Origin of the sequence: Pseudomonas sp. B392_1p, assembly GCF_052245235.1 — a bacterium.
In the GTDB taxonomy this organism is placed as follows: domain Bacteria; phylum Pseudomonadota; class Gammaproteobacteria; order Pseudomonadales; family Pseudomonadaceae; genus Serpens; species Serpens gallinarum.
Genome location: NZ_JBQPXM010000010.1, coordinates 113,816 through 171,486, shown reverse-complemented (window position 1 = coordinate 171,486; position 57,671 = coordinate 113,816). Strand labels below are relative to the sequence as shown.

The 57,671-nt window shown below is 63.3% G+C and carries 51 protein-coding genes (2 of these 51 running past the window's edge); 16 read left to right on the top strand and 35 right to left on the bottom strand.

Going from position 1 to position 57,671, the window contains the following annotated elements; translation table 11 throughout:
- From ACTV8E_RS15175 to ACTV8E_RS15155, 5 genes are all read right to left on the bottom strand, one after another.
- Positions 1-944 carry the 5' portion of a cytochrome P450 gene (locus ACTV8E_RS15175; protein ID WP_443200030.1) on the bottom strand. 256 nt of this gene lie to the left of the window's left edge, so the window shows 944 of its 1,200 coding nt (coding positions 1-944); it begins with the start codon at positions 942-944; its stop codon lies off the left edge, out of view.
- Between the two features lie 94 nt (positions 945-1,038).
- A complete protein-coding gene (locus ACTV8E_RS15170; protein ID WP_443200029.1) occupies positions 1,039-2,202 on the bottom strand; it encodes a serine hydrolase domain-containing protein in 1,164 nt (387 codons plus the stop codon).
- A gap of 21 nt (positions 2,203-2,223) precedes the next feature.
- The gene (locus tag ACTV8E_RS15165; protein WP_443200028.1) at positions 2,224-2,985 is read right to left on the bottom strand and encodes an enoyl-CoA hydratase/isomerase family protein; all 762 of its coding nucleotides are present in this window, start codon (positions 2,983-2,985) and stop codon (positions 2,224-2,226) included.
- The gene (locus ACTV8E_RS15160; RefSeq protein WP_443200027.1) at positions 2,982-4,586 is read right to left on the bottom strand and encodes a GMC family oxidoreductase; all 1,605 of its coding nucleotides are present in this window, start codon (positions 4,584-4,586) and stop codon (positions 2,982-2,984) included. Before ACTV8E_RS15160 ends, ACTV8E_RS15165 begins: the two co-directional genes overlap by 4 nt.
- 70 nt (positions 4,587-4,656) lie before the next feature.
- A complete protein-coding gene (locus tag ACTV8E_RS15155; RefSeq protein WP_443200026.1) occupies positions 4,657-5,907 on the bottom strand; it encodes a cytochrome P450 in 1,251 nt (416 codons plus the stop codon).
- Between the two features lie 370 nt (positions 5,908-6,277).
- On the opposite strand from ACTV8E_RS15155, the gene ACTV8E_RS15150 reads away from it, so the two are divergent.
- The 4 genes from ACTV8E_RS15150 to ACTV8E_RS15135 all read left to right on the top strand — a co-directional run bounded on the left by ACTV8E_RS15150 (position 6,278) and on the right by ACTV8E_RS15135 (position 9,986).
- Positions 6,278-7,534, top strand: coding sequence for an NAD(P)/FAD-dependent oxidoreductase (locus tag ACTV8E_RS15150; protein WP_443200025.1), 1,257 nt, complete (start codon positions 6,278-6,280; stop codon positions 7,532-7,534).
- Between the two features lie 19 nt (positions 7,535-7,553).
- Positions 7,554-7,874 carry a 2Fe-2S iron-sulfur cluster-binding protein gene (locus ACTV8E_RS15145; RefSeq protein WP_443200024.1) on the top strand — a complete coding sequence of 107 codons (321 nt, stop codon included), beginning with the start codon at positions 7,554-7,556 and terminating at the stop codon, positions 7,872-7,874.
- Between the two features lie 71 nt (positions 7,875-7,945).
- Positions 7,946-8,893 carry an SDR family NAD(P)-dependent oxidoreductase gene (locus ACTV8E_RS15140; protein WP_443200023.1) on the top strand — a complete coding sequence of 316 codons (948 nt, stop codon included), beginning with the start codon at positions 7,946-7,948 and terminating at the stop codon, positions 8,891-8,893.
- Positions 8,894-9,056: 163 nt separating this feature from the next.
- Positions 9,057-9,986, top strand: coding sequence for a LysR substrate-binding domain-containing protein (locus tag ACTV8E_RS15135; protein WP_443200022.1), 930 nt, complete (start codon positions 9,057-9,059; stop codon positions 9,984-9,986).
- 77 nt (positions 9,987-10,063) lie between these two features.
- Here the strand turns inward: ACTV8E_RS15135 and ACTV8E_RS15130 are convergent, their stop codons facing one another.
- The 7 genes from ACTV8E_RS15130 to ACTV8E_RS15100 form a co-directional block, all read right to left on the bottom strand.
- Positions 10,064-10,468: a phosphate ABC transporter substrate-binding protein gene (locus ACTV8E_RS15130; RefSeq protein ID WP_443200021.1), complete on the bottom strand. Its 405-nt coding sequence runs from the start codon at positions 10,466-10,468 to the stop codon at positions 10,064-10,066.
- Positions 10,469-10,479: 11 nt separating this feature from the next.
- Complete coding sequence (locus tag ACTV8E_RS15125) at positions 10,480-11,538, bottom strand: porin (protein WP_443200020.1); 1,059 nt, start codon at positions 11,536-11,538, stop codon at positions 10,480-10,482.
- Between the two features lie 25 nt (positions 11,539-11,563).
- Positions 11,564-13,186: a methyl-accepting chemotaxis protein gene (locus ACTV8E_RS15120; protein WP_443200019.1), complete on the bottom strand. Its 1,623-nt coding sequence runs from the start codon at positions 13,184-13,186 to the stop codon at positions 11,564-11,566.
- A gap of 202 nt (positions 13,187-13,388) precedes the next feature.
- Complete coding sequence (locus tag ACTV8E_RS15115) at positions 13,389-14,924, bottom strand: long-chain-fatty-acid--CoA ligase (protein WP_443200018.1); 1,536 nt, start codon at positions 14,922-14,924, stop codon at positions 13,389-13,391.
- Positions 14,925-14,954: 30 nt separating this feature from the next.
- On the bottom strand, positions 14,955-15,737 hold the full coding sequence (locus tag ACTV8E_RS15110; protein ID WP_443200017.1) for an SDR family NAD(P)-dependent oxidoreductase: 783 nt from the start codon (positions 15,735-15,737) through the stop codon (positions 14,955-14,957).
- Positions 15,738-15,840: 103 nt separating this feature from the next.
- Complete coding sequence (locus ACTV8E_RS15105; RefSeq protein ID WP_443200016.1) at positions 15,841-16,785, bottom strand: electron transfer flavoprotein subunit alpha/FixB family protein; 945 nt, start codon at positions 16,783-16,785, stop codon at positions 15,841-15,843.
- Positions 16,786-17,535 (bottom strand): electron transfer flavoprotein subunit beta/FixA family protein, encoded by a 750-nt coding sequence (locus ACTV8E_RS15100; protein ID WP_043310197.1) that lies wholly within the window; start codon positions 17,533-17,535, stop codon positions 16,786-16,788.
- A gap of 520 nt (positions 17,536-18,055) precedes the next feature.
- On the opposite strand from ACTV8E_RS15100, the gene ACTV8E_RS15095 reads away from it, so the two are divergent.
- Positions 18,056-18,217, top strand: a complete 162-nt coding sequence (locus tag ACTV8E_RS15095; RefSeq protein ID WP_443200015.1) for a hypothetical protein — start codon at positions 18,056-18,058, stop codon at positions 18,215-18,217.
- Between the two features lie 311 nt (positions 18,218-18,528).
- Here ACTV8E_RS15095 and ACTV8E_RS15090 read toward each other — a convergent pair whose 3' ends face one another.
- The 15 genes from ACTV8E_RS15090 to ACTV8E_RS15020 form a co-directional block, all read right to left on the bottom strand.
- Positions 18,529-19,662: an acyl-CoA dehydrogenase family protein gene (locus tag ACTV8E_RS15090; protein ID WP_443200014.1), complete on the bottom strand. Its 1,134-nt coding sequence runs from the start codon at positions 19,660-19,662 to the stop codon at positions 18,529-18,531.
- 39 nt (positions 19,663-19,701) lie between these two features.
- Positions 19,702-20,898 carry an acyl-CoA dehydrogenase family protein gene (locus ACTV8E_RS15085; protein WP_443200013.1) on the bottom strand — a complete coding sequence of 399 codons (1,197 nt, stop codon included), beginning with the start codon at positions 20,896-20,898 and terminating at the stop codon, positions 19,702-19,704.
- Positions 20,899-20,910: 12 nt separating this feature from the next.
- The gene (locus tag ACTV8E_RS15080; protein ID WP_443200012.1) at positions 20,911-21,780 is read right to left on the bottom strand and encodes a MaoC/PaaZ C-terminal domain-containing protein; all 870 of its coding nucleotides are present in this window, start codon (positions 21,778-21,780) and stop codon (positions 20,911-20,913) included.
- A 69-nt stretch (positions 21,781-21,849) separates the two neighbouring features.
- The gene (locus tag ACTV8E_RS15075) at positions 21,850-22,767 is read right to left on the bottom strand and encodes an SDR family NAD(P)-dependent oxidoreductase (RefSeq protein ID WP_443200011.1); all 918 of its coding nucleotides are present in this window, start codon (positions 22,765-22,767) and stop codon (positions 21,850-21,852) included.
- 61 nt (positions 22,768-22,828) lie between these two features.
- Positions 22,829-23,641 (bottom strand): enoyl-CoA hydratase, encoded by an 813-nt coding sequence (locus tag ACTV8E_RS15070; RefSeq protein ID WP_443200010.1) that lies wholly within the window; start codon positions 23,639-23,641, stop codon positions 22,829-22,831.
- A 13-nt stretch (positions 23,642-23,654) separates the two neighbouring features.
- Positions 23,655-24,818, bottom strand: coding sequence for an acyl-CoA dehydrogenase family protein (locus ACTV8E_RS15065; RefSeq protein WP_443200009.1), 1,164 nt, complete (start codon positions 24,816-24,818; stop codon positions 23,655-23,657).
- Positions 24,819-24,841: 23 nt separating this feature from the next.
- The gene (locus ACTV8E_RS15060; RefSeq protein WP_443200008.1) at positions 24,842-25,996 is read right to left on the bottom strand and encodes an acyl-CoA dehydrogenase family protein; all 1,155 of its coding nucleotides are present in this window, start codon (positions 25,994-25,996) and stop codon (positions 24,842-24,844) included.
- A gap of 14 nt (positions 25,997-26,010) precedes the next feature.
- A complete protein-coding gene (locus tag ACTV8E_RS15055) occupies positions 26,011-27,204 on the bottom strand; it encodes an acyl-CoA dehydrogenase family protein (protein WP_443200007.1) in 1,194 nt (397 codons plus the stop codon).
- Positions 27,205-27,218: 14 nt separating this feature from the next.
- The gene (locus tag ACTV8E_RS15050; RefSeq protein WP_443200006.1) at positions 27,219-28,364 is read right to left on the bottom strand and encodes a CaiB/BaiF CoA transferase family protein; all 1,146 of its coding nucleotides are present in this window, start codon (positions 28,362-28,364) and stop codon (positions 27,219-27,221) included.
- 1 nt (position 28,365) lies between these two features.
- Positions 28,366-29,217, bottom strand: a complete 852-nt coding sequence (locus tag ACTV8E_RS15045; protein WP_443200005.1) for an SDR family oxidoreductase — start codon at positions 29,215-29,217, stop codon at positions 28,366-28,368.
- 4 nt (positions 29,218-29,221) lie between these two features.
- Entirely contained in the window at positions 29,222-30,013 is a 792-nt protein-coding gene (locus ACTV8E_RS15040; RefSeq protein WP_443200004.1) for an enoyl-CoA hydratase/isomerase family protein, read from the bottom strand.
- Positions 30,014-30,023: 10 nt separating this feature from the next.
- Complete coding sequence (locus tag ACTV8E_RS15035) at positions 30,024-30,812, bottom strand: enoyl-CoA hydratase/isomerase family protein (RefSeq protein WP_443200003.1); 789 nt, start codon at positions 30,810-30,812, stop codon at positions 30,024-30,026.
- A gap of 13 nt (positions 30,813-30,825) precedes the next feature.
- Entirely contained in the window at positions 30,826-31,623 is a 798-nt protein-coding gene (locus ACTV8E_RS15030) for an enoyl-CoA hydratase/isomerase family protein (protein ID WP_443200002.1), read from the bottom strand.
- Positions 31,620-32,771: a thiolase gene (locus tag ACTV8E_RS15025; RefSeq protein WP_443200001.1), complete on the bottom strand. Its 1,152-nt coding sequence runs from the start codon at positions 32,769-32,771 to the stop codon at positions 31,620-31,622. The genes ACTV8E_RS15030 and ACTV8E_RS15025 overlap by 4 nt, the downstream gene beginning before the upstream one ends.
- A gap of 59 nt (positions 32,772-32,830) precedes the next feature.
- Positions 32,831-33,199, bottom strand: a complete 369-nt coding sequence (locus tag ACTV8E_RS15020; RefSeq protein WP_443200000.1) for a Zn-ribbon domain-containing OB-fold protein — start codon at positions 33,197-33,199, stop codon at positions 32,831-32,833.
- 375 nt (positions 33,200-33,574) lie between these two features.
- On the opposite strand from ACTV8E_RS15020, the gene ACTV8E_RS15015 reads away from it, so the two are divergent.
- The 6 genes from ACTV8E_RS15015 to ACTV8E_RS14990 all read left to right on the top strand — a co-directional run bounded on the left by ACTV8E_RS15015 (position 33,575) and on the right by ACTV8E_RS14990 (position 39,280).
- Positions 33,575-34,753, top strand: coding sequence for an acyl-CoA dehydrogenase family protein (locus tag ACTV8E_RS15015; RefSeq protein WP_443199999.1), 1,179 nt, complete (start codon positions 33,575-33,577; stop codon positions 34,751-34,753).
- A 50-nt stretch (positions 34,754-34,803) separates the two neighbouring features.
- Positions 34,804-35,283, top strand: a complete 480-nt coding sequence (locus ACTV8E_RS15010; RefSeq protein ID WP_443199998.1) for a MaoC family dehydratase — start codon at positions 34,804-34,806, stop codon at positions 35,281-35,283.
- A 2-nt stretch (positions 35,284-35,285) separates the two neighbouring features.
- Complete coding sequence (locus ACTV8E_RS15005) at positions 35,286-36,566, top strand: CaiB/BaiF CoA transferase family protein (RefSeq protein WP_443199997.1); 1,281 nt, start codon at positions 35,286-35,288, stop codon at positions 36,564-36,566.
- Between the two features lie 21 nt (positions 36,567-36,587).
- The gene (locus ACTV8E_RS15000; protein ID WP_443199996.1) at positions 36,588-37,352 is read left to right on the top strand and encodes a glucose 1-dehydrogenase; all 765 of its coding nucleotides are present in this window, start codon (positions 36,588-36,590) and stop codon (positions 37,350-37,352) included.
- 29 nt (positions 37,353-37,381) lie between these two features.
- Complete coding sequence (locus tag ACTV8E_RS14995; RefSeq protein ID WP_443199995.1) at positions 37,382-38,158, top strand: enoyl-CoA hydratase-related protein; 777 nt, start codon at positions 37,382-37,384, stop codon at positions 38,156-38,158.
- Positions 38,159-38,308: 150 nt separating this feature from the next.
- Positions 38,309-39,280, top strand: a complete 972-nt coding sequence (locus ACTV8E_RS14990; RefSeq protein WP_443199994.1) for a spirocyclase AveC family protein — start codon at positions 38,309-38,311, stop codon at positions 39,278-39,280.
- Between the two features lie 984 nt (positions 39,281-40,264).
- Here the strand turns inward: ACTV8E_RS14990 and ACTV8E_RS14985 are convergent.
- From ACTV8E_RS14985 to ACTV8E_RS14975, 3 genes are all read right to left on the bottom strand, one after another.
- Positions 40,265-41,638, bottom strand: coding sequence for a DUF1329 domain-containing protein (locus ACTV8E_RS14985; protein WP_443199993.1), 1,374 nt, complete (start codon positions 41,636-41,638; stop codon positions 40,265-40,267).
- Between the two features lie 24 nt (positions 41,639-41,662).
- Positions 41,663-43,456 (bottom strand): DUF1302 domain-containing protein, encoded by a 1,794-nt coding sequence (locus ACTV8E_RS14980; RefSeq protein ID WP_443199992.1) that lies wholly within the window; start codon positions 43,454-43,456, stop codon positions 41,663-41,665.
- A gap of 303 nt (positions 43,457-43,759) precedes the next feature.
- Positions 43,760-44,968, bottom strand: coding sequence for an ABC transporter substrate-binding protein (locus ACTV8E_RS14975; RefSeq protein ID WP_443199991.1), 1,209 nt, complete (start codon positions 44,966-44,968; stop codon positions 43,760-43,762).
- Between the two features lie 777 nt (positions 44,969-45,745).
- On the opposite strand from ACTV8E_RS14975, the gene ACTV8E_RS14970 reads away from it, so the two are divergent.
- Positions 45,746-46,510: a hypothetical protein gene (locus tag ACTV8E_RS14970; RefSeq protein WP_443199990.1), complete on the top strand. Its 765-nt coding sequence runs from the start codon at positions 45,746-45,748 to the stop codon at positions 46,508-46,510.
- Between the two features lie 73 nt (positions 46,511-46,583).
- On the opposite strand, the gene ACTV8E_RS14965 is transcribed toward ACTV8E_RS14970, so the two are convergent.
- From ACTV8E_RS14965 to ACTV8E_RS14955, 3 genes are all read right to left on the bottom strand, one after another.
- On the bottom strand, positions 46,584-47,426 hold the full coding sequence (locus ACTV8E_RS14965) for an oxidoreductase (protein WP_443199989.1): 843 nt from the start codon (positions 47,424-47,426) through the stop codon (positions 46,584-46,586).
- A 371-nt stretch (positions 47,427-47,797) separates the two neighbouring features.
- Positions 47,798-48,739 carry an SDR family NAD(P)-dependent oxidoreductase gene (locus tag ACTV8E_RS14960; protein WP_443199988.1) on the bottom strand — a complete coding sequence of 314 codons (942 nt, stop codon included), beginning with the start codon at positions 48,737-48,739 and terminating at the stop codon, positions 47,798-47,800.
- Between the two features lie 216 nt (positions 48,740-48,955).
- Positions 48,956-50,110, bottom strand: a complete 1,155-nt coding sequence (locus ACTV8E_RS14955; RefSeq protein ID WP_443199987.1) for a Gfo/Idh/MocA family protein — start codon at positions 50,108-50,110, stop codon at positions 48,956-48,958.
- Positions 50,111-50,212: 102 nt separating this feature from the next.
- On the opposite strand from ACTV8E_RS14955, the gene ACTV8E_RS14950 reads away from it, so the two are divergent.
- Positions 50,213-50,878, top strand: coding sequence for a TetR/AcrR family transcriptional regulator (locus ACTV8E_RS14950; protein WP_443199986.1), 666 nt, complete (start codon positions 50,213-50,215; stop codon positions 50,876-50,878).
- 45 nt (positions 50,879-50,923) lie between these two features.
- On the opposite strand, the gene ACTV8E_RS14945 is transcribed toward ACTV8E_RS14950, so the two are convergent.
- Together ACTV8E_RS14945 and ACTV8E_RS14940 are read right to left on the bottom strand one after the other, a co-directional pair.
- Entirely contained in the window at positions 50,924-52,159 is a 1,236-nt protein-coding gene (locus ACTV8E_RS14945) for a CaiB/BaiF CoA transferase family protein (RefSeq protein ID WP_443199985.1), read from the bottom strand.
- 17 nt (positions 52,160-52,176) lie between these two features.
- On the bottom strand, positions 52,177-52,977 hold the full coding sequence (locus tag ACTV8E_RS14940) for a crotonase/enoyl-CoA hydratase family protein (RefSeq protein WP_443199984.1): 801 nt from the start codon (positions 52,975-52,977) through the stop codon (positions 52,177-52,179).
- Between the two features lie 171 nt (positions 52,978-53,148).
- Here ACTV8E_RS14940 and ACTV8E_RS14935 point away from each other — a divergent pair, with 171 nt between their 5' ends.
- The 3 genes from ACTV8E_RS14935 to ACTV8E_RS14925 form a co-directional block, all read left to right on the top strand.
- Entirely contained in the window at positions 53,149-55,617 is a 2,469-nt protein-coding gene (locus ACTV8E_RS14935) for an alpha/beta fold hydrolase (protein WP_443199983.1), read from the top strand.
- 216 nt (positions 55,618-55,833) lie between these two features.
- Positions 55,834-57,447: an MFS transporter gene (locus ACTV8E_RS14930; RefSeq protein ID WP_443199982.1), complete on the top strand. Its 1,614-nt coding sequence runs from the start codon at positions 55,834-55,836 to the stop codon at positions 57,445-57,447.
- Positions 57,448-57,507: 60 nt separating this feature from the next.
- A protein-coding gene (locus ACTV8E_RS14925; protein WP_443200054.1) for an electron transfer flavoprotein-ubiquinone oxidoreductase crosses the window boundary here: on the top strand, positions 57,508-57,671 show its start. Its footprint extends 1,477 nt past the window's final position; 164 of the gene's 1,641 nt are visible here — the first part of the coding sequence; its start codon is at positions 57,508-57,510; its stop codon lies off the right edge, out of view.

Sequence of the window (57,671 nt, the reverse complement as noted above, 5' to 3'; positions counted from 1 at the left end):
AACAGCGCGTTCGGCACCTGAATCTGATCGCCCTGCTTGAGCAGCACGCCCTTGAACTCCATATCCTCGACCACCACCCGCGCGGTGTTGGTCACGCCATGGCGGCGGATCAGTTCATCGACCGCCGTCAGGATCAGATTCGGCTCCTGCGCCAGCCGCCGGCGTTCGGCAGGGTGCTCGGCGAGGAAGCGGCAGATGAAGCTCATCATCGCCGCCACCGTGTCCAGGCCGCCGAACAGCACGACGATCAGCATGCCGAACATGCGCTCGGGGGCTATCGGCTGGCCATCGACCCTGGCATTGACGATCAGGCTGATCAGATCCCCACCCGGATTGCGGGCGCGCTCCTGCACCCACTTGCCGATGTAGCCCATCAGCATGCCCTGCGAGCGCTGGCGCTCTGCCAGGTCTCCGCGCACGGAAAGCTCGGCCATTTCCAGCAGTTGCAGACGATCTTCCTGGGGCAGGTCCACCAGGCGCAGGAAGATCACGATCGGCAGCATCTTGGCGAACTCGCCGACGAACTCGCATTCGCCCCTGTCCTTGAAGCCCTCGATAAGCTCGATGGTCAACGCGCGGATATCGTCCTCCATCGAAGCGATGGCCTGGGGCAGGAAAGACGGGGTGATGAGGTTGCGATAGGCGGTATGTTCCGGCGGGTCCAACTCCAGCGGCACCAGGGTGACGTCGTCACTGCGCGGTACCGTCACCCGGGCATGGGAAAAGCGCTGGTTATCCTTCTGGATGACTTCGATATCGTCGGCGCGGGTGGCGATCCAGTGCCCGCCGTTATAGGGCGACCAGACGATATCCGGCCCATCGTGCAAGGTCTTCCAGGCCAGGTGGACATCGGCTTCCGCACCCGGCGGGTGCATGAAATCGAAATCCACCACGCGGTCTTCGGGGACGTGTTCGGGCACCGTCCAGCTCACGGATTGGCTCATTGCAGACTCCACGGGATTCAGCATCCCTTTTATGGTTATCGTGAATGTCGTTCGCAGCGGATCGGCCCCAGCGACACCGGGCCGACCGCCCCCTTCAACGCGGCAGGGCCAATGCCTCGCGAATGGCCTGGGCAATGGGGAAAAGCGGGTCTTGCTCGACGGAAGTCGGATTGAACAGGCGGTTATGGCAGATCGCGACCGCCAGGTTCAGATCCGGATCCGCCCAGCCGATCGAGTTGCCCTGCCCCGGATGGCAGATGGCCCTCGGGTTATGCACGCAGCTCACCGGCGGGTGATCGCCACCGAACCAGAAGCCCCCCACCGTGATCGGGATGGGGAAACCGAACATGACGGGATCCGGCTCCTCGCTGTTGGCGCGCGGCGTGTTCAGTGACGCCACCCGTTCGGCCGACAGCAGACGCACCCCGTCCAGCTCTCCGCCGTTGGCCAGCAATGCCCAGAAGCGCGCCTCGGAACGGGCATTGAAGATACCGCCCACCCCGGCGACCTCGGCCCGGCGCACGTCCGGCCGCTCGAACACTTCCGGCACCAGCGCCACCTGTTCGGGCATGGAGGCCAGGAACAGCGGCGGCAGGTACTCCGGCGGCACGGGCGCCATGGCATTGACCTGCCTCGCCACCCGGGGCTCCACGGCATCGGCAATACCGATCCACAGATCGTCGATGCCCAGTGGCTCGGCGATCTCCTCGCGCACGAAGCGGCCCAGGGAGCGCTGCTTGGGGTCGGCACGCCGCACCAGCTCGCCGACGATCCAGCCAAAGGTCATGGAAAGGTAGAGCGTCTGGCTGCCGGGCTCGGCCAGCGGCTCCAGATTGGCGATGGCGTTGGTCATCCAGTTCCAGTCGCACATGCGCTCGGGGGTGACATCGGCCGGCATCTGCGGGACACAGGCGCGATGGGTCAGCACATGGCGCACCGTCGTAGCCCCCTTGCCCCGAGCGGCGTATTCCGGCCAATAACGACTCACCGGCGCGTCGTAGTCGATGTGCCCGCGCTCCGCCAGGATATGCAGGGCGGTGGCGGCCACCGCCTTGGTCACCGAGTAGACGTTGAACAGCGTGTCACCATCCACCGCCCGCCCGGTTGCCGGATCCGCGACGCCGCTCCAGGCGTCGATCACCAGCTTGCCATCGAGATAGGCCGCGACCTGCACCCCGACTTCACCGCCGGCGCCGGTGGCATGATCCAGGGCCTTCTGCACGATCTCCTGAGCACGCGGATCCATATTCTGTTGCATGGCGCAATCCTCTCTTTTTCGTCAGTGGCTCAGGGCGATGGCCGCCAAGCCTTCCAGGGCCAGGCCATAGCCCAGCTCATCGAACAGCCGGCGCCTGATCGGCTGGGTGAAGGCCACACGGGTGTAGCGCGCACTCAAGGCCGGCTGGCGAGCGATGCCTTGCGCCAGTTCCCAGGCTCGCTCCAGCAGCTTTTCCGCTGGCAACACTTCGGCGACCACGCCCAGCGCCTGTGCCTCGAGCGCGGAAAGCCGTTGCCCGGTGAGCAGGAAGTAGCGGGCGCGGTTCGGCCCCAGCAGCATCGGCCATATCACCTGCACGCCATCGCCGGGCACCACGCCATGGATGAAGTGCGCCAGGTCGGCCAGCTCCGCGTTCTCGCTGGCCAGAACGATGTCCGAGAGCACCGGGATTTCCGCATGGATGTAGGCCGGGCCGTTGATGGCGCCGATCACCGGCACCTCGATCTCCAGCAGACTCGTCAGCAGTTCCTTGCCCTCGCGCAACAGGCGGTGCCACGCCTGCGCCATGGGCTCCTGGGGGATTTCCTGCGGGTTCATACCCGCACAGAAGGCGTCGCCCTTGCCGGTGATGATCAACACCCGGACATCCGGATCCCGGGCGATGGCCCGGAAGCACTCGCCCAGTTGCGTGTGGACGCTGCCGTCCAGCGCGCCCCATTGCAGGGGCCCGCCATCGCTGTGCAGGCTCATCTGCAAGATGCCGTCGCGCTGGATCAGCTCGATGTTGGCGAAGCGGCCGGCGTAGTCCTGAAAAGCCGTCATCGGGCATCCTCCAGGATCAGCTCTGCGGCCCGCCAGGCCATGGCCATCATCGGGCCGTTGGTATTGCCGGAGACCATCGTCGGAATGACCGACAGATCCATCACGCGCAGTCCCTGTACACCCCTGACCCGCAGCCGGGGATCGAGCACGGACTCATCGTGCGAGCCCATCGCGCAGGTTCCGCAGGCGTGATAGCCGGATTGCCCGTAGCGGCAAAATTCGTCGACGATCTCGTCATCGGTCCACGCCCGCGTGCCAGGGTGGGTCTCTTCCAGCACCAGGTCGCTCAGGGGCGCGCTGTGGATCAGCTTGCGCATGAAACGAAACGCCCCTACCGAGACCTGGCGATCGTATTCGTCGGCCAGGTAATTGGTGACGATGCGGGCGGGCTGTGCGGGGTCGGCGGATTCGATGGTCACGCTGCCCTGGCTGCGCGGACGCAACGGATAGCTGAACAGCTGCATGCCCGGGAAGGACTCGAAGCGATAGGTCGGCGAGGAAAAGTCCATCGAGAACGGCGCCACCAGCAACTGCGCATCCGGGCGATCCACATCCGGGCGGGTTCTGAAGAAGCCGCCGACCGGATAGGAGCCGAGCGCCATGACGCCGCCCTTGGCGAGCATGTACTGCAGGGCGTTCTTGACCAGGCGGGGACCGGAGAACTCCCGGTTCTGGCTGTCGCGCCAGTGGCGTAGCCGCACCTGGAGGAAGCACAGCAGGTGCTCGCGCATGTTCTGCCCGACATTGGGACTATGGGCGACCAGGGCCACACCATGCTGCGCCAGCAGATCCCTGTCGCCGACCCCGGACAGTTGCAGCAGGCGAGGCGATTCCAGAGCCCCGGCGCTGAGGATCACCTCGCGCCGGGCACGGTACGTCACCTGCTCGCCGGCGCCCCGGCAGGCGCTCACGCCGGTCGCGCGCTGGCCGTCGAACAGCACCCGCTGCACCTGGGTCTCGGTGACCACCTGCAGGTTGCGCCGTTTGCGCGCGGGCTTGAGGAAGGCCTGCGCCGCACTCTGCCTGACGCCACCCGAGATCGTGTAGGTGAGGTAGGCGACGCCTTCATGATCCAGTTCGTTGATGTCTTCCTTGCGTTGCAGCCCCAGGCTCTCGCAGCCCCGTATCACCGCCTCGCCGAAGGCGCTGCGCTGGGCATAGGGAGCGACCTTCAACGGTCCCTGCCCGCCTCTGAGCTCGGATTCGCCCAGGGCATGGTTCTCGATGCTGCGAAAAGCCCTGGCCATGGTCGGCCAGCCCCAGCCGCTGGCGCCGTTGGCCTCCCATTCGTCGTAGTCGGCGGGATGGCCGCGCATGTAGACCATGCCGTTGATCGCGCTGGAGCCGCCCAGCATCTTGCCGCGTGCCCATATCTCCTGGGTGCGCCCGCTCGCCGGGTCTACCGTCACCGGGAGGTGCCAGGCATGCCGGGGGTCGCCCAGCAGCTTGCCAAAGCCCTTGGGCATACGTATCAGCGGGCTGCGATCGTCGGGCCCCGCCTCGATCAGCAGCACCGTGTATTGCCCGCTTGCGGAAAGCCGGTCGGCCAGTACGCAGCCAGCCGAACCCGCCCCGACGATGATGTAGTCGAAATCCTTCATGCTCTTATCTGTCTCGCTTGCCTGCCAGGCAGCTGCGTGCTGCCTGGCGGGACGGCTCAAGGGACGCTGTTCAGCCGAACTTCACGTGGATCGAATGCGGCACCCGCATCATCGTTCCGCGGATCTCCGGCGCCGGCTTGTCCGGATCCAGACGCAGGTTCGGCAGCTTGTCGAGAATGGCGGTGAGCGCCCGGGTCATCTCCACGCGTGCCAGGTGCTGGCCGATACAGACATGGGGGCCGAAGGCGAAGGCGAAATGCCGGTGCTGCGGCTTGCGGAAGATGTCGAAACGATCCGGGTCGGGGAACTTGGTCTCGTCGCGATTGGCGGAGCCGGCGACGACATCGATGAAGGTGCCCTCCGGGATCTCCACCCCGCCCAGCGTGGTCGCCTTGCTGGCGAAACGGGACTGCATCAGCACCGGCCCATCCCAGCGGACAGCCTCTTCGATGGCCTGGGGAATCAGGGAGCGATCCTGGCGGATCGCCTCCAGTTGCTCCGGATGGCGCAGCAAGGCGGTCAGCAGCACGCTGGTGGCACGGTAGGTGGTGTCCCCCGCCGCGTTGACCAACTGGCGCAGGAAGGAAATCAGCACCTCCTCGGGCAGGTACTCGCCATCGACCTCGGCATGGGCCAGGGCGCTGATCAGGTCGTCGCCCGGGTTGCGCCGACGCTCGGCGACCAGTTGCTGGAAGTAGATACCCAGCTTGCGCGAGGCCTCGGTGCCATGGGCGAGATCCACGGCGACCACGGTCTGCGCGATGGCCAGCTTGTGAAAGGTGGCGACATCCTCCGGCGGCAGCGCCAACTGCCGATAGATGATGTGGAAGGGGTAATGCAGGGTGAACTCCTGCACCAGGTCGGCCTCGCCGCGATCGACGAACTTGGCCATCAGGTCGTGCACCACCGGGTCGACGAGATCGTCGCCCCAGGCCGCGACCGTCTGCGGCAGGAAGGCCTTCTGGAAGATTCTGCGAAAGCGCGGGTGCTCGGGCGCATCCATGGTCGAGATGCTGCGCCCGAAGCTGATGCCCAGGTTGTAGGTATAGGAGTGATTGCTGAAGGTCTTCGGATCGCCCAGCACCTGCGCCACTTCGTCGTAGCCGAAGACGCAGTAGTGGGAGGCCCCGTCGGGACAGGTGATGTCCGGGTAGAGCCCCATCAGCACCCGGTACTCACCCGGCTGAACCGAAGCCTGGCGCCTCAGCTCGGCTATCTTCGGGTAGGGATCCAGGTGTTCGCCGAATACCAGCGCATCCTCCAGAAAGGGGTTGAACGAAGGATCATCAAAATCCTCGATGCTCTTCACGGCGCTTGTCATTGTAATTCTCCGACTTTGCAGAACACGTTCGACGAGGCCACGGCTGGGCTGACTGCTGCCTTCCCGGCTGGATCGACGCGACCCGCCTTACCCCTCTCCGGCAGCGCATCCGCTGCACTGTGGCCACTCAATGGCCGGTCGTGCCGGGTTCCTCGAACGCCTGAACGTCCCCAGACCTCGTGTTTCGTCCTCGCTCAATCTATGCAAGCGCCGCCCTTGAATAAACCCAAACAAATTAAAAACATCATTCAATAAAACTGAAAAATAGACCGTGCTTTAAGCGGCATAATCGGCCCATACGAGAATTCGTAAACATCGTTCAACATTACAGCCGCCCTCTTGGGCAACGCCGTCGAATAAGGGTGTCGATATGACCGGAACCGCTTCGCCAACTGCCATCATCGTCGGCGCGGGCCATGCCGCCGCCGAGCTGGCAACCAACCTGCGCGACCATGGCTGGCAAGGCCGAATCCTGCTGATTGGCGACGAGCCGCACCCGCCCTACCACCGTCCGCCGCTGTCGAAAGCCTACCTGTCCGGCGCCACGACCACGGAGGGGCTGCTGATCAAGCCTCGCGCCACCTACGAGCAGGCCAACGTGGAGCTCATCACGGGCGTCAGGGTCAGCAGGATCGACCGGGAAGCCTCCACGGTTCACTTGGCCGATGGCGCAACGGCCCACTACGACCGCCTGATCCTGACCACCGGCGGGCGGCCTCGGCAGTTGCCCGTTCCGCACATTCAACAGGCCGAGAGCGCCGGCAACTTCCATTACCTGCGAACCCTGCAGGATGTCGATCGCATTCGCCGGCAGTTCGAGCCGAGCATGCGCCTGGTCATCATCGGCGGCGGCTACGTCGGCCTGGAAGTGGCCGCGGTGGCCGTCAAGCATGGCCTGCACGTCACCGTGCTCGAGGCCCTGCCCCGTGTATTGGCCAGGGTGACCGCCCCCGAGTTGTCGGCCTTCTACGAGTCGCGACACCGTCAAGCCGGTGTCGATATCCGCACCGATGCGCAGGTCAGCGACGTACAGCTCGACCCCTCGGGCGACGCGGTTTCGGCGGTTCTCTGTGTCGATGGCAGCAGCGTGCCGGCCGATCTCGTGGTGGTCGGCATCGGCCTGGTGCCCAACGTGGAACTGGCCGAGGAAGCGGGCCTGGCGGTCGACAACGGCATTCTGGTCGATGAGTTCGGCCAGACCAGCGACCCGAAGATCTATGCCGCCGGCGACTGCACCAACCACCCCAATCCCCTGCTCGGCCGGCGCCTGCGCCTGGAGTCGGTGCCCAACGCGCTCGAACAGGCGCGCTGCGTCGCCTCGTCGATCTGCGGCAAACCCAAGGCCTATGCGTCCATTCCCTGGTTCTGGTCGGATCAGTTCCAGTTGAAGCTGAAGATGGTCGGCCTGTCCCAGGGCTACGACCACCTGGTGATCCGCGGGATGCCTGAAAGCGACTCCTTCGCCGCCTTCTACCTGAAGGACGGCTACGTCCTGGCCGCCGATACCGTCAACCGCCCTGCCGAATTCATGCTGGGCAAACGCCTGATCAGCGAACGCATCCGCATCGCCCCCTCGCGCCTGGCCGATGACGGCATCCCCGTCAAGGACATGCTGCCGAGCATCTGAACACACCGAGGACAAAACAATGCCAACGATCATCTTCGTCCAACAGGACGGCAGCGAACAGCACGTGCATGCCGAAGTCGGCCAGTCTGTCATGCAGGCCGCACTCAACAACCAGGTGCCCGGCATCCTCGGCGATTGCGGCGGCAGCTGCAGTTGCGCCACCTGCCACGGCTACGTCGAGGCGGACTGGGCCGAGCACATGCCGGCCGCCGAGCCCTACGAGCACGACATGCTGACCTGCGCGATGGACGTGACCGAGCACAGCCGGCTGACCTGCCAGATCCTGGTCACCCCCGAACTCGACGGGCTGCTGATCAAGCTGCCGGCATCGCAGACCTGACGCTTGCGCAGTCGGGCCAACGCCAGCGGTGCCCCAACCGCAGAACCACAACAAAAAGAGAGGAAAGACGGATGAGTGCAATCGACTTCAAAGACCGGGTAGCCATCGTCACCGGCGCCGGTGGCGGCCTGGGCCGCACCTATGCGCTGGAACTTGCCGCCAGAGGCGCCGCGGTGGTGGTGAACGACCTGGGCGGTCGCTTCGATGGCAGCGGCAGCTCCCACAACATGGCCGACCAGGTCGTCGAGGAAATCCGCGCCGCCGGCGGCAAGGCCGCCGCGAACTACGACTCCGTGGGCACCCGCGCCGGCGGTGAAAGCATCGTGCAGACGGCACTGGACAACTTCGGCAGGATCGACATCGTCATCAACAACGCCGGCCACCTGCGCAACGCCCCCTTCGAGGACATCGACGACGAGATCCTCGACTCGCTCATCGACGTTCACCTCAAGGGTGCCATCTACGTCACCCAGCCGGCCTACAAGGTCATGAAGCGGCAGGGCTACGGCCGCATCGTCTTCGCCTCGTCCGCCGCCGGTGCCTTCGGCAATCCGCAGCAGGCGGCCTATGCCGCCGCCAAGGCCGGGCTGCTGGGCGTCATGCATGTGCTGTCGCTGGAGGGCAAGGAACACGGCGTGCTCTGCAATGCCCTGCTGCCGGTCGCCAACAGCCGCATGGAGGCCGCGATGGATCCCACGCAGCTGCAGGCCTTCACCGCCCAGTACGCATCGTTCGGCGACAAGCTCGGCACCTCGTACCTGCCCGAGTTCGTCACGCCTCTGGTGGTCTACCTGGCCAGCGAAACCTGTACCAGCACCCATGCGATCTATTCCGCCGCCCTGGGCCGTTATGCCCGGGCCTTCATCGGCGTGGCCGATGGCTGGACGGGTCCGCGCGATACGCCGGTCACGGCGGACGAACTGGCCAGGCACTTCCAGCAGATCGCCGACGTCGGGCAGTTCAGCATTCCTGAGTCCCTGGCCGACGAGTTCTCCATCATCCAGCGCAACATCGGGTAAGGCCGTATTGTCCCGAAACGTTGCAGGCAGCGTCGTCGCCCCCTCCGGCTGCTCAGCCGGATGGGACGCGTGACGGCCACCCGGCAGGACCAGTTTCAAACATGGATAAAACCGAAAGCTGTCCAGTAGAATCTCGGCGTGATTGATCAATAGGAAGACGGCCTTGGACAAGCTCCGCAGCATGGAAGTCTTCATGGCCGTCGTCGATCACGGCAGCCTCAGCACGGCGGCGGCGGCATTGAGCCTTTCGCCTTCGATGGTTTCCACCCACCTGAGCAACCTCGAACGCGACCTGGGGGTGCGCCTGCTCAACCGCACCACGCGGCGGATCAACCTCACCGACGAAGGCACGATCTTCTACGCGCACTGCCAGCACCTGCATGAAGAGATCGCCAATGTCGAATCGGTTCTCGCCGGCTCCCATATGCGACCCCGAGGCCGTCTGCGCGTGGATATCCCGAGCATCCTGGGCCAGTATCTGGTCGTGCCGCTGCTGCACGAGTTTCGCAGCCGCTACCCGGATATCCAGCTCGACTTTTCCGACTCGGAACAGATATCCGACACCGTCGAGAGCCAGCACGACGTCATCGTCCGACTCGGCCCCCTGGGCGACTCGAGCATGATTGCCCGCCCGCTGGGCTACACACCCCTGCTCACCGTGGCATCGCCCCGCTACCTCGAAACGCACCCTCTGCCCCAGGTTCCAGAGGAGCTTCGCGAGCACGATTGCATCAGCTACAGGGACACACGTACTGGCCGAATGCACCCGTGGATTTTCGAGCGCCACGGCCAGCGTAAAACCCTTCAGTTGTCGAGCTGCCTTTCCATCACCCAGGGATGCATTCAGATCGAGGCGGCGCTCAACGGTCTGGGAATCATGCAAGGCATGGGCTTTTATCTGGACGAGCATCTACGCAACGGAGCGCTTCGTCAGATCCTACCGGACTGGACAATCCTCGCCCCTGACATTGAAATGCTCTATCCACGAGGACGCAGGGAGTCACGCAAGGTTCACGCCTTCGTCGACTTCATGCTCGAGCACTACCCCTCGGGAACAGAGATTAAGGCGCCTAGCCGAGCCTACTTTGGTTGATTTCTGCGGAGTATCAGTGTGCCAATAGAGAAACCGCCCTGAGTGGGCGGTTTCGTTTTTTCAACCGACTACAATGCTCAGGGTAGAGTAAACAACACCTTGACCGATTCATCGACCGCAGCGCTATCAACATAGCCAATGGCCGATGGGTTGTTAGCGACTTTGGCGACGACGGCTGCGTCGTCGGCTTCGGCTGGAAGAGGTTGGCCCTTGCCAGTGAATATCAGCCCAGACCAATAAGATTTTAGCTGCGCTTCGCTCTTGCTCGTGACCTCGGAGTAGAACTTTTCCTTAACTGGATTCCAATCTTTCTGGTCAATGCCTTGGAAAGACTTGTTCTTGCCCAGAAAGATGTTTGCCGCTTCCGCTTTGGACGGTGCGGCGACTGAGCCGGCGCTAACAATGACAGCTACCTCGGCCTGAGCCAAGACGCTGAGGCCAAGCACAGCAATGGCGGTTACGCTGCGAATAATAAGCTTCATTTGTCGTTTCCTTAGAACACGAAGTCGAGGCCAACACTGAGTACGTCGCCGTCAAACGTATGGCTGGCAACGGTGTAGTCGGGCGTGAAAACACCCGAAAGGCCTTTGGTGGACTCGACACGCTTGTATTCACCTTTCAGCGTAACGCTGGGCGTAACATTGTAGTTCAAGCCATAGGCCCAGGAAGATTGACGACCAGCGTCCTTAACATCCATCTGGGCGTAGGTTACATGGGGCAGGAAGTCACCCACGCGATACCCAGTCATCACATAGAACGCGTCGACGGCCGCATTTGCGCCGCGGCGTCTGGCGGATTCGATATTGGTAACGATGGTGCCGTTGTCGTAGCGGTGACCAAGCGAGCTGAAACGGCCCTTGCCAGTTTGCGTGCCCGCAACATACGCATGGTCCGACTCGGCATATCCATAGCGGAACGAACCAAAATCATTGGTATGCAGGGTAACCGCAGCATTACGCATTTGTTTCGTATCGAAATCTAGTAGCGTGTCAGCGGACTCGACGTACAGGTTCCGGTTAACGGCCTGCCCTATCTGCCCCTGGATATCCACAGAGCCGAACGATAGTGGGATGCTGTACAGCACATCCGCGCCTTCCATGTTCGACACTGGCATCAGGCTGTACACCTCGTCCGGCAAGCGCAACCAGGGGTACGAATAGCCAACGTCCAGTGTCTCGGAAAACATATAGGCAGCCGGGCGCAGGCGGCCGGCGCGAACGGTCAACTGATCGCTCACCTCATAGGCGAGGTAGGCCCATTCCAAATTGAGTTTCCAGTTGTCCTGCTCTGCCTTGGCGACGACCTGCACGGTCGCGGAGAGGCTGCCGGTCAGACCGTAGGAAAATTGCCCGCCGAGGCGCGACAGTTGGTCACCACGCCATGAATCGGTAGTGCGCCCCTGATAACCGTAGCTTTTGGCATCGCTCGCGCCGCCGATATGGCTGATGGCAGCGGTACCAAAGCCGTTGAGGCGATATTCACCTTGTTCCAGGGCAAAGGCAGAGGTGCTGGCCAGGCAGGCGGCCACACCAAGAAGAGTGATATTTCTCATTTATTAACTGCTCCAAGTTTCAATGTTAAACGCGGAATTGGGCTGTAGCCGCCTTTAGATGGTCACCGGAGTGAACCAACTGCTCGCCAAGGCGAGCAGTGGCTTCTGCTCCATTGGCGGTTGCTTGCGCGTCCTGCTGTAGCACATGTGTTTCTTGTTGGATGGAGTCGGAAAGACCCGCCTGTTCTTGGGTGTACTGGGCGATACCAGCATTGAGTTCATCAATCTGGCTGACTGTAAGCGTGATCTCATCGAGCAATTGGGTGGCCTTGATGGATCGCTCGATGCTTGCCTGCGACTTGGCTTCGTTAGCGGTCATCACGTCGAGTACCGCATTGGCGCTGCTCTGCAGACGCTGGATGATTTGCTGGATCTCGGCAGTGGAACTCGCCGTCTTCTGTGCGAGGTTGCGCACTTCGTCTGCGACCACCGCAAAGCCGCGGCCCTGCTCACCAGCGCGCGCTGCCTCGATGGCTGCATTCAGCGCAAGCAGGTTCGTTTGCTCGGCAATGCTGCGTATCACCGTTAGCACTGAACCCACTTCCTGGGTTTCTTCCTCGAGCTGCTGCATCGCTTTTACTGCCCCGACCACGCTGCTGCCCAGGTCACTGATCGAGCTGGACAAACACCCGATATTCTCGTGGGCTGTGCGCGCTTGGCACGAAGCCTTGCGGGCTTCGTCCGAGGCCTGCCGGGAGCGCTGTGCGACCTCTCCAATGCTGAAGGTCATGGTCTGAATGTCGCGACTGATGGTGTCGGTGTGCCGTTGCTGCGACTTGGCGTACTCCTCAGAACTCTGGGTCAGCTTGTAGAGTTCCTGCGATACCTGACCCAGCGGGCTGGCAGCATCGACTACCTGGCGCATGGTGCTGTGCAGCTTGTCGAGGAAGCCATTGAATAGCTGAATCATCGAGCCGATTTCGTCCTGCGCTTCGACGTTGACGCGTCGAGTCAGATCACCGTCGCCACTCGCTATTGCCTGGAGCGATTCGATCACCGCGCGCACATTGCCCACGATACTACGCTTGATAAGCCAGGCACCCAGGGTGACCAACACGATCAGCGCCAGGCTGAGCATGATGCCCAGGCGTGTGGTCCCGGCGTTGTCTTCGCGGGTAGTTGCCAACGTCTGGCGAAAGTCCTCATAGGCTTGCTTTCGAAAAACAGCTCCAAGCTGCTGGGCATGCAACAGATCGGTAGCCATGCCATCAAGGCTGGGTCGCAGATCATCGAAGGATGCTTTGCCTTCAATTAGCTGAGTCGAAGCATTAAGTGCGTTGCCCGCATACCGATCGACGGCGGAGCTCCAAGCCTTGAGTTCGTTGCGCAGTTCCGGCTGCATTTCAACCAATTCATCTAAAGCCTGCTGGTCAGCCCTGATCTGTTGCAGTAATGCACGAGCCTCGTCGAGGGTCGATTTCTCACTGGCCGCAACGGCGCTATTGAGCATCTCAGGCACGCGGGAGAACTGGAAAATCACCGCGTCTGAATTTTCCAGCATCGGATAACTATGGGTTTCCAAGGCAACCAGACGGCGATCAGTCGCCGACAACTCTGTCGAGGTGTAACTGACAAACAGCACTAGGCCGAGCAAGGCAATGATCGGCACCAGATACAATTTGTAGCTGAGGGAAAAATTTTCGAGCACAGCTGCCTCTTGGCGAAGCCAGTAAAATGTTAAGCATCGTCAAGCCGCTACGAGCGGATTTGTCTAGGCATCGCTAGACAACGCAGTGGCGTCTCCGCTGTCGCGAGCACGCGATAGTGTTTCCACCAGACAATCGTCCGCCCGCACATCGACTGCTCTTATCCGGGAGGATGAACAGCCATGCGGGATTCAAAACTGGAAACTAGGCGTGATATGTCTGCCGGAGCACGACCTTGTTGACCTTCCCACTGGGCAGGCGCGGCAGCTCGGGCACGAAATCCACGCTGGTCGGCCGCTTGTAGCGGGCGATCCGCGTACCGGAGAACTCGATCAGTTCTTCCGCGGACAGCTCGGCCTCGGGCTTGAGTACCACCACCGCCTTGACCGTTTCCCCCCACTTCTCGTGGGGCACGCCGATCACGGCCACATCGCTCACCAGCGCATGGTGCATCAGGGCCTGCTCGACCTCCTGGCAATAGATGTTCTCGCCACCGGAGATAATCATGTCCTTCTTGCGATCCACCAGGAACAGGAAGCCCTGGCTATCGCGCCACGCCATGTCGCCAGTGCGCAGCCAGCCGTCGCGCAGCGCCTCCAGGGTGGCCACGCTGTTGTTCCAGTAGTAGGCCAGGTTGGACGGCGAGCGGATCCAGATCTCGCCAGGCGTTCCGTCGGGGCAATCTTCATCCTGCTCGTCCACGATACGGATATCGCAGTAGGCCATCGACTGGCCGATGGAGCCCAGCCGGCGCACCTCCTCCTCGCTGCCATCGAGCTTGTGCAGATGGCGGGGCAGCACGGTGCCGCTGGTTTCGGTCATGCCCCAGGAATTGACGAAGATCGGTCCCAGCAGCTCGACGCCACGCTGCAGAACCGCCACCGGCATCGGCGCGGCGGCATACAGGATGGTTTCCAGGCTCGACAGGTCGTATTCGCCGATATCCGGCAGCTCCAGCACCTGCTGCACGATGGTCGGCGCCATATGCACAGTGACGATGCGCTCACGCTCGATGGTGCGCAGCACCTCGCTCGGGTCGAACTTGCGGTGCAGCACCACGCAGCCAGCATGCCAGAACTCGGACAGCATCATCGAGATACCGCCAGCATGGAACATCGGCATCATGACCAGCACCCGACCGTTGATGCGCACATCCATGACCGCCGACTGGTTCTGTGCCAGCGCCAGGTCGCCGCGCTGGCTGCGGGCGGCGCCCTTGGGCCTGCCGGTGGTGCCGCTGGTGTAGATCAGGTGCACGATATCGTCGGGTACGGCGCGCATCGGCGCGCCGGCGGGATCGGCATCAGCGAGCGCCGCTTCGTACGGCTCGGCCCAGGACGGGCAACTCTGACCGATGCACAGGTAGTGTTCAATGGAGGTCAGTTGTGGCCGTAGCGAGTCGATAACGTCGCTGTACTGCTCCTCGAACACCAGCACACGCGGCGCACTGTCCTGCAGGATGAATTCGATTTCCGGCGCCGCCAGACGGAAGTTGACCGTGGCGCAGATGTAGCCCGTAAGCTGGCAGGCGGCGTAGACGTCGAAATATTCGCTGCAGTTCATCGCCAGGATCGCGACCCGATCCTGGTGGCGCATGCCTCGCGTGTACAGCGCCGATGAAAGCCTGCGCGCACGCTCCAGCAACTGCACATAGGTAACGCGGCGATCCTCGTAGACCACCACCTCCTGATTGGGGAACAGGCACGCATTGCGTTCCAGCAACTCACCGAGTGTTTTCATTGTAATCTCTTCTTCTGATGGTACCTGAACTCAGACAACCGGAACCGGCAGACACAGGATCTCGGAAACACCTCCGTCGACCATCAGCGTATGCCCATTGACATAGCTACTGGCATCGGATGCAAGAAAAACTGCCGCCCCCTGCAATTCTTCCGGGCTACCCCACCGCCCCAGGGAAATATGGCTGCGCACGCACTCCTGGAGTGCGGCATTGGTGCTGACCGGCTCAGCCATGTCTGTCAGGAAATATCCGGGACAAATCGTATTGCAGCGCACTCCGCGCGCACCCAGCTCGGCGGCCAGCGACTTGGTCAGCCCCACCACGCCATGCTTGCTGGCGACATAGGCCTGCAGCTTCTCGCGCCCCACCCGCGCCACATAAGAGCCCACGTTGATGATCGAGCCCTTGCCCTGGCGTAACATCGGACGCGCCGCCTCGCGGGCCAACAGGTAGCTCGCGGTCAGGTTGACGTCGAAGGTCTTGCGCCAGCCCTCCAGGGACGACTCCAGCAGCGGCTGCCAGAGGCAGATGCCGGCGTTGTTGACCAGGATATCGAGCCGCCCATGGCGCCCCATGACTTCGGGGATGGCCGAGATCACCGCCGCTTCGTTGGTGAGGTCGAAGGCCAGACAGTCCGCTCGACCACCCTGCGCCTTGATCTCCTCGGCCACCGCCAGCAAGCGCTGCTTGTCCCGGGCGGCCAGTACCACGTGCGCGCCAGCCTCCGCCAGGCCCATGGCCATGGCGCGTCCCAGGCCACGGGAGGCACCGGTTACCAGTGCAACCTTGCCCCGCAGGGAAAATAACCGCATGCGCCGCCCCTATTGCCGTAGTCCAGAGCCGCAACCGGCGACCCACCCAGTCAGCGCCACAGGGGCCACACCAGTTGGACGGCCCCAGCGACGCCCTATCTTGTCACAGGCTGCCGGATATCTCGGGCACGGCCTCGAACAGGTCGGCGACCAGGCCATAGTCGGCCACCTGGAAGATCGGCGCCTCCTCGTCCTTGTTGATCGCAACGATGACCTTGGAGTCCTTCATGCCCGCCAGGTGCTGGATGGCACCGGAGATGCCGACCGCGATGTACAGCTGCGGCGCGACGATCTTGCCGGTCTGGCCGACCTGCATGTCGTTCGGCACGAAGCCGGCGTCGACGGCGGCGCGCGAAGCACCGACGGCGGCACCCAGCTTGTCGGCCAGGGCGTACAGGTGCTTGAAGTTGTCACCGTTCTGCATGCCGCGGCCGCCGGAAACGACGATCTTGGCAGCGGTCAGCTCCGGACGGTCGGACTTGGCCAGCTCCTCGCCGACGAAGGACGACTTGCCGGCGTCGCCGCCAGCGGCAACGGCTTCGATGGCAGCGGAGCCGCCTTCGGCAGCAGCGGCGTCGAAGCCGGTGCCACGCACGGTGATCACTTTCACGGCAGCCGAGGACTGCACGGTAGCGATGGCATTACCAGCATAGATCGGACGCTTGAAGGTATCGGCGCTCTCGACGGAAACGATCTCGGAGATCTGGTCGACATCCAGCTGGGCGGCAACGCGCGGCAGGATGTTCTTACCATTGCTGGTGGCGGCAGCCAGGATGTGGCTGTAGGCGGCCGGCGAGGCACCTTGCACCAGCTCGGCAACCAGCGGAGCGACGTTTTCCGGCAGCTGGTTGGCGAAGGCAGCGTTATCGGCAACCAGTACCTTGCTCACGCCAGCGATTTTGGCGGCAGCTTCGGCAGCGGCACCGGCATTGGAACCGGCGACCAGCACATGAATGTCGCCACCGATCTTGGCGGCAGCAGCCACAGTGTTCAGGGTAGCGGCAGCCAGGGCGGCGTTGGTGTGTTCAGCGATAACCAGGATAGTCATTTAGATTACCTTCGCCTCGTTCTTCAGTTTCTCGACCAGTTCAGCCACGGACTTGACCTTGATACCGGCGCTGCGGGCAGCAGGCGCTTCGACTTTCAGGGTCTTGACGGTGGAGGCGGTGGAAACGCCCAGGGCGTCCGGAGTCACCACGTCGAGCGGCTTCTTCTTGGCCTTCATGATGTTCGGCAGAGACGCGTAGCGCGGCTCGTTCAGACGCAGGTCGGTGGTGACGATTGCCGGCAGAGCCAGGGCAACGGTCTGCAGACCGCCATCGATTTCACGGGTGACGTTGACCTTGTCACCAGCCAGCTCGACCTTGGAAGCGAAGGTACCCTGGGCGAAGCCAGTCAGGGCGCCCAGCATCTGGCCGGTCTGGTTGTTGTCGCTGTCGATGGCCTGCTTGCCGAGGATGACCAGCTGCGGCTGCTCCTTGTCGACCACAGCCTTCAGCAGCTTGGCCACGGCCAGGGAGTTCAGCTCTTCGTTGGTCTCGACCAGGATGGAACGATCAGCACCCAGAGCCAGTGCGGTACGCAGTTGCTCCTGAGCAGTGTTCGGGCCGATGGTGACGACGACGATCTCGCTGGCGACGCCCTTTTCCTTCAGGCGTACGGCCTCTTCCACGGCGATTTCGCAGAAGGGGTTCATCGACATCTTGACGTTGGCGAGGTCGACGCCGGAGTTGTCCGCCTTGACGCGAACCTTGACGTTGTAGTCGACCACTCGCTTGACAGCTACAAGCACCTTCATTGCAACCTCGCAATTATTTGAACGATATTCACAATGATGAATTACGTTCAAATGCCTTGTCAATTCATCCGCTGCGTCTGCTGCGGTGCAAACCCGTCCCGGAGGTTCGCGCCATCGCCTGACGAGGTATCCGCCATCCGGGCATGGCGCAGGACGCCCTTCCGCTCCGCCAGTCGTAGCGGTTCATCGCGGCCGGTAGAGCCTCTGGCAGGGTATGGAGGTAGTCGCAGGCGAACGATCGGCAACGCTGGCCCCCGGCAATGAGTCTTCAGCCCCGGGCGCCCGCATGGAGGGCCGACGGCAAGCGGATGGTGGATGACCGTTCGTCGCCTTGGACTGGCGAACCGGGCAACAGGTGATATTTATATTTATAAACGACGTTCAAATGCCGTTAAGGCTATGGCAAGATCGACGCCAGCGCCTTTTGCCCTCCAACGGACCACGCATCCCGAAGAGGGCGTCAGGCGCGGCTAATTCCAATAACACTGCTCAGAAGCAGGTAAACGATATGAAAATAACAATGATCGTATTGTCACTGTCGCTGTTCACGCTTGTCTCGGTCGTCACGGCGCGAGCCATAGACAACCCTCGCGAGGCAGAGCTGCGCGCCCGCTACCAGGCGTGTGATGCCAACCCCTACCGCTGCATTCCCCCGACCGTCACCTTTGCATCGCTTCGCTGACGCGAAGCGCGATTGATTGCCGACGGGCCAGGGCTGGCCGACCGCTCTGCCAGGACTGTGGGGTAGACGTTCGCAAGATCATGCGCCTGGCGTGTTCGGGCGCGCGGTGTCTCGTATTGGTCGCCCTCGACTATCGCCCCCCTCAGGCGCCTGCTACGGGGGCAGTAGCCCTCGCCTTCCCGCACAACAGCACTCGCAAAAACACCGTTGCCGATGGCGGATGACCACCGGCAACGGTGCGATAAACGTCTGTTGACGGAAGGGAAAATGGCTCGGGCGCAAAGGCCCGAGCCTAGTCGGGCCGAACCCGATCACATCAGCGCGCCATAGCGCTCCACATGGTGATCGCTATCTCCCCAACTCATGTCGATCACGGTCAGGCGCTTGCAGTACCAGCCAACCGCCAGCTCATCGGTCATGCCCATGCCACCATGCAGTTGGATTGCCTGCTGGCCAATCAGGCGGGCTGAGCGCCCGATCAGGGCCTTGGCCGCCGAGACTGCGCGTACTCGTTGATCCGCCTGCTCATTGTGCAGGTTGGCGGCAGCAAAGCAGGTAATGGAGCGAGCCTGCTCGACCAGGCCGAGCATCTCCGCGACCCGATGCTGCAGCGCTTGAAAGCTGCCGATGGGCTTGCCGAACTGCTTGCGCGTCTGCAGGTACTCGACCGTCAGCTCGGTCAGCCGGCTCATGCAGCCCACCGCTTCGGCGCACAGGGCGAAGCAGGCCTGATCGGCGGCCCACTCCAGTTCCACCAGGGCCAGATGTTCACGGCCCAGCAGCGCATCGGCGGCCACGGTGACATTGCGCAGCTCCACCTCCGCCACCCGCTGCCCGTCCAGGCCGGGGAAGCCGCGGACGCTGACGCCAGGCGCGCGGGCATCAACCAGGAACAGGCTGATGCCGTAATGGTCGTCGCGCGCGCCCGCCGTCCGTGCGGACACGATCAGCCAGTCGGCCGAATCGCCATGGGCCACCACGCTCTTGCGGCCATTGAGGCGGAAGCCGCCATCCACCTGGCGCGCTTCGCAGGCGACCTCCCAGAGGTCGAAACGGGCCTGCGGCTCCAGGGCCGCCAGGCTGATCCGCTGCTCGCCACTGGCCAGGGCCGGAAGAATCCGCTCCTGGAGCGAGGTGCCGGCGACGCGCTGCAGCAAAGTGCTGCCGACCAGGGCCGAGGCCAGGTAAGGCTCCAGCACCAGCCCCCGGCCGAACGCCTCCATCACCACCAGGATTTCCTCGGCCCCGGCTCCCAGGCCGCCATACTGCTCGTCCAGGCCAAGGGCCAGCAGCCCCGTCTCGGCCAGAGCCGACCAGTTCTCTTCGGACCAGCCACGGGGGCTTTCGGCCAGCCTGCGGCGTGTCTCGAAATCATATTGGCGCTCGACGAATCGAGCGACCAGATCGGCGAGCATCTGCTGCTCGTCGTTGAGGGAGAAGTCCATCGCAACAACCTCCAGGGCGCCACCGGAGCGGCGCACCGATCAAAGGCCAAGGGTCAGTTTGGCAATAATGTTCTTCTGCACTTCGTTGGCCCCGCCGTAGATGGAGATCTTGCGCCAATCCAGATAATGAGGCGCCAGGGCGTTGAGCAACTGGCCGTTGGCCGTGTCGACGCCGGTGTCGCACTCCAGCGCCTCGGGTACGAAGGGCACCGCATAGGGGCCGGCGCACTCCATGATCAGTTCAGTGAGGCGCTGCTGGATCTCGGAGCCGCGAATCTTCAGCAGCGACGCCTCGATGCCGCTGCCCTGCTTCTTGCCTTCCTGGTTGATCAGGCGCAGCAACGACCACTCGTGGGCCATCAGCTCCATCTCGATGTTCACCACCTTGTCGCGAAAGCGCAGATCCTCGAGCAGCGGGCGCCCGTGCTTGAGGCTGGTGGCGGCGATCTCCTTGAGCCGGCGCATGAAGCGCTTGCAGTTGCCAAGACCGGCGATGTTGGTGCGCTCGTGGCCGAGCAGGTACTTGGCGATGGCCCAGCCCTTGTGCTCCTCGCCCACCAGATTCTCGCGCGGCACCCGGACGTTGTCGAAGAACACCTCGTTGACGTCGTGCCCGCCGTCCAGGGTCTTGATCGGGCGCACCTCGATGCCGGGGCTGTTCATGTCGATCAGCAGGAAGGAGATCCCTTCCTGCTGACGTCCGTCGCTGTTGGTGCGCACCAGACAGAAAATCCAGTTGGCCCACTGGGCGAAGGACGTCCAGATCTTCTGGCCAGTGACCCGGTAGCTGTCCCCGTCCACCTCGGCGCGGCAGCGCAGGGCCGACAGGTCGGAACCGGCGCCCGGCTCGGAATAGCCCTGGCACCACCAGTCGCTCATGTCGAGAATGCGCGGCAGGAACCGCTGTTGCTGCTCCGGCGTGCCGAACTGCTGCAACACCGGGGCGACCATCGACAGGCCAAACGGCATCTGCCGCGGGGCGCCGGCGGCGAAACACTCCTCGTCGAAGATATTGCGTTGCGCGGCATTCCAGCCGGTGCCGCCGAAGGCCACCGGCCAGCCCGGCGCGCCCCAGCCACGTTCGTGCAGGATGCGCTGCCAGCGGACATAGTCCTCGCGCCCGACGTGCTGGAAATTCAGCACCCGGTCACGGATATCAAGCGGCAGACTGCGCGCCACGAACTCGCGCACTTCCTGACGGAACGCCTTGTCTTCGCTGCTTTCGCGAAAATCCATCGGGGGTACTCCTCAGGCGAGCTCGACCAGGCCGTTGTTCAGCACCACCACGTCGCGGGCGTCCACCCGGGCGCGCAGTTGTACCCGGCCCTGCTCGCCCTTCCAGAACTGGAATCGCAGCGTCTCGCCAGGGTAGACCGGCGAGGTGAAGCGCGCGGCGATCCGCTTGAGACGGGAGGCATCGCCCTCCGCGCAGCGGCTGATGGCGGCGAAGGCGGCCATGCCATAGGTGGCCAGGCCGTGCAGGATCGGCTGCTTGAAGCCGGCGCGCGCGGCCACTTCGGGATCGGCGTGCAGCGGGTTGGCGTCGCCGGACAGGCGATAGATCAGCGCCGCCTGCGCTGGCGACAGCAGTTCGTATTCGAAGTCGGGTTCGCGCTCGGGAATGGCTGGCAGGCTCTCCGGCGGCTCGTCGCTGACGCCGCCTTCGGCGGTGTAGCCACCGTCGCCGCGCAGGAAGGACACCTGGCGCGTCTGCGCGATGCGCTCGCCGCTGTCGGCGTCGACGATGTCGCGCAGCAACTCGACGATCGCGCCCTTGCCCTCGCCCTTGTCGCAGATCCGATTGACACGGGTGCGGCTGATCACCGTGCCGCTGACCGGCATCGGCAGGAACCAGCGGGTGTCCTGCTCGCCATGCACCAGTTTCAGATAATTCACACCGGTATCGGGGTTGGTCATCCAGGGCTTTGGCCAGGCGATGGCGGCCGCCAGGGTCGGGACCGCCTGCAGACCTTTCTCGTAGGTGAAGCGCAGCTGGACGGGATCCATGGGATCGCCACCGACCCCCAGGCCCAGGGCATAAAGGATGGTGTCACGCTCGGTGTAGGTTCGGGTGACTTCTTCGATGGGCCAGTTCTTGACGCGTTCGTAATTCAGCATACGGGGATCGCTCGTTGTCTGCTCTCAGGGCACCCCGTCGACAGGCTCGACGGGGCCATTGGATACGGGTCAGACCGGATCCCAGCTGTATACCTCGTGGGTCTGCTGCAACGGCAGGAAGCTGGGGCGCAGGGCCGGGATACCATGCTCGGCCAGCGCTTGCGGCGTCCAGCCATTGTCGCGGTGCACCGAGCGCACCACACGCGGCTGGCTGACCAGCATGATTTCATTGGAGCGCACGTAGAAAATCTGCCCCGACACGTCCTTGGCCTGATCCGAGGCAAGGAACACCGCCAGCGGCGCCTGCTTGGACGGGTGCATCATGCGCTCCATGCGCTCGGCCTGCAGCTTCTTCTCCGGGGTGTCGGTCGGCACGGCGCCGATCATGCGGCTCCAGGCCGCCGGGGAGATGCAGTTGGAGCGCACGCCGAAGCTGGCCATGTCCAGCGCGATGGCCTTGGACATGCCGACTATGCCGAGCTTGGCCGCGGCATAGTTGACCTGACCGACATTACCGACCAGACCGGTATTGGAGGTCATGTGGATGTAAGAGCCGGAGCCCTGTGCACGGAAATGCGGCGCTGCGGCGCGGGCCATGAAGAAGGAGCCGTTGAGGTGCACGTTGAGTACCGCCAGCCACTCCTGCTCGTCCATCTTGTGGAACATGCGGTCACGCAGAATACCGGCGTTGTTCACCACGCAGTCGATGCGACCGAAGGTGTCCATGGCGGTCTGCACAATACGGTGCGCGGAATCCCAACCTGCAACGCTGTCGGTGCTGGCTACGGCTTCGCCACCAGCAGCCTTGATTTCGTCGACCACGCGTTGCGCCGGGCCTGCGTCCTGCCCGTCGCCATGCACCGAAGAACCCAGGTCGTTGACCACCACACGGGCACCTTCGGCAGCCATCGCCAGCGCGATGGCACGGCCAATGCCGTTGCCGGCGCCAGTTACCACTACTACCTTGCCTTCAACCATTGCACTCATTGCTGATTCCTCTCGTTGTTGGCGGTGCGTGGCGCCGTCAGGCCCCTGCCCCGCATCGTGTTCAGATTTCGTCGTCGGGGAACTGCGGCGCGCGCTTCTCCATGAAGCTGGCGATACCTTCCTTGTAGTCCGGCCCCTGGTTGGCGATCGGCATGTCCAGGCCGGCGCTCATCACCGCCTCGTGGCAGGTCTGGAACGGTACTTCCCAGAGCTGCTGCTTCATCACCCGCATGGATCGCGGCGAGCAGTTCTGCGCCATGTCGCGGGCATAGGCATAGGTTTCCTCGACCAGCCGATCCGCCGGGATGGCGCGGTTGACCAGGCCCATCCGCTCGGCCTCAAGCCCCTTGATCTTGCGCCCGGACATCAACAGGTCGAGGGCATGGGCCTGTCCGACGTGGCGCTCCAGAATCCAGGCCATGCCGTACTCGGCGGTCAGGCCGCGACGGGCGAAGGCGGTGGTGATGGTGGCATCCTCGGCAGCAAAGCGAATGTCGCAGAACAGCGCGTGGATCAGGCCGATGCCCACGGTGGCGCCGTTGAGCATGGCGATCACCGGCTTGGGAATGGCCGGATAATACGAGCAGCGGGTCTGCCAGTCGGCACGCTTGCGCATGTCGAACGGGCGCGGCAGCTTGGTCATCAACTGGTGCGGATCGCCGCCGAAGCTGTTGATGTCGCCGCCCGCGCAGAAGGCCTTGCCGGCGCCGGTGAACACGATCACCCGCACGCCCTTGTCGGCACCGGCTGCCTGCATGGCCTCGTACACCTCGGTCGCCACCTGGTCGTTCCAGCTGTTGAGTTGCTCCGGGCGGTTGATGGTGATGGTCGCGATGCGATCCTTCACCTCGTAGAGAATGCTTGCGTAGCTCATCTCGACCGTCACCTCAGAAGGAGCGCGGCAGACCGAGGATATGCTCGGCCACGTAGGACAGGATCAGGTTGGTGGAGATCGGTGCCACCTGATACAGGCGCGTCTCGCGGAACTTGCGCTCGACGTCGTACTCGCAGGCGAAGCCGAAGCCGCCGTGAGTCTGCAGGCAGGCGTTGGCGGCCTTCCACGACGAGGTCGCGGCCAGGTGCTTGGCCATGTTGGCCTCGGCGCCGCAGGGCTGGTGGGCATCGAACAGCTCGCAGGCACGGTAGCGCATCAGGTCGGCGGCGCGGATGTCGATATAGGCCTCGGCGATGGGGAACTGGATGCCCTGGTTCTTGCCGATCGGCCGGTCGAACACCACCCGGTCATTGGCATAGCGGCTGGCGCGGTCGACGAACCAGTAGCCGTCGCCGATGCATTCGGCGGCGATCAGGGTGCGCTCGGCATTCAGTCCGTCGAGGATGTACTTGAAGCCCTTGCCTTCTTCGCCGATCAGGTTCTCTTCCGGGATTTCCAGATTGTCGAAGAACAGCTCGTTGGTCTCGTGATTGACCATGTTGGGGATCGGACGCACGTCCATGCCCTTGCCGACGGCATCATGCAGGTCGACCAGGAAGCAGGACAGCCCCTCGGACTTCTTCTTCACGTCGGCCAGCGGCGTGGTGCGCGCCAGCAGGATCATCATGTCCGAGTGCTGCACGCGGGAGATCCACACCTTCTGCCCGTTGACCACGTAGCGGCCGTCCTTCTTCACCGCGTTGGTCTTCAGCTTGGTGGTATCGGTGCCGGTGGTCGGCTCGGTGACCGCCATGGACTGCAGGCGCAGCTCGCCACTGGCGATCTTCGGCAGGAACTTGCGCTTCTGCTCTTCGGAGCCGTTACGCAGCAGGGTGTTCATGTTGTACATCTGCCCGTGGCAGAAGCCGGAGTTGCCGCCGTTGCGGTTGATTTCCTCCATGATCACCGACGCTTCGGTCAGGCCGAGGCCGGAGCCGCCGTACTCCTCGGGGATCAGCGCGGCCATCCAGCCGGCCTTGGTCAGGGCATCGACGAAGGCCTCGGGATAGACGCGCTCATGGTCGATCTTGCGCCAGTATTCGTCCGGGTACTCCGCACACAGGTCGCGCAGGGAGTCACGCAGGTCGTGGTACGGATCGTTTGCGTCATGCTTCATTGGGGCACTCTCCGGATATTCTTTCAGACATCGGCAGCGATCAGGCCGCCATCATGTGCAAGTTGAGCAAGGTGATAATCGGTATCGCCGAACATGAATTCGAGCATGCTCAGGCGGCGCATATAGTGGCCAGCCTGGCATTCTTCGGTGACACCGATGCCGCCGTGAAGCTGTACCGCCTGCTGGGAAATGAAGCGGGCCGAATTGCCTATCTGCACGCGTGCGGCACTGATGGCCTTACGGCGCTCGATCGGATTGCTTTCTGCGGTCATCATGCTGGCGTACATGGCCATGCTGCGGGCCTGTTCCAGGTACACCAGCATGTCCACGGCGCGATGCTGAATCGCCTGGAAGGAGCCGATGGTGACGCCGAACTGCTTGCGGATCTTCAGGTATTCGACGGTCAGCTCGTAGGTTCTTTCCATCGCGCCAACCGCTTCGGCACACAAGGCTGCCAACGCCTGATCGACCACTTCGGCGATCAATGGCAGGGCATTGCCAGCCTCACCCAGCAGGGCGTCTGCCGGCACGCGCACCTGGCTCAAGGTCAAATCGGCAGCACGCAGACCGTCCTGGGTCAGGTAACCCCGACGGGATATGCCCGGCGTATTGGCATCGACAATGAATAGCGCAATACCGTCTTCATCGTATTGCCCCCCGGAAATCCGCGCGCTGACCAGCAACTTGTCAGCGCAGTCACCATGCAGGACGAAGCGTTTGGCACCGTCAAGCACCCAGCCATCGCCATCACGACCTGCGCTTGTGAGCACATCGGCAAGTTCGTAACGGGCTTGCGCTTCACTGTGGGCAAGAGCCAGCAGCAGGTCTCCGGAAATCAACCGAGGGATCAGTTCGGCACGCTGCCCAGCATTGCCTGCCAGACGCAGAAGACCACCACCCAGAACGACGGTGGCGAGGTATGGCTCAAGCAGCAGGCCACGGCCAAAGGCCTCCATGACAATCATGGTTTCCACCGCACCACCATTGAAGCCGCCATCCTCTTCCGAGAACGGCATGCCCAGCAGGCCAAGCTCGGCGTATTGGGCCCAGAGCTGCCGGCTCCAGCCATCGGCCTCGGCTTTGTAGCGCGTGCGGCTGTCGAAGTCATATTGATCGGCGACCAAACGGTCCACCGCATCCTTGAGCATCCGTTGCTCTTCGTTAAGGTCGAAATTCATAAGCGTTGTCCGTCCTAGAGTCCGAGCAGGGTCTTGGCAAGAATATTGTGCTGAACCTCATTGGAGCCGCCGACGATGGAGACGTGACGGAACCAGTAGTAGTTCGGCGCGATCGTGCCGGCCCAATCATCATCCTCCCCGGCGCGCTCACCGGTCAGCAGCTGCACATCGAACTCCAGCGCGTTGTAGCCGGCGACATGCATCAGCAACTCAGTGGCGGCCTGCTGCAATTCGGAACCCTTCATTTTCAGGATCGAACTGCGCGGGTCGGGGGCATGGCCGAATTTTTCGCTGTCGGCAATCACGCGCATCTGCGTCATTTCCAGCGCTTTCAACTCAACCTCGACAGCGGCCACACGTTCGCGGAAACGCGGATCGTCGGCGAGGGGCTTGCCACGCACAAGGATATTGCGGGCCAGTTGCTTGGCACGGCGCACGCGGAATTTGGACAGGCCCACGCGGGCGATACCGCCACGTTCACTGCCGAGCAGAAACTTGGCAACGTCCCAACCCTTGTTCACTTCGCCGATTACGTTGGCAACCGGAATGCGCACGTTATCGAGGAACATTTCGTTGGTTTCATGGTGACCATCAAGGGTAATGATCGGCCGCACCGTAATACCCGGGCTCTTCATATCCATGAGGATGAAGGTGATGCCCTGCTGTTTCTTGGCCGTGGCATCGGTGCGAACCAGCATGAAGCACCAGTCAGCATGGTGCGCCGTCGAGGTCCAGATCTTCTGGCCATTGATGACGTAATGATCACCTTCCAGCACGGCGCTGGTGCGTAGCGAAGCCAGATCGGAACCAGAACCCGGCTCGGAGAAACCCTGGCAGAACCAGTAGTCCATGTTCGCCACGCGCGGCAGGAAATGTTCCTTCTGCTCCTGGGTGCCGAAGGCGATCAGCACCGGACCGATCATGTTCATGTTGAAGGAGATCGGCTCGGGCGCCGGCGCCATGTGCAACTCTTCCTTGAAGATGTAGTGCTGGGTGGCGGTCCATGGCTGGCCACCCCACTCCGGCGCCCAGGCTGGGGCAGCCCAGCCCTTGGCATTGAGAATACGTACCCAGTTCACCATCTCCTCTTTGGAGATGCGCTGCCCCAGCTCAACCTTGCGGCGAACCTCGGCGGGAACTGCACTTCTGAGAAATGCCCGCACTTCGTCACGGAAGGCGATTTCTTCTGGCGTGAAACGTAAGTCCATGGACGTGGTTCCTGTCAGTCGACGATGCCTTGGGCGCGCAGTTCGGCGACTTTGTCAGCGCTAAACCAGGCCTCAAGGGCATTGTTGGTATTTTCGGGAGTAATCGGCTGCGGCGCGAATGGCTTGGCCGGCACGCTACGTGAGAAACGCGGGGCCGGCGCAGGCTGGGTTACCCCATCGACTTCGATATAGGTGCCGCGCGCTTTCAGGTGGGGATGCTGTGGCGCTTCGCTGAAGCTGAGAACCCCGGCTACGCAGGCATCGCTCGGCTCCAGCAAGGCAACCCACTCGTCACGCGTGCGGGTTTTGAAGCGGTCGCCGATGATTTGCTTGTTGGCAGCCCAGCTGTCGCGGTCCATTTGCGGGCCGAGTGTGGCCGGATCAATCTCCATCAGGCGCAGTAGCTCTTCGTAGAACTTGCTTTCCAGTGGCCCGACGCTGACGAACTTGCCATCGGCACACTCAAAGCAGTCATAGAAGGGTGAGCCGGAATCGGTAATGTTGGTACCGCGTCCTTCTTTCCAGATGCCCGCCGCAATCATGCCCGAGAACGTCGTAGCCAAATGTGCGGCACCATCCACGATTGCACCGTCGATGACCTGCCCGGCGCCCGACTGCCTGGCCTCGATCACCGCAGCGAGAATGCCGAGGGCTAGGTACAGGGAACCACCGGCATAGTCGCCCAACAAGTTCAGCGGGATGCTCGGTGGCTGATCCTTGCGGCCGATGGCATCGAGCACTCCAGTCAGTGCCAGGTAGTTGAGATCATGCCCGGCATACTTGGCCAGGGGGCCAGTCTGCCCCCAGCCGGTCATCCGTCCATAGACCAGGCGCGGGTTGCGCGCCAGGCAATCATCCGGGCCAAGACCGAGACGCTCGGTGACGCCCGGGCGGAAACCTTCCACCAGCACATCGGCCTGCTCGACGAGTTGCAACACGGTTTCCACCGCTTGCGGGTCCTTCAGGTCAACGGCGATCGCATAGCGGTTGCGCAGCAGGGTGTTGAACTGCAGTGGCCGCTCGATGCCCAGCTTCACCGGCTGCTTGCGGTCGACGCGGATCACCGTGGCGCCCAGGTCGGCCAGCAGCATGGCGCACATCGGACCGGGGCCGATGCCGGCCAGCTCGACGACCTTGATACCGGAAAGCGGACCGGCCATCTTATTTGCGCCCCTGGCCGCGCATGGCCTGCCATTGATCTTCGTTCCAGTCCTGCATGGCGCGGAAGGTCGGCCCGCCGACGCCCTGCATCCAGCGGCCGCCGTCGATCACCACCATTTCACCGGTGATGTAACCGGAGCCTTCGCTGGCCAGGTAGCTGTAGAGGTTGGCCAGTTCCTGATGATCGCCGAAGCGGCGCAGCGGAACGCCCTTCTCCTGCGGCTCGACCTGCGAACCCGACGGATAGAGCTGTTCCCACGCGCCCGGAGTGGGGAACAGACCCGGCGCGACGCAGTTGAGGCGGATGCCCTTGGGGCCCCACTCGACCGCCAGGCTGCGGGTCATTGCCAGCACGCCGGCCTTGGCCGCCGCGCTCGGCGCGGTGAAGGCCGAGCCGGTCATGGTCGGCGTGGAAACGGTGCTGATGACATTGCCCGGACGCCCCTCGGCGATCCAGCGCTTGCCGGCGGCGATGGTGCAGTAGAAGCTGCCGTGCAGGACGATATCCAGCACCGCGTCGACCGCCCGCGGCGACAGGGTTTCGGTACGCGAGATGAAGTTGGCCGCGGCGTTGCACAGCAGCACGTCCAGCGGCCCGCTGCTCCAGACCTCTTCCATCATGGCTTCGACCGACTCGGCATCGCGCACGTCGGCCTGCACGGTGGAGACTCGTGCGCCCGCGATGGCTGCACGAAATTCCTCGGCGGTAGCATCCAGCACGTCCTTGCGGCGGCCGGCGATGACCAGCTCGGCGCCCAGTTCCAGGTAGCGCCGGCCGATGCTCTTGCCCAGGCCGGTGCCACCGCCAGTGATCAGAATCTTCTTTCCTGCCAGAAGGTCGCTTGCAAACATGGTTTCAATTCCCGGTGAAGGTCGGTCGGCGTTTTTCCATGAAGGCCGCAACGGCCTCCTGATGATCCTGGGTCTGTCGGGTCAGCGGATTGAGATCCACCTCGCGTCGCCAGGCGGCTTCGATGCTGTCACTGCCACGCACCAGCGCAGCCTTGAGCAGCGCCAGGGAAACCGGCGGCAACTGGGCCAGCCGCTCGGCCCGGGCGAGGGCCGCCTCAAGCGCCTCGCCGGGTGCCACCACCTGATTGAACAGGCCCAGCCGACCGGCCTCGGCGCCATCGAAGGTGGCGCCGCTGAGCATCAGCTCGCGCGCCTTGCCGGCGCCGATCTTCTGCGGCAGCGTCCACAGTACGCCGGTATCGGGCAGCAGGCCGACCTTGACGAAGGCGCAGGACAGCTTCGCCGCCGTGCTGCCGACGGCCAGATCGCAGGCTGCGGCCAGCGACACCCCGGCCCCCATGCAACTACCTTCGACGGCCGCCACCACCGGCTTGTCGCCAGTGAACAGCAGACGGAACAGGCGTACGCCGATGGCAATACGCTCGCGCATCTCCAGCAGGGACGGCGACACCGAGGTCATCTCGGACAGATCGCCACCCGCACAGAAATGTCCACCAGCCCCCGTCAGCACGATGGCCCGTGTGCGTTCATCCTCATGCAGCAGTCTGTGCAAGGTTTCGAGCAGACTCAGGCGCATCTGCAATGAGAATGCGTTGCGCCGCTGCGGGTAGTTCATGGTGACGATGGCCACCTCGCCCCGATGCTCGACCTGGACGATATCAGTGTGTTCACTCATCGCAGGCTCCTCACTGGCCGATGAAAACGGGCGCGCGCTTCTCGATGAAGGCGCTAGCCGCTTCGAGATGATCCCTGGACTGGCGCAGAATGGGCTGGAAGTCGATCTCGGCGCGCAGCGCCGCATCCATGTCCTCGGTCGACCAGGTCAGCGCGGACTTGAGCAGGGCCATGCCCAGCGGTGGTTGCTGGGCCAGGGCCCTGGCGTAGTCGATGGCGGCGCTCAGCGCCTGCCCCGGCTCGACAACCTGGTTGGCCAGGCCGATGCGCCCGGCCTCGACACCGTCTATCTCACGAGCCAGCGACAGCAGCTCGCGCGCCTTGCTCATGCCGATCTTCTTCGGCAGCGTCCAGAGAATGCCTGTGTCGGGCAGCAGACCGATACGCATGAAGGCCGCGCAAAAGCGCGCATTGGAGGCCGCGACCAGGTGATCGGTCGCCACGGCCAGGGACAGCCCCGCGCCGAAGGCCGAACCCTCGACCGCGGCCACCACCGGCTTGGGTCCGGAGAGCATCTCGCGCACCACCTGGCAGGATTCGTCCAGAATCTCCCGGCTCTGCAGGACGGTGCGCTTGGTCATCTCGGAAATATCGGCGCCCGCGCTGAATTGCCCGCCCGCGCCGGTGAGCACGATGGCCCGCGACTCGCTGTCGGCCACCATGAGCTGGTGGATGGTATCGCGCAGAGCCAGGCGCATCTGCCGCCCCAAGGCGTTGCGCCGCCCTGGATTGTCGATGGTGACGATGGCGACCTCGCCGTCACGGGTAACCTGGATGCGTTCGTCGCTATGACCGGACATCTCGCTTCTCTCCTCAGTTGCCGACGAACACGGCGGGCCGCTTCTCCATGAAGGCCTTGGCGGCCTCCTGGTGATCCTGGCTGCGTCGCAGAATGGGCTGCAGGTTGACTTCGGTCTCGATGGCCTCGTCCAGCGACTCGATACCGCCCGCCAGCGCCGCCCGCAGGTGCGCGACCGCCAATGGCGGCATGCGCGCATACTCGCGGGCGACCTCGATGGCCGCCGGCAAGGCTTCACCCGGCGCGGCCAGCTGGTTGGCGAAACCGATACGCAAGGCCTCCTCGCCATTGAACTCGTCGGCGCTCAGTACCAGCTCGCGCGCCTTGCCGGCCCCGACACGCTGGGCCAACGACCAGAACAGTCCGGTATCGGGCAACAGGCCGACCTTGATGAAGGCACAGGCGTAGCGGGTATTGCTGGCACTGACCACGTAGTCGCTGACCGCGGACAGGGACACTCCCGCCCCCATGGCGAAGCCCTCGACGGCGGCGACCACCGCCTTGGGGCCCTCGGCCATCAGCTTGAAGATGTTCAGCGGCAGCAGGTTGCGCTCGCGGAAATCCAGCACCGTGCGATCTTTCATTTCCGAGATGTCGCCACCGGCGCAGAACACGCCCCCGGCGCCCGTCAGCACGATGGCCCGGCAGGTGGCATCCTGGTACATGAGGCGATAGAGCACCTCGAAGAGGGTTTCGCGCATCTTCAGGGAGAAGGCGTTGCGCCGCTGCGGGTAGTTCAGCGTGACAATGGCCACCTCGCCATCGTGCTCGACCCGGACGATCTCGTCCGCGCTTTCCGGGGCCTGGCTCACAGGGTTTCCTCCGTGCCAAGGATCAGGGTTGCCTGGCTGGACAGGACGCCGCCATTGCCATGAGCGATGGCCAGCCTGGCATCGGCCACCTGGCGCGCAGCGCATTGGCCCATCAGTTGCTGGGTGGCCTCCACCATGGTGAACAGCCCGTACATGCCCGGATGGACACAGGACAGACCGCCGCCGTTGGTATTCACCGCCAAGCGGCCGCCAGGGGCGATGCCGCCGCCGGCGACGAAGCGCCCGCCTTCCCCTTTCGGGCAGAAACCGAGGTCTTCGAGGAACAGGATGGTATTGATGGTGAAGGCGTCGTACAGCATGACCACGTCGATATCGTCGGGCTTCACCCCGGCCATGGCATAGGCGCGCTGCCCCGACTCGCGGGCCGCGCTGACGGTCAGGTCGGCCATGGACGCGATTTCGCGGTGGGTGGTGGCCGAACCGGCGCCCAGCAGGTAAGCCGGTTTGGCCGCCAGGTCGCGGGCGCGATCGGCACGCACCATGACCACCGCGGCGGCGCCGTCGGTCACCAGACAGCAGTCACGCACGCTCAGCGGATCGGACACCATGCGCGCGCCCAGCACATCCTCGATGCTCAGCTCGTCGCGCATATAGGCGTCGGGGTTGAGCTGCGCCCATTTGCGCGCCGCCACGGCAACCTCGGCCAGGTGCTCGCGCGTGGTGCCGTACTGATGCATATGCCGCGCAGCGGCCAGGGCGTAGGACGACACCGGATTCATCGGGCGGTAGGGGGTTTCCCAGGGCGACGGGCGCGAGGACTGCACCAGCTTGCCCGAGGCGCTCTTCTGGTTGCTGCCATAGGCGATCAGGGCGACATCGATCTGGCCGCTGGCCAGCGCCATGGCGGCGGTATGAGCATAGATCTGGAAGGCCGAGCCGCCGGTGCGGTTGTTGTCGGTAAAGCGCGGATGGATACCCAGATATTCCGCGAAGGTCAGCCCCGAGAGCATATCGTCGGGTACACAGACGAACAGCCCGTCGACATCGTTCGGCGTCAGACCGACCTGAGCCAGGGCCCGCACACTGGCAGCCGCTGCCAGATCCATGGACGACAGGCCAGGAGCCTCGCCCATACCGTAGGTGGCGCCCGCCACAATGGCTGTCTGCCCACGTAGACTCTGATTCATATGTTTCCTGCCTTGTTGTCGTCGCTGCAGGTGAGTGAAAGGTTCGTGAGAGGGACGCTTCAGGCCGGTTCGAACACCAGCACGGCGGCAGCGGGATCGTCACCGGCGACCTTCGCCCGGACAGCCATGCCGATACGCACCTCTTCGGGAGCAATCCCCTCCACCCGGCTCATCATCCGCACACCCTCCTCCAGGTCGATCAGGGCGACGTTGTAGTTAGGGGTCGGCGGACGCTGACGCACTACAGTGGTCGAGTACACAACACCCCGCCCACTGGCCTCGACCCATTCCAGGTCGGTAGAGCCGGTGCCCGGCCCAGCCACACGCGGATAGAAGACATAGGCGCCGGTCTGACGACTGCGCTGCAACATGAAACGCCCCTCGGCGAGGAAGCGCTGATAATCGGATTCCGGTAACAGGCTTTGCATGAACCCTCCGCAAAGAGATCGCTTATTTTTTTATGAACGATGTTCTGAATAGTAAACGCACTTAAAATCTCCCGTCAACTTGTCGGGCCGCCCAAACCCTTCTCTTATGCACCATGCCAAACGCCGTTTCCATTAATTTCTGACGGCGCGGCCATTCTCCCCGATCCACCGACAGAACTGGCGGCCAGCGACAAACCCCCGCTCGACCAGAGCCCACGCGCACAAAGCCATCTCCGCCATGACCGGACGAGCAACATCGGCTTGACATTGCCCAAAGAGCGTCGTTTACTTTTACGAACATCGTTCAGGATTTTATCAATCCGCCACGATACCGACCGAACGACGGTCGCAGTCCATGACGGAGCCAGTGATACCGTGAATTACGAATTGACCGACGAGCAGCGCGAAATCCAGGACCTGATCCGCCGGGTCGCCCGGGAAAAGGTCGCCCCACGGGCGGACGAGATCGACCGCACGGCGGAATACCCCCATGACATGTTCGCCCTGCTCAAGGAACTGGGGCTGTTCGCACTGCCCTTCCCCACCGAGTACGGCGGCACCAACAGCCTGCTGTCCGCCTGCATCGCGGTCGAGGAACTCGGCCGGGTCTGCTACAACACCGGTTACCTGCTGGTCGTCCAGTGGACGCCGTTCGGCGCCATCCTGGCCGGCGGTACCGAAGAACAGAAACAGCGCCTGCTGCCGGGCCTGGCCAGCGGCGACCTGCGCGGCGCCCTGTCGATCACAGAGCCGCAGAGCGGTTCGGACGTTTCCGGCATCAAGACCACTGCACGACGCACCGACGGTGGCTACCTGCTCAACGGCTCGAAGATCTGGTGCACCAACTCGCACATCGCCGACTTCATCCTGGTCGCGGCCAAGACCGTGGCCGAAGACGGCTCGGCGCTGGGCATCAACCTGTTCATCGTCGACCGCGACACACCCGGCCTGACCATCGGCGCCCATGAGCACAAGATGGGAGCCCGCGGCGTGCCGGCCTGCCCGCTGTTCTTCGACGGCGCCTTCGTGCCCACGGCCAATCGCGTCGGCCCCGAGGGTGGAGAAGGCTTCAAGGTGGCGATGGAAGCACTCAACACCAGCCGCCCGCTAGTCGCCGCCCGCGCGGTCGGACTGGCCCAGGGCGCCATCGACCACTCCATCGACTACATCCAGAACCGCGTGACCTTCAAGCAGAAGGTCAGCGACTTCCAGGGCATTCGCTGGATGGTCGCCGACATGGTCACCCAGACCGAGGCCGCCCGGCAGCTGGTCTACCGCACCGCATCCATGGTCGACGCCGGCGTTTCCGGGCGCGCCCTCGCGCCGATGGCGGCCATGTCCAAGATGTTCGCCTCGGACGTAGCGATGAAGGTCGCCACCGACGCGGTACAGCTGTTCGGCGCCGCGGGCATCTCCAACGAGTACCCGATCAACCGCTATTTCCGCGATGCCAAGGTGGTGCAGATCATCGAGGGCACCAACCAGATCCAGCGCAACATCATTGCCGACAGCGTGCTCGGCCGTGTTACCCGCAGCGACTCCAAACCCCGTTGAGGGCGAGCGCTCAATTATCAGTTCCGCACAACCAACGCTAGGGACATAAGATGGAACAGATCGAAACCGTGGGCCTTGGCATTCACTGGGAAGACCTCCCGGTCGGGCGCCGCTTCAAAACCGTGGGCCGCACCGTGACCGAGGCCGATGTCGTCAACTTCGTCTCGGTCACCGGCATGCTCGAGGTGCTCTTCACCAACGTCGAGTTCCTCAAGGAACAGTCGGCGATCAAGGGCCGAGTGGCCCCCGGCGCGCTGGTATTCACCTTCGCCGAAGGCCTGCTGACCCAGGCCACCATGCAGGGCGTGGGCTTCGCCTTCCTGAACATGGAGCTGGACATCAAGGGCCCGGTGTTCGTCGGCGACACCATCCATGTCGAGTGCGAAGTCATCGAATGCCGCGAAAGCAAGAACCGTCCCGGCCTGGGCCTGGTGCGCACCCGAAACCGCATCTACAAGCAGGACGGCACGCTGGTGCAGGAGTACACCCCTCTTCGCCTGGTCAAAGGCAAGAACTACAGGGCTGACTGATCATGGTTCAACGGGCAATGGAGCAAGCCACCGGCCCGCTGTCAGGGCTGCGTGTCATCGACCTGACCATCAACGTGCTTGGCCCGGTCGCCACTCAGATCCTCGGCGACATGGGGGCGGACGTCATCAAGGTGGAACCGCCGAACGGCGACCAGAACCGGCAGAACGGCCCGGGCAGAAACCCGGGCATGTCGGTGTTCTACCTGGTCATGAACCGCAACAAGCGCAGCATCGTGCTCGACCTGAAGAAGGCCGAGTGCATGGAGGCGCTGCTCAAGCTGGTGGAAACCGCCGACGTCATCGTGCACAGCATGCGCCCCAGCGCAGCGGAGCGCCTGGGCATCTGCTACGAGAAGATTCGCGCGCGCAATCCGAAGATCATCTATGCCTTCGCCCCCGGTTATCGCGGCGACGGCCCCTACAAGGACATGCCGGCCTTCGACGATGTGATCCAGGGCGAGAGCGGCCTGGCCGCCATCAACCGCGACAGGGACGGACACCCCCGCTACTTCCCGACGGTGATCGTCGACAAGTTCTGCGGCTACGTCCTGGCGTCGTCGATCAGCATGGCCCTGCTGCACCGGGAGCGCACCGGCGAGGGCCAGCAGGTACTGGTTCCCATGCTGGAAACCATGCTTCAGTTCAACCTGTTCGAGCACCTCTGGGAGGGCGCGCTCGGCAAGTCAGACGGCCTCGGCTACACCCGCATGTTCTCGCCGCACCGCCGCCCCTACGCCACCCTCGACGGCCACGTCTGCCTGCTGGCGGTGAACGACGAGCAGTGGCGTCGGGTGCTGACGGCCATCGGCCGCCCGGAGCTGCTCGACGATCCGCGCTTCTGCCGCATGACCGAGCGCATGCGCCACATCAACGAGCTGTACGGCATCCTGGGCGACATCATCGCCACGCAGACCTCCGCGTACTGGGAAAAGGCCTTCGCCGATGCCGACGTTCCCCATGGCCAGGTGCGCGAACTGCACGAGTTGATGGATGACAACTATCTCCAGGAGACCGGGTTCTTCCAAAAGGTTGAACACCCTACCGAAGGTGATCTAGTGATGACCTCCATTCCCGTGCAGTTTTCGGCTTCGCCGGGCAACGTACGCTACCTGCCGCCCAACCTGGGCGAGCACAACGACGAGGTGCTGGGCGAGATCGGCTACAGCCCGGAACAGATAGACAAACTGTGCGCCCCCCGAACCCCTGCCGCTGCGGCCCCCGCCCCCAGCCCGGGGGCAGCCAAGGACACGGCTGTCGAATCTGCGGCCCAGCCGCGCTCCTAACCCATTACCGAGGTGTTGAAGATGAAAGGATTGAAGGACAAGGTCGTAGTGGTGACTGGCGGTGCCGGCGGCATCGGCAGCGCCATCTGCAAACGCTTCGCCGAAGAAGGCTCGGTGGTAGCGGTATTCGACCTCAATGCCGACGCCGCCAACCGCCTGGTCGGCGAGATCGAGAGCGCCGGTGGCCGTACCCGTGGCTATAGCGTCGACATCACCGACCACGATGGTGTGCATGCTGCGGTCGAGCGCGTCGAGAGCGAGCTGGGTCCGATCGAGGTGCTGGTCAACAACGCCGGCTGGGACGTTGGAGCCTTCTTCCTGCAGACCGAAAAACCCTTCTGGGACAAGGTTGTGGCCATCAACCTCTACGGGCCGCTGAACATGCACCACGCGGTGCTGCGCCGGATGAGCGAGCGCGGTCGCGGCCGGGTGGTGAACATCTCCTCCGACGCGGGCCGCGTGGGCTCGTCCATGGAGGCGGTGTACTCCTTCTGCAAGGGCGGCCTGATCGCCTTCACCAAGACCATGGCCCGCGAGATGGCGCGCCAGCAGATCCCGGTCAACGTGGTCTGCCCCGGCCCCACCGCCACCCCGTTGCTGGACAACCTCGCCCAGGGTGAAAAGGGCGACAAGATCAAGGCCGGTCTGGTCAAGGCAGTGCCCTTCGGTCGCATGGGCCAGCCCGACGACATCGCCGGTACCGTGCTATTCCTGGCCAGCGACGATGCGGCGTTCATCACCGGCCAGGTGATCAGCGTCTCCGGCGGCCTGACGATGGCCGGCTGAACAAACCCTTTTCCCGCAGGAGTAAAAGCATGGAATTCCAGGACATCCTCTATACCGAAGACAACGGTATCGCGACCATCACCATCAACCGCCCGCAGGTCTACAACGCCTTCACGGCCAATACCTGCGAGGAGCTGATCCAGGCGTTCAGCCAGGCCGGCTACAGCAAGGACATCGGCGTGGTCGTCCTCACCGGCGCCGGCGACAAGGCCTTCTGCACCGGCAGCGACCAGTCCGGCGGCCGCCACAAGGGCCGTGGCGTGGTGGGTCTGCCGATCGAGGAACTGCAGAGCATCATCCGCGACATTCCCAAGCCGGTCATCGCCCGGGTCAACGGCTATGCCATCGGTGGCGGCAACGTCCTGGTGACCCTCTGCGACCTGGCCATCGCCTCCGAAACCGCGCAACTCGGCCAGGTCGGCCCCAAGGTCGGCTCGGTGGATCCAGGCTTCGGCACCGCCCTGCTCGCCCGCCTGGCCGGCGACAAGCGCGCCCGCGAGATCTGGTATCTGTGCCGTCGCTACAGCGCCCAGCAGGCCCTGGAGTGGGGCCTGGTCAACGCAGTGGTGCCGGCTGATCAGCTGGATGCGGAAGTGAAGAAGTGGTGCGACGAGATCCTGCAGATGAGCCCCACCGCCATCGCCCTGGCCAAGCGCTCGTTCAACCTGGACAACGAGAACATCCGCGGTATCGGCGCCTTCGCGATGCAGGCCCTGGCCATGTACTACGAGACCGACGAATCCAAGGAAGGCGGCAACGCCTTCCGCGAGAAGCGCAAACCCGAGTTCCGCAAATACGTGAAGTGAGAACTCCAACGCTCACCCGGTGATAGTCGCCGTCAGGCCCCGGGGTCTGCCGGCATCTCCGGAGGCGTCACAGAATGCTTGTCACCCTTTTACCGCCCGCCTCGCGCAGGCGGTTTTTTTTGTCCTCAAATACAAAAAGGAATGAGAAGAATGAAGACCAATAATGCAATCCCAACGACCCGGCCTTGGCCCTTGGTATTATGGGGTGCGCTGGGCAGCGTCTTTCTGGCGGTTCAGCTCTACGTCTACGTTTCCTGGATCCGTTCCGACGATTTCCGCCCCACCCTTCGCGGCGACGACCCGATTCCTGATTACTCGCGCTGGGCCATGACCATTTATGAGGTACTGAGCCTGGTGACCCTGGCTTTCGCCCTGGTCTGGTTCATCCGCGGCATCATCGGAAACAGGCGCCTGGACAGCACCCGTCTGATGATGATCGGCTGGCTGTCGGCCTATTGGCTGGATCCTTTCCTGAACTTCCTGCGGCCAATGTTCACCTACAACGCCTACGCGTTCAATTACGGCTGCTGGTGCGAGTTCATCCCCGGCTGGCAAACCCCCAACGGCTCGCGCATTGCCGAACCCCTGCTGATCGACGCGCCGGCCTACTTCTACTCCTTCGCCGGCACGGCACTGATCGGTCTCGCGATAATGCGGAAAGCCAAGGCTCGCTTCCCTGGCATCGGTGTCGTCGGGCTGACACTGGCCGGCTTCTTCGGCGTCTGGATATCCATGGGGCTACTGGATATCGTCGCCACCCGCTACCTGCATTTCGACGCCTGGCCGGGCGCATTCCAACAACTATCGTTCTGGGGCGGAGACTTCTACCAGTTCCCGATCTACGAGTTCGTGCTCTTCCCCTCTACCTTCATCGCCTGCGCCTTCCTGCTCATGCACGCTGATGCCAATGGCCACACCGCCATCGAGCGCGGCATCGAACATTTCACCTCGGCGCCCTGGCTGGGGACACTATTGAGAATTCTCGCCTACATCGCCTTCTGCAATGTGCTGAACCTGGCCTACACCAGCGCCATGGGCGTGCATGCACTGTACGTCGACGACTGGCCTACCAATATGCCCAGCTGGCTCAGCAACGAGCAGGTGCCCATCGGCGCCCATTGACCTCCGAGCATGCTTGTCACCGTGACCGGGACTCCTTCACCGCCTGTCGCAAACCAGGCGGTTCTTGGTCCTTTACCCAACTACGGGGAAGGCTGCCCGGGTCTTGAGGAAGAGCAACAGCCGTATTAATCACGCTTGTTGATGCATTCAAGCAGGCCGGTGCGCATGGGCCGGCGTGAAGCCCCGAGATCGCCGTGCACAGCCGGACCCACGCTGCCCGCCCTACGGCGACTCGCACAGCAATGCACAATCGCTCCAGTCTCGGGGGACAGGCCAATCGCAAGCGCGGTACATGCAGTTCCTGCGGATCGCCGAACACCGACAGGTAGCGGATACGCCGCATCTCTCGGTCATGCTGGCTGACACCACCTACCCGCAACCCAACACCGCAGCCCTTCGAGCACCGACTCCATACAATGCTGCTCCCCGCAGGGCTCATGGAGTCACTTGCGCACTCGATACCGCCAAGCCGCGACATACCATCATGCGCGGCCACGGCCGACCTTCAGCTCATTGCCTAGACAACAGAAAGTCTGGGCGGTCGCCTGTGCGCCTCCCCCAGTTGGAAGAAAAACCTTTTTATTCCCTCACAGAAAGCCGGACTGAAAGGGCTCCCCTCTCTCGTTCAACCAGGCAACATCGGCATCCGTCCATCACGCCGCCGCTACGCTGGCTTTCGCAGAGCCCATTGGATCCGGCCTACCGGCCTTATCTGCGTCGCGCCCAAGCGCACTCCAGACTTTGGGGGCTCCATGGTCAGAATCCATGTCATCGAGCGGCCGAGCGAAAGCTACACCGGCCTACCTCGACAGTCAGGCAAGCACGATACTGGAGCGTTATTGGTCGAGGTACCACCCAGAAAGGCGTAGCCGCAGCGCTTGCTGCAGCCATTGGTAAGGGTCTCTTCGGTTTCCCGGAGTTGCCGGGAGGCTCTTGGAAGTGAAGCGCCAGCTCCGACACTGACCAGGCGCGCATTCCGGCTAGCTAGCGGATACCCGAACCCGCCATCGCCGCGGACGACAAGGCATTGGGCGAGAAGGGCTCGCTGGTGAACCAGCCGGTTCGCACACCGCCAGCCATCGAGGCCAGGGAATAGTGGCCCTTGGAATGGTCGTATATGATCACCGCCTCGGAGCGCATCACCGGCACGCCCTCGTACGCAACGAAGGGTGTGAAGTTCTGCGAGCGCAGCAGTTTGTTGCTCGCATCGTAGGCGTTGTAGAGCGCCATGCTCCAGCTGTCTTCATCGAGATAGAACAGCTTTCGCGGGGCGGAGTGACGCCGGCCCGGTTTCAGGGTCGCCTCGACTACCCAGACACGGTGCAGCTCCCAGCGAACCAGATCGGGATTGGCATAGCCCTGGCGAACCAGGTCGTCGGTGGCAGCGCCCGATGTCCGATAGGTGTTGTACGGGATATACATCTCCTGCTTGCCGAGCAGCTTGAAGTCGAAACGGTCCATCTTGCCGTCGAAGCCGTTGATCTCGTCGAAGGTGATGAGTCCACCGTACATCGCTGAAACGGTGTCGTACTTGAACTCTGGAGCCAGTCGCACGCGGCGCTGACCGGGGGTGTATGCCCAGGCGCTGTCGGATCTCTGGTCCAGGCGCAGCGGGGTGTGGCGCATGTCCTTGGAGCCGGATTTCGCCGCAGGCCCCCTGTTGGTGTTCAGCAGGCGGGTGCTGAATTCCGAATGGGTCTTGCCGTTATCCCAGTACTGCTTCTCGAAAAGGACGGTGGAATCGGTGACGAGGGTCTTATTTCCGGCACTGTCGATCAGGTAGGTGACGAAGTTGCCCACCTCATAGGGGCGGAAGAAGCGGGTGTTGAAGTTCCACATCACCTCGGCGCCACTCTCGGGAATCGGGAACGGAACCTGGGCATGGGCATCGGCCAACCCGAGGCCGCCGGCTTCCAGGCGCGGCTTGGCGATGTTCTTCACGGTATTGTCATGTGCCCACTGCGGCAGCGGCGGCGCGCTGCGGTGCGTCGGATAGACGTCGATGCGGTATTGCGGATAACGCATCAGCAAAGCCTTGTTACCCTCATCCAGCTTGTCGGCATACTGCGCCATGTTCCCGGCCGTGATCGAGAACAGCGGTCTCTCACCGGCATACGGATCCAGGTAGGGGAAACCGCCGCGAGGGTCCTGCGGGGCATAGCCTGCCGGCGCCCTGGTCAGCGCCCTGGCCGGATCGTACGCCGGGATGCTGCCAGAGGCGTTACCGGCCACCGTGGCGCCGAACCCGGTCAGCGTACTGCCAAGCTGCTTGACTTCATCGGCGGAAGGGGCCGCGAAGCCCTGGCCGACGACGGCAGAGCAAACAGCGAAGGAAAGCAGGTATTTTTTGTAATTCATTTTTCACCCATCCATTTGAGCAAGTCAGAAGGCGGTCTTCAGGCTCAGCGAGAGCCAGCCATGATCGTTCTGCCACCAGGTGCCGCCACCAGTCACACCCTGCCCCCCCGCCGCGTAGGTATTGTGGATCGGCGACCAGCTGTCGTTCCAGGCCAGCTTGACGGTATGGGTCTGATAGATCTCGGCCTGAACGCCGAGCGAATAGCTGACCTGCCCCTCCGCACCGATCAGACCACCAGTGGCGGCATTGCCCTGCACGCCCCAGGAAACGAATACCGGCGCACTCAGATCCACACCGGGCCATACCTGTAGCCAGCGCGGGGTAAAGTTGGCCGAGAAGACCGTCGAGTTGCGCGTCGCACAGCCCCAGGAGCCATCGCCCGAACCGGGATGTCCGCTACTATCCGCGCACAGCGGCGAATTCGAGCCTTCGAGCGGAAAGTTGCCGCCACCCAAGGGCGTGAAGACACCACCAGCGGTCATGCCCAAGGCGGGATCGTAGGTAACCTTGTCCAGGTGCTGAAACGCCAGCTCCGCAGCAATCTCGCCCGCATCCCACAACGTCGTGCTAGGCAGCAGCTTCACGGCATTGAGTACGATGCCGTACACATCCCCGCGCGGCGCATTCTCGGAATCGAAGCCGAGCACCATCCCCGGAGCAACCTCATGCAGACGACCGGTAACCGTGGTGTAGAGCTGGGCATTCTTCCGGTAGGTCAGTTCCAGCCCCCAATTGACTTCGGCGATGTTCTGCTCCAGGGCGAAGCCCAGCAACTGGTTCTTCTTCGGGTTGTAGACCCGATCCAGCAAACCGTTCTGATCGGCTGCGAAGGGGTTCGGGGTCTTCTCGCGGAACTCGCGGAACACCAAGCTCATGTTGCCGCCATCCATGAATTCCGGCTGCCACGTGGCCATGACACCCCAGTCATGCTGACCGCTGCCCGGCTTGTTCTTGGTTGTACCGATTAGCGGACCGTCGGCGCCATAGAAGGCAGGAGCGGCATACTCGAAGAACGTACCGCCTTCCGGGTATCGGTCGCGGCGCCATTCCAGAGAATATTGCCAGGCCAGCGAAAGCTCCGGATTGAGTTGCAGCGTACCGGTGAACTGGGTCTGCGGCAGGAACAGCTCCTTGGCCTCCAGGCCCGGGCTGTAGGCGGCCTTCTGCAGGTCCAGCGGAGCCTGGCTGTAGGCAATGGTGGCCTGCTTGGATTGCGGAAACAGGGAGTTGCCCCAATAGATGTTGTGCCGACCGAACCTCAGCGAGGTGGTGGTGGCCCCCACATCGAACGTGCCGAAGACGAAGGCGTCCAGCACCTCGGCGTAGGGGCCGGTGGTGTAGTTGCGGGTGTAGTCGGAGTACTTGCCGTTCTTGAAGAACCCGCGGGAAACGGCATCACCGAAGCTCGGGTCGTCCACGCCACCGCCGTAGGTGGGGTCGTACCAGGCCGCGGCACTCATCCGGAAACCGTAGTTGTCCCGGTAGATGAAATCGAACTCGGAAAGCACATCGAGCCGATTGAGGAGCACATCACCCTTCTTGAAGCGGTTGTTGCCCAGAGCTACGGCATTGTTGTTCGGATCGGCAGTTCCCGCACGTCCCATCTTCAACCGGGAATCGGTGTGCTCGCCACGAATGCCCAGGTTGTAACGAACGGTGGTGTCCAGGCGACTCTGGATATCCGAGTTGCCAAAGTCCAGGTTCACGGCATGTACGTTGCCCGCTGCTGCCGCAGCAACAGCCATGGCCAGCAGGGACGCCTGTACACGTAGCCGCTTGGGATAAGCGAAGCGAGGCTGAATAAAGCGATGCATCATTTTATTTTTCCATCTCTTGTGCAGAGCCGTTCAAGGCCACAGGAAGCCTTGGGTGAGGTGTAGCAGCTCCCAAATCGTGCTCGGGCAAGGTCAGGCTGAGGACCAGCTCCCAGCCTTCGGGCAGTCTTTCTTCAGCCCGGCTAGACAGCGCCCCGTAAGTCAGCGACCTGCTTGCTTCAGAGCGATGTCGATAGAGGTCTTGAAATAGCGTTGACGACACCGTGGTCATGCACTCAGGCATCGAGCTCTTCGGGCAATGGATCAGACCGGTGCACTCCGCCCGCTCGACCGCCAGGAGTCGCCTCAGTCCAGGGTCTCGCGCCCCGTGCCTCGAGCCTCTTGCCATTCGATGAGAGTGGGAGCGGCAAGGTCTCCGTCCATACGATGCACGACCTCGAAATAGTCCTGCTTCAACGGGTCTTTCATGACTTCCGCCCGTGGCTTGACCTTGAGCACATACAGGGCCTGCAGGTTCTGGTGGTCGAAGGCACGCCACTCCTGATCCCCCTTGAGCAGTCGATAGGTATGCCCTTCCAGTGCCGCAATCAGCTTCTCGGGATCCGAAGAAGAGGTACGTCGAACGGCATCCGCCCATTGGTGGAGGATGCCGTAGGTGGAAGCGGCCGCGCTCGACGGGTACGTCTGATAACGTTGCACGAAGGCGTCGATAAAGGCCTGGCCGGCAGAGCTGTCTTCCATGCGCGGAACCTGCAGGGCCCAGGTGTCCACACCAATCACGCCTTCCATGAGGCTGGCGCCGGCCTGCTCGACGATGTCCTGATTGAGATAAGGCACGACTACCTGCATGCGCTTGCGCAACCCCAGCCGATGCACCAAGGGCATGGCCTGAACCAGATCGGTACCATAGAGCATCAGTACAAGCACCTTGGCATCGCTGGAGGCGGCCTGTTCCAAGGCTGCGCGCCAGGTCTTGCCAGAGGCCTGATCGGCCACGGCTGCCGCCTCGAGAAACGCACCGACATCGGCATCGGCGTAGGTGTAATCAGAAGTGATGTAAAAGAACTTCTGGCTGGGGAAATGCTCGTCCAGATACTCGATCAGTGCCCTGCCCGCCATATAGGAACTGGACCCTTCCTGGAACAGGTTGCGCCGCCCCGAGACGCCCGTAATGTCCGGAGAAGCGACCTGGGGCACGAAGAAGAGCATGTTGCGCCGAGCGGCACGCTCACCGATGGCCAGCACCTCTTCACTGGAGCCCCCGCCAATCACCGTGCGCACGCCTGCTGCCGCGAGCGTGTCGACCGCACGCACGGCCCTGTCCTGACGGCCACCACTGTTCAGGGGGCGCAAACGCACCTTCTTCCCCAAGACTCCGCCCTGACTGTTGATTTCATCGATGGCGAGCAAGGCCGCACTCATCTGCGCCAAACCTTGCAGTTTGAAGTTCCCTATTTGGGGATAGATCAGGCCAACCTCCAGGACCTCCTCCGCCTGAGCCTGGAAACACAGCCCGCACAGCGACAGCAGGACTACGACAGCAAAACCTCGCATCACCCATACCTTCCGTTGTTGTCAGGAGCCTGCCCCCGCACAGCGCAAACGTCCGTCAAGCCAAATGGGCAGCCAATATAGATCAAATCGTTCATTTTTGTAAATGACGTTCAGATTATCCACCTCAAAAATAAGAACTTGGCGCCTCTGGCTTTCTATTGAGGGTACCGAGGCACGGCTCTTCCCGGATGGTTGCCTGCACATCTGCGCCAGCTACGAGGTTCCGAACAAAACAGAACCAGCCCCAATAAAGGCATACCGGATAGAGCGACGACCCCAAGGTAGCTGACCACAACCGGTAAACAAGCACTCCAACAGAACACATTGTGGAATAGTGTTCATCATTATATATTTTTACCCTGCGAACAGCTGACAACAACAACAAGGTATCTCCCGCGCTGGCCACGGCCGGCCCACGAGGACAGCGAACATGCGGAGCTGTAGTTGCGCCTCCGACCCCCAGGCGGGTAGCAGACCGCCGAGCCATTGCGACGATACGATCGTCGTCGATCCCAGGCCCCGCCTCCTCACACGGCGACACGCCAGGCATGCCAGCCCGACTCGGCCAGCCGCCCAATGGCTTCGCCATAGCCCCATCCGCAGGCCATATCGGAGCCTGGCGCTTCCCCCTCGCCCCCCCCCCCGCCCGCCAGTCCGAGCACTCGAGCACCTAGCCTGGCATTCAAGATGAAGACCTCTTCCGCCACCGACAGAGAAAGAACCATGACCGGCCCCAGCAACATGCGGCCTCAAAGACTACGCAAAAGGACTTCCACCGTGTCACTCAAAACACTGTTTGCCGTACTTGCCATTACCCTCGGCTCCTGCCTCCACGCCCAGGGCGCCGTGCCGGAAATGCAACGCATCCAGGAAATGCGCAGCCTGGCGTACCTGGCCACGACCAACCTGATGGTGTTCTACAACCTCGACGCAACGCCCTTCGAGGCGGAGAACGCCAAGAGCTACCACCAGAGCTTCGAGCGCCTGCAACAGATCGCCAGCCAGCACAACTACAGCTTGGTCAGTGCCGAGTTACGAAAAATCGAAGACCTTGCCGGTCAGCTGGAAGCGTTTCCACGTGATCTCAAGCACGTGCGCACCGTCTACATACCCTACCAGCTCCTGCTCAACCCGCTGTTCGAGGCACAGCAACGCATCGATCAGGATCTGGAGCAACGCTATACCGCACTGGCCAACGGCAACGACGACGAATGGCAGCAGGAGCTCCACGCACTGAGCCTGGATCACAGCCGCATCATGCTGCAGTACTCGATGCTGACCTTCACCCCGCTCGCCTATCTGAACCTGCAGGATCCGACACTATCGGGCATAGACGAGCGCATCAGGCAACAGTTCGAGACCCTCAGAACCCGCTATCCCGAACAGCGCGGCGAACTGAAAAAGCTAGGCACCAGCTACAACTTCATTCGCCAGCGACTGGTCGCGCAACCCCGCCCCTGGATGCCCGGCCGCGCCCTCTTCTACCTGAGTCACAACGCCAAAGCGCTCGACGAAGCGGCAGCCAGGAATATGAGCCGCTGAAAGGTCTCGGCGGCATGACGGATGCCGGCATGGGCAGACGCTCATTCAGGCCCTGCCCATCTCTGGCGGGAGATCAGTCGTAGAGGATGCCTTCGCTGACATCCCGCCATTCTTCCAGTTGCTCGAGCGTCTTGCCGAGGACGTCACGGTAGGCGCTCAGGGCACTCGGATGCAGCGGGAGATGAAGTGGCGGTTGTTCGGCGTCGACCGCCTCAATGATCGCCAGTGCCGCCTTGACCGGGTCGCCGTCCTGCCTGCCATCCATCTTGGCCAAACCACTACGCACCGCCCCGGCCGTATTCTGGTAGTCGTCGAGCACCCGCTGCGAACGCACGATGGCATTGCCGGAGGCCCAGCGCGTACGCAATGCGCCGGGTTCGACATTGGTGACACGAATGCCCAGCGAGCCGGCCTCCGCCGCGAGTGCCACCCCGAGCCCTTCCAGGGCGAATTTCGACGCGCTGTACAGCGGCATGCCGGGAATGCCCATGAACCCGGCCATGGAGGTAATGTTCACCACGTGCCCCCAGCGTTTGCGGCGCATCGACGGGAGCGCGGCCTGAGTCGCGGCCAAGGCGCCGAAGAAGTTGGTCTCCATCTGCTCGCGCGCCTCGCTTTCGCTGACTTCTTCCAGCGCCCCCGCGAGGCCATAACCTGCATTGTTCACCAGCACATCGACGCCGCCGTGCTGTTCCGCCGCCCGGCCGACCACCTCGAGAACGCGGCCATAATCGCGCAGATCCAGTTGCACGGCATGGGCACGTCCTGGCTTCAGGGCCTCGAACTCGGCCAATTGCTCCTTCTGACGCAGGGTGCCGATGACCACATCCCCGCGTGCCAGAACGGCCTCGGCCAGTGCCGCCCCCAGGCCACTGGATACGCCTGTAATCAACCACGTTCTAGCATTCGCAGCCATAAGGCTCTCCCCTACGATCAATTGTGACACCTCGGTGTCTCGGTCGCCCAAGGCCAGAGACGAACAAATGAATGAATACCCAGAAAACACAAATAATCGAACGATATTCTAAATATAGAACAAAAAAGATCAATGATCGCAGTACTTCGGCTATAGCATCTGCTGCATATGCGATGCTTCGGAGAAGCCGGGAGACGCAATCGTCCCGCCCCTCGATTACGGTGAGTGTGACGCTGGACTCCCCGACAAAGCGCGAAGAACCAAATACTTGCCGCCAGCCCCTGCCAACAAATCACGCCTACGCAGAACAAGCCGCGCAGCGGAACGCCTGGCTGGCCCGTTTCCACATTCACGCATCTTGGCTCTAGCGCTCAGCCAAACAGCTTTTTCATCGTATGACCAGCGGGAACCGGCAGTGTGATACCACCATCGTCGGGCCAGCGCAGCATGCCCAGGGCAGCGCCCGTGCCACCATCAACATGCAGCACCTGGCCGGTAATCGACCGGGCAAGGTCAGAGGCAAGAAAGAGCACCGCATTGGCAAGATCATCGGTGGACGGCGGCACTTGCAGCGGGATGTACATTTCAAAGGCTTTCATCCACCACTCAGGCGGCACATCGGCGCTCATCAACCGCACAGGTTCTGGCATTGCCTGGCGATTGCCCGGGCTGTCTGTCGTATCGGGTGCGATGACATTAACGCGAATACCTTCAGGCCCAAGCTCCCACGCCATGGCCTTGGAGAAATTGGTGGTGGCTGCCTTCGCCCCGGCATAAACGGCAAACCCGCCAGCAGCCCGATGCGCCTCGATTGTGCTGAAGTTGATGATGCAGGCACCACCGCGGCCACGACGCAACAAGGGCACCGCGTGACGCGTCGATTCGATTACATAGCCGAAATTGCGCTGGATGTCCTCTGCGCAAGACGCAAGCGTCTTGTCCATCAACGGTTGCATGAGCACTCCGCCGACAACATTGACCACCAGCTCCAGACCGTCGAAAAACGCCTCTGCGCGTTTGTAGAATCCAGCAAGTTGCTCTGGGACGGTCGCATCGGCCATCTCCCCCAAGGCACGCCGCCCCATCGCAGTTATCTCGGCACAGGTTGTGCGGATCGCTTCGCTATTGATATCGCAGAGCGCCACCTCCAGCCCGGCTTCGGCCAACGCCAGGCTCACGGCACGCCCAATGCCATCTGCGCCACCGATGACGACTGCCCTGCGCCCTGTCAGATTGGCTCTTTTCTCAAGTGAATTTGTCATTGCACCACCTGCGTTTGTTGTAATGCCATTCGTACCGAGGTTTTTATTCACGCCATGTCGGATGCCAGGGTTCTGCGATATGCATGGCGCCTCCTTCATTACGCCCAGCATCTGCAGCGCAACGAGCAGAGTTGATGCCGGCCTCAATGGGTGTCGATGTGCCCTATGGGGAGGATGCACCTCGCCACTGCGCCGGCCCGTTCAATCGCTTCAGCGCGCAGGGCACAACGACCGACGCGACATCGCACGCCCTGGGCTTATCGAACGCTAACCAACGGTCTTCCAGGTACGCTCACGTGAGGACTGCAGCACCGCCTCCACCACCTGCTGCGCATGCAGCGCTTCGGCGAAACTGGGTGACGCAGCCTCCCTGCCCTCGATCGCGGCGAGCATGTGGTGGAACATCCAGCCCATGGAAACCATCATCGGTGGCGCATTGTCGGCGTTGAAAGGCGTGCCCGGCACCGCGAAATACTCCCTGGGGATCTCCAGCCATTCACCTGCACTGCTGCCATAATCGACGGGGCGAGCATCCCCTCGGTACAGCCGGGCGGAAATACCATCACCGAAACCGGGATCGACCAGCAGCAGGCGACCATTATCCCCCCAGACCTCGAAACGCAGCCCGGCCGCATCCGGCACCGACCAGCCGGCCTGCAGGCTGCCGATGGCACCGTTGCGCAGACACAGCGTGGCCACGCCAAGATCCTCGTTGCCGGCCTCCAGCACGGAACCGTCAGGCAACGTCCACTTCGGCACGCCGAGATCGACGCGGCCAGTGGCTTCGGCCACCGGGCCCAGCACATGGGTCAGCAGCAACAGCGAGTGGGTTGCAAAGTTGCGCCAGCCACTCGCACCGCTGTCCTTGTCGGCCAGCCACTTGTAAGGCGCCACACCGGCGCCAGGATAGGCGGAGTGCGGATAGAGCAGATCGCCCTGGCGAACCAGAGGCAGGAACAACTGAACATTGAAACCCAGTGGCCGCCCCAAAAAACCGCTATCGATCAGTTGCTTCATATGCAGCGCGGCGGGCACCCAGCGGAACTGCGCGTCGACCACGCCGACCACGCCATTGTCGCGGCGTGCGTCCTCGATGGCCGTGGCGCTGGCCAGGTCGGTGGCGAAGGGCAAGGCACTGTACACATGCTTGCCGGCGCGCAGTGCGTCGAGCACCATGGATTGCCGGAAGGACGGGCGGGTGCCGAGGTCGATGACATCCAGATCGTCGTCCTCGAGCATCCGGCGGTGATCCCAGTAGGCTTTTTCGATACCGAAATCCCGCGCCGCCGCCTCCGCCGTCTCGCGGTGCGCCGTACAGATCGCGGCCACCTCCACCCCTGGCAGGGTACGCCAGGCGGTTCCATGAACTTTCAGGCTCCAGTTGGCGCTGATGATTCCGACCCGGGTTTTCTTGGTACTCATGTCGACACCCCTCATAATTGGACGATACCGTCCAATTAGTATTGGACACATGAACCCCGCGCACAAGAAAATTATAAACATCGTTCACAATCAGAAACGACCATGACCACGAAACCCAACCGACGCGGCCGCCCCAGCCGTGAGCAAGCCCAGGAAAAAAACACCCACCTGCTGGTACTGGCCCAGCAGAGCTTCCTGGCCCATGGCTTCGCCGCCACCACGATCGACCACATCGCCAGCATCAGCGGCATCAGCAAGAGCACGATCTACGCCCGCTACGGCGGCAAGGAGGGCCTGTTTCGCGCCGTGACCCGGCGGTCCTGCCAGGCTCCGCAACAGGCCTTGTCCATGGTGCCCACCCAGGGCCGCGCCCCACGGGATGTCCTGGCCGACTTCATCGCCGTCCTGCTCGGCCAGGCACGCGACCCGGATGGCCTCGCCCTGCTGCGCCTGGTGATATTCGAGAGTCAACGCTTCCCCGATGTGGCCGCCAGCGTCTTTCGCGAGAGCCTGGAAACCCTGGCGCCGCTGCGGAACTACCTGCACGAGCTGCAGCGCCACGGCCAGCTTGGCGATTGCGACCCCGAGGCTGCCGCCCTGGATCTGGTCAACCTGTGCACGGGGGGCTACCGCTTCCTACTGCTCGGTCACGACGAGGAACCCAGGGAGCAGACGCACGAGCGTCTGCTGGCCCTGTTTCTGCGCGGGATGGGAATAGAGGATGCGCGAACGCGCCAAGGAGACGTCATCGCCAGCAGAGGGCAATGAGGTGAGAAAAGGCCGGGGCGAAACCCCGGCCCATGTCAACAGTCCCTAAATCACCCGCTTGTCGCGGAGCGACTGGATCTGTGCCGCATCCATGCCCAGGAGTTCGCCGAGCACACTGTCGGTGTGCTCTCCCTGGCTCGGCGGCGCTTTGTACTCGGTGATCGGCGTCGCCGAGAACCTGACCGGGTTGGCCACCATCCTGACCTTGCCGTCGGCTGCCAGCGCATGCTCGCTTTCCACACACATGCCCCTGAGCTGCACATGGGGATCGGCGAACACCTGCTCCAGGTTGTTGATCGGGCCGGCCGGCACGCCGGCTTCATCCAGGGCCTGCAGCAGGTCGCGGACATTCCAGGTGGCCACCAGCGGCTCGAACACCTCGCCCAGCACACGGCGGTTGACCACGCGCAGGGGAATCTCGGCGAAGCGCTCGTCGGTGGCCAGCTCCGGGTGACCCAGCACCGCGCAGAAACGGGCGTACTGCTCGTTGTTGCCGGCGACGATCATGATGTCACCGTCGGCACAGCGGAACATCCTCGACGGCATGCCGCCGTTGCCTTCGGTGCCCCTGCGCACGGGCACCTCGCCGGAAACCAGGTACTGGCTGGCATAGTGGGAGGTCGAGGCGATCAAGGCGTCCAGCAGGGCGATGTCGATGTGCTGGCCCGGCGCCCCGTTGACGTCGCGGGCATAGAGCGCGGCCTGGATGGCGTAGGCCGCGTACTGGCCTGCCAGGATGTCGGCCAGGCTAGGCCCGGTCTTCATCGGCCCGCCGCCGGGAACGTCATCCGGCAGACCGGTGATGCTCATCAGGCCGCCCATGGCCTGGAAGATCGAGTCGTAGCCCGGTCGCGGCGCATAAGGGCCGGTCTGGCCAAAGCCCGTCAGCGAGCAATAGACCAGGCGCGGATTGACCTCGCGCAGGCTGGCGTAGTCCAGCCCGTAGCGCTTCAGGTCACCCACCTTGTAGTTTTCCAGCAGCACATCACAGTGGGCGACCAGATCCCGCACCAGCGCCTGCCCCTGAGCGGAGGCGATGTCGCAGGTGATCGACTTCTTGTTGCGGTTGGTGCTGATGTAGAAGGACGACTCGCGGGTGTTGCGGCCCTCGGCATCCTTGAGGAAGGGCGGGCCGAACTGGCGGGAGTCGTCGCCCTTGCCCGGACGCTCGATCTTGATCACCTCGGCGCCCAGATCGGCGAGCATCTGGGCGGCCCACGGGCCGGCGAGGATGCGGCTCATATCGAGCACGCGGATATTGCTGAGTGGGCCTTTGGCCATGTCTGTCTACTCCTGGTTCAGCGTCCAACGAAGCGCGCCGGGCGCTTCTCGATGAAGGATTGCACGCCCTCTTTGGCATCCTCGGTATTGAAGAGGCGGCGCTGGGTCGAGGCAATGCGCCCATAGGCGGCCTGCCAGCCATAGTTCACCGCCGTGCGCGCATTGTCCCGGGTCGCTTGCACGGCAAGCGGTGCCTGCTCGGCGATGCGCCCAGCGATCTCGAGGGCGCGGTCAAGCTCCTGGCCCACCGGCACCACCTCCTGCACGAAATTTAGGCGTAGCGCCTCGGCGGCGTTGAATTCGTCGCCGGTCAGCAGCAGCTTCATGGCATTGCCCCAGCCCGCACGCTCGACGAATCTGAAGGTCGCACCGCAACCGGCCATGATGCCGCGCTTGACCTCCAGCTGGGAAAAGCGGCAATCCTCCGCGGCAATGGCGATGTCCGCGGCGAGCATCAGCTCGACCGCCACCGTGAAGCTGATGCCCTTCAGGGCCATCACCACCGGTTTGCTGCGCATGGGTTCGCGCAGGTCGAAGGGATCGACCTCGGTCAAGGGAATATAGGGCCGCCCTTCCTTGCGCAGGGGTGCGCACTTGGGCATGTCGAGGCCGGCGGTGAAATGATCTCCCTCCGCATGCAGCACCCCCACACGCAGCTCGGGATCCTCCTCCAGCCGTGTGTATGCCGCCGCCAGCTCGGCGAACATCTTCGGCGTGAAACCGTTGCGCTTTTCCGGACGGTCGATGCCGATAAGGAGCAGTGCTCCACGCTGTTCAAGCTTGATCCGGCCATCCGGGTCGCGTTCAGTCTCACTCATGAGGTCTACTCCTATAAAAAGGATCATGGTTGGTAGCCCCGACAGAGGCGATCCGTCACGCCGGAACTCGCCTGCCGCGAGAGAGCAACCACCTAAATCCTTCACATAATAGAACAGCGAACCTATATTTGAACAACAATTTGCCTGATCATCTCTCCAGACACGAGCGCCATGAGCCATAAAAATACATCGACAACAGCCTCTGCGGCCCGCTTCGCCGACCTTGCCCTCGCCTGCCAGGCCGTTCGGCACTGGGCGCAACTCACCCCACTCGCACCTGCCCTGAGCGACGCCACACGTTCCTTCGACTACGGCACGCTGGCTGCGGCTATCGAAGAACTCGCCAACCTGCTGCGCGAACGTGGCGTCGAGGCCGGCGATCGGGTACTCATCGTGGCCGAGAACAACGTCGCCGCTGTAGCGGCCCTGTTCGCCTGCCAGACCCTGGGCGCCTGGCCCGCCGTGGTCAATGCGCGGCTGCCGGCTGTTGAGCTGGACGGGCTGCGGGCGCTGGTCGAGCCGCGTATCGCGGTTTTCGCCGTCGCGGACAGCGTCGCCTGCACCGAGCACGCCTCGAACGCGGGCGCGACCCCGGTCGACGGCTTACTGGCGGGGCCGCTGGCCCTGTCCCCCACCGACCCCAAGGCATCAACCGAAGCGGAGCCGGAGCACGCGGGAGATCGCGTCGGCCTGCTCATCTTCACCTCCGGCACCACCGGCCGGCCCAAGGCTGTCATGCACGGACACCGCGGCCTGCTCGCCCTGGGTACAATCCTCAGCCGCTCGCGCCGGGTCAGTTCGACGGATTGCTACAACGGCGTCGCTCCGCTGGCCCACATCATGGGGGTCGCCAACCTGATGTCGGTGATCGCGGCCGGTGCCAGCCTGCGCCTGATGCCGCGCCTGGAGCTGCCTCAGCTCGCCGCCGCCATCGCCACCGGCGAGATCTCGCACCTGTCGTTCGTACCCACTGTCTACGCCCGCCTGCTCGACCACATCGCGGCACACGGCATCGACGTTTCAGGCCATCGCCTGCGCTATATCAGCAGCGGCGGCGCGCCGCTCGACGGCACCCTGCAACAGCGCGTCCAGACCCTGTTCGGAATCCCGCTGGTCAATGGCTACGGCATGACCGAATGCGCCCCCGGAACCCGCACGCCAGCCGACCGCCACAGCGCAACGGGCAGCATCGGCTTTCCGGAGGAAGGCGTCGAGGTGCGCATCGTCGACCCGGAAGGAGCCGACGTGGAGGATGGCGCCATCGGCGAACTCTGGATGCGAACCCCGGCGGCGATGCTCGGCTACTACCGCAACCCGGACGACACCGCTGCCACGGTTCGCCCCGGCGGCTGGATCGCCACCGGCGACCTCGGTCAGCGTCTCGCCGACGGTGCGCTGGCCGTGGTGGGTCGCCAGAAGGAAATGATCATCCGCTCCGGTTTCAACGTCTATCCCGCGGAGGTCGAAGCGGCGCTCAACAGCCTGCCCGAAATCGCCGTTTCGGGCGTCGTCGGTCGGCCGCTCGGAGATGGCGACGAGGAAGTCGTCGCCTTCGTCGAATTGCGCCCCGGCCACGACATCGACGCCGCCGCTATCGATGCTGCCCTGCGCACGCTGATCGCCCCCTACAAACGCCCCAGCCGCATCATCCCACTCCCGCAACTGCCCCAGGGCAGCACCGGCAAGATCTGGAAGGCGAAGCTCGCCAGCATGGCGGCGACACTGGAAGACAGCCCGCAGGCGCACGAGCCGCCGTGCGCCCCGCAATACGTCGATCCACCACAATGGCTGTTGCGTGCCGTCTCCGCCCCGAGCGTATCCCACTTCGTCCAGCACCCGGAGGTGCGCCTGCACTACCGCAGCTGGAACGCCGGCGACACCAGCAAACCCGTGCTGCTCTTCGTGCACGGCTACCGGGCCAATAGCCACTGGTGGGACTTCATCGCCCCCTACTTCGTCGATCACTACCGGGTGTTCGCGATGGACTTCTCCGGCATGGGCGAGAGCGGCCCCCGCAGCCTGTACAGCCCCGAAACCTTCGCCGAGGATCTGATCACCATCCTCGACGCCGACCTGGGCCCGGCCACCGTGATCGGCCACAGCTACGGCGGCCTGCGCACGCTGCGCGCCTGCGCCGAACGCCCGGATCTGATCCGCCAGGCAATCATCCTCGACAGCCGGGTACGCTTCCTGGACGTGGACAGCAGCCCTGACGTCATACCCTCATCGCCAAGGAGCGGCAGCATTCAGCCACACCCCAGCTACGCGGCCATTCGCCAACGCTACCGCGTGCTCCCGGATCAGCCGCTGCCGCTGTTCAACACCTTCGAGCACGTCGCCTTCCATTCCATCGGAGCGTGCGAGGGGGGCTGGCGCTGGCGCGCCGATCCCGCGCTGCCCTACACCCTCGTCGAGCCCGACGGCGATGCGCTGCTTGCACGCATCGAGGTACCGGTGGATTACGTGTACGGCGAGGAAAGCAGCGTCGTCGAACCCTGGCGCGCCAAGAGAATCGCCTCGGGCCTGCGTCATTGTCGCGGCGCCATCGGCATTCCCCAGAGCCATCACCACCTGATGCTCGACCAACCCCTCACGCTGGTCGCGGTTCTGCGTGCCCTGCTGCTGAACCGGGCAGCGTAACCGCCTCTGGTCGGAAGCAGGGATACCGCACTCCCTCTTCCGTCCGGGGCACGCAATCACCAGACGCCACCGTAGCACGGGGCGCGGCCTCGCCAGAGTGGAACTCATCGCCCCCAAAACCCGTGAGGCTGATTGACAGCACCACAGGTAAATATTCAGAATGATAAACACCGTTCAATTATAAGCCAAAGGGCGTGCAGCGCCAGCGGGTTCTCCATGCAGCCAAGCGGACAGACAAGTTCATCGCAGGCACCGGCCGGCACCCTGCCTCCCCTGCGCTACCCGTTGTTCCGCGCCGTGTGGTGCGCAACGCTGACGGCCAACATCTGCATCTGGATGCAGAACGTGGCCGCTGCCTGGCTGATGGTGCAAATCGACCCTTCGCCACTGATGGTGGCCCTGGTTCAGACCGCCATCGCTCTACCAGCCTTCCTGTTCGGCCTGCCGTCCGGTGTCTATGCCGACCTCATCGACCGGCGGCGCATTCTGATCGGCACCCATGCCTGGATGCTGGGTGCGACCGTCCTGCTCTACCTGTTGCTGATCAGCAATCACCTCGGCTCATGGGGGTTGCTGTTACTGACCTTCCTCCTCGGCACCGGCAGCGCGGTCAGCATACCGGCCTGGCAGGCGACGACCTCCGACTCGGTACCTCGCGGCGCCTTGGGCGCCGCGATCAACCTCAATGCCATCGCCTACAATGCCGCACGCGCCGTCGGTCCCGCGCTGGCCGGCATCATCATCGCCAGCACCGGCCTGCAATGGGTGTTCGCCCTGAACATCCTGCTGCTGGTCTTCGTCCTGGGCATCTTCATCTTCGGCTACCGGCCCGGCCCCATTACGCCAGCGCCGCAGGAGCCGCTGCTGGCCGCCATGCGTACCGGACTGCGCTATGTCCGTCACGCCCGCCAGTTGCATGGCCATATCCTGCGAACCCTGTTCTTCATCAGCTGCGCCAGCAGCCTCTGGGCCCTGCTACCGCTGGTCGCCGACAGCGACAAGGCCGGCGGTTACGGGTTGCTGCTCGGCAGCCTGGGGGCCGGGGCAGTGCTCGGCGGCATCGTGCTCAACCAGGTCAGGCCACGCATCAGCAATTTCCGACGCCTGGCGACATTTTCCAACCTGATCTTCCTGGCGGCGATGCTGGTCGCCGCATGGATTCCCTCCCTCTATCTGGTCAGCGCCACCCTGGTGCTCGCCGGAGCCGCCTGGATCAACTTCAACTCCACCACCAGCGCAGCCTTTCAGACCACCCTGCCGGCCTGGGTTCGGGCCCGCGCCCTGGCCATCTACATGCTGACGTTCCAGGGCTCCATGGCCATGGGTGGGGTGTTCTGGGGCGTGGTGGCCAACCACCTGGGCGTGTCGTTGGCACTGTCGATCGCCGCCGGCCTCATCCTCGTCGGCCTGGCCATGACGCGACGCTATCCGCTGCGCATGGGGCAGGAATCGGAAGTGACCCTTTCCGCGCATTGGGCCGAACCCCGCGTGCATGGCAACCCGGGCGCCAGCGACGGGCCGGTGGCCGTGCAGGTCGACTACCAGGTCGCCCCGGAACACCAGGCCGCCTTCCGCCGCCACATTTCCCGGCTCGGTCGAGTCCGCAAGCGCGATGGAGCCAGCCACTGGCTGCTGTACCAGGACCTGGCCGACCCCGAGCATTTCAGCGAGCGCTTCATCGTCGCCTCCTGGGGAGAGCACCTGCTGCAGAGAAACCGAAGCACCCTGGCCGACCTCGAGCAGGAAGAACACCTAAAACAATACCTGCGGCCCGGAACGACACCGGCGGTATCCCACTACCTGCTGGTCACCCCCGCAGCACTACCGTGAAACCTATCGTTGTCGCCCCAGAGGTGACAAAGGAGATGTCTGTTGTCCGATCGTGAGTACATGGAATTCGACGTCGTCATCGTCGGTGCCGGCCCATCCGGCCTGTCCGCTGCCTGCAGGCTGAAGCAGAAGGCCGCCGAGGCGGGCCAGGAAATCAGCGTCTGCGTGGTCGAGAAAGGCTCCGAGGTCGGCGCCCATATCCTCTCCGGCGCGGTGTTCGAGCC

Bases quoted from the DNA above. Each gene is read 5' to 3' on its own strand.
- ACTV8E_RS15170 (WP_443200029.1), bottom strand. From the start codon at position 2,202: ATGCAACAGAATATGGATCCGCGTGCTCAGGAGATCGTGCAGAAGGCC.
- ACTV8E_RS15165 (WP_443200028.1), bottom strand. From the start codon at position 2,985: ATGACGGCTTTTCAGGACTACGCCGGCCGCTTCGCCAACATCGAGCTG.
- ACTV8E_RS15160 (WP_443200027.1), bottom strand. From the start codon at position 4,586: ATGAAGGATTTCGACTACATCATCGTCGGGGCGGGTTCGGCTGGCTGC.
- ACTV8E_RS15155 (WP_443200026.1), bottom strand. From the start codon at position 5,907: ATGACAAGCGCCGTGAAGAGCATCGAGGATTTTGATGATCCTTCGTTC.
- ACTV8E_RS15150 (WP_443200025.1), top strand. From the start codon at position 6,278: ATGACCGGAACCGCTTCGCCAACTGCCATCATCGTCGGCGCGGGCCAT.
- ACTV8E_RS15145 (WP_443200024.1), top strand. From the start codon at position 7,554: ATGCCAACGATCATCTTCGTCCAACAGGACGGCAGCGAACAGCACGTG.
- ACTV8E_RS15140 (WP_443200023.1), top strand. From the start codon at position 7,946: ATGAGTGCAATCGACTTCAAAGACCGGGTAGCCATCGTCACCGGCGCC.
- ACTV8E_RS15130 (WP_443200021.1), bottom strand. From the start codon at position 10,468: ATGAAGCTTATTATTCGCAGCGTAACCGCCATTGCTGTGCTTGGCCTC.
- ACTV8E_RS15125 (WP_443200020.1), bottom strand. From the start codon at position 11,538: ATGAGAAATATCACTCTTCTTGGTGTGGCCGCCTGCCTGGCCAGCACC.
- ACTV8E_RS15115 (WP_443200018.1), bottom strand. From the start codon at position 14,924: ATGAAAACACTCGGTGAGTTGCTGGAACGCAATGCGTGCCTGTTCCCC.
- ACTV8E_RS15110 (WP_443200017.1), bottom strand. From the start codon at position 15,737: ATGCGGTTATTTTCCCTGCGGGGCAAGGTTGCACTGGTAACCGGTGCC.
- ACTV8E_RS15105 (WP_443200016.1), bottom strand. From the start codon at position 16,785: ATGACTATCCTGGTTATCGCTGAACACACCAACGCCGCCCTGGCTGCC.
- ACTV8E_RS15100 (WP_043310197.1), bottom strand. From the start codon at position 17,535: ATGAAGGTGCTTGTAGCTGTCAAGCGAGTGGTCGACTACAACGTCAAG.
- ACTV8E_RS15095 (WP_443200015.1), top strand. From the start codon at position 18,056: ATGATCGTATTGTCACTGTCGCTGTTCACGCTTGTCTCGGTCGTCACG.
- ACTV8E_RS15090 (WP_443200014.1), bottom strand. From the start codon at position 19,662: ATGGACTTCTCCCTCAACGACGAGCAGCAGATGCTCGCCGATCTGGTC.
- ACTV8E_RS15085 (WP_443200013.1), bottom strand. From the start codon at position 20,898: ATGGATTTTCGCGAAAGCAGCGAAGACAAGGCGTTCCGTCAGGAAGTG.
- ACTV8E_RS15080 (WP_443200012.1), bottom strand. From the start codon at position 21,780: ATGCTGAATTACGAACGCGTCAAGAACTGGCCCATCGAAGAAGTCACC.
- ACTV8E_RS15075 (WP_443200011.1), bottom strand. From the start codon at position 22,767: ATGAGTGCAATGGTTGAAGGCAAGGTAGTAGTGGTAACTGGCGCCGGC.
- ACTV8E_RS15070 (WP_443200010.1), bottom strand. From the start codon at position 23,641: ATGAGCTACGCAAGCATTCTCTACGAGGTGAAGGATCGCATCGCGACC.
- ACTV8E_RS15065 (WP_443200009.1), bottom strand. From the start codon at position 24,818: ATGAAGCATGACGCAAACGATCCGTACCACGACCTGCGTGACTCCCTG.
- ACTV8E_RS15060 (WP_443200008.1), bottom strand. From the start codon at position 25,996: ATGAATTTCGACCTTAACGAAGAGCAACGGATGCTCAAGGATGCGGTG.
- ACTV8E_RS15055 (WP_443200007.1), bottom strand. From the start codon at position 27,204: ATGGACTTACGTTTCACGCCAGAAGAAATCGCCTTCCGTGACGAAGTG.
- ACTV8E_RS15050 (WP_443200006.1), bottom strand. From the start codon at position 28,364: ATGGCCGGTCCGCTTTCCGGTATCAAGGTCGTCGAGCTGGCCGGCATC.
- ACTV8E_RS15045 (WP_443200005.1), bottom strand. From the start codon at position 29,217: ATGTTTGCAAGCGACCTTCTGGCAGGAAAGAAGATTCTGATCACTGGC.
- ACTV8E_RS15040 (WP_443200004.1), bottom strand. From the start codon at position 30,013: ATGAGTGAACACACTGATATCGTCCAGGTCGAGCATCGGGGCGAGGTG.
- ACTV8E_RS15035 (WP_443200003.1), bottom strand. From the start codon at position 30,812: ATGTCCGGTCATAGCGACGAACGCATCCAGGTTACCCGTGACGGCGAG.
- ACTV8E_RS15025 (WP_443200001.1), bottom strand. From the start codon at position 32,771: ATGAATCAGAGTCTACGTGGGCAGACAGCCATTGTGGCGGGCGCCACC.
- ACTV8E_RS15020 (WP_443200000.1), bottom strand. From the start codon at position 33,199: ATGCAAAGCCTGTTACCGGAATCCGATTATCAGCGCTTCCTCGCCGAG.
- ACTV8E_RS15010 (WP_443199998.1), top strand. From the start codon at position 34,804: ATGGAACAGATCGAAACCGTGGGCCTTGGCATTCACTGGGAAGACCTC.
- ACTV8E_RS15005 (WP_443199997.1), top strand. From the start codon at position 35,286: ATGGTTCAACGGGCAATGGAGCAAGCCACCGGCCCGCTGTCAGGGCTG.
- ACTV8E_RS15000 (WP_443199996.1), top strand. From the start codon at position 36,588: ATGAAAGGATTGAAGGACAAGGTCGTAGTGGTGACTGGCGGTGCCGGC.
- ACTV8E_RS14995 (WP_443199995.1), top strand. From the start codon at position 37,382: ATGGAATTCCAGGACATCCTCTATACCGAAGACAACGGTATCGCGACC.
- ACTV8E_RS14990 (WP_443199994.1), top strand. From the start codon at position 38,309: ATGAAGACCAATAATGCAATCCCAACGACCCGGCCTTGGCCCTTGGTA.
- ACTV8E_RS14985 (WP_443199993.1), bottom strand. From the start codon at position 41,638: ATGAATTACAAAAAATACCTGCTTTCCTTCGCTGTTTGCTCTGCCGTC.
- ACTV8E_RS14980 (WP_443199992.1), bottom strand. From the start codon at position 43,456: ATGATGCATCGCTTTATTCAGCCTCGCTTCGCTTATCCCAAGCGGCTA.
- ACTV8E_RS14975 (WP_443199991.1), bottom strand. From the start codon at position 44,968: ATGCGAGGTTTTGCTGTCGTAGTCCTGCTGTCGCTGTGCGGGCTGTGT.
- ACTV8E_RS14965 (WP_443199989.1), bottom strand. From the start codon at position 47,426: ATGGCTGCGAATGCTAGAACGTGGTTGATTACAGGCGTATCCAGTGGC.
- ACTV8E_RS14955 (WP_443199987.1), bottom strand. From the start codon at position 50,110: ATGAGTACCAAGAAAACCCGGGTCGGAATCATCAGCGCCAACTGGAGC.
- ACTV8E_RS14950 (WP_443199986.1), top strand. From the start codon at position 50,213: ATGACCACGAAACCCAACCGACGCGGCCGCCCCAGCCGTGAGCAAGCC.
- ACTV8E_RS14945 (WP_443199985.1), bottom strand. From the start codon at position 52,159: ATGGCCAAAGGCCCACTCAGCAATATCCGCGTGCTCGATATGAGCCGC.
- ACTV8E_RS14940 (WP_443199984.1), bottom strand. From the start codon at position 52,977: ATGAGTGAGACTGAACGCGACCCGGATGGCCGGATCAAGCTTGAACAG.
- ACTV8E_RS14935 (WP_443199983.1), top strand. From the start codon at position 53,149: ATGAGCCATAAAAATACATCGACAACAGCCTCTGCGGCCCGCTTCGCC.
- ACTV8E_RS14930 (WP_443199982.1), top strand. From the start codon at position 55,834: ATGCAGCCAAGCGGACAGACAAGTTCATCGCAGGCACCGGCCGGCACC.